This window comes from Segatella baroniae B14 (genome assembly GCF_022024235.1).
GTDB classification, from domain to species: Bacteria; Bacteroidota; Bacteroidia; order Bacteroidales; family Bacteroidaceae; genus Prevotella; species Prevotella bryantii.
Window position 1 is genome coordinate 876715 of the sequence record NZ_CP091800.1, and the last position, 57671, is coordinate 934385.

50 protein-coding genes and 9 tRNA genes (1 of these 59 running past the window's edge) are annotated in these 57671 nt (G+C 40.4%); 39 read left to right on the top strand and 20 right to left on the bottom strand.

Annotated elements, in window-relative coordinates; genetic code table 11:
• The 15 genes in view from L6469_RS13635 to L6469_RS13705 are tightly spaced (at most 34 nt apart) and all read left to right on the top strand, a layout consistent with a single transcriptional unit that may run on beyond the window.
• Nucleotides 1-416: the end of a protein phosphatase 2C domain-containing protein gene (locus L6469_RS13635; protein WP_006282804.1), read on the top strand. 841 nt of this gene lie to the left of the window's left edge; the window shows 416 of its 1257 coding nt (coding positions 842-1257); its start codon lies beyond the left edge, outside the window; it ends in the stop codon at nucleotides 414-416.
• A 2-nt stretch (nucleotides 417-418) separates the two neighbouring features.
• A complete protein-coding gene (locus L6469_RS13640; RefSeq protein WP_223918715.1) occupies nucleotides 419-1861 on the top strand; it encodes a hypothetical protein in 1443 nt (480 codons plus the stop codon).
• On the top strand, nucleotides 1858-2760 hold the full coding sequence (locus tag L6469_RS13645; RefSeq protein WP_074803250.1) for a peptidoglycan-binding protein: 903 nt from the start codon (nucleotides 1858-1860) through the stop codon (nucleotides 2758-2760). The genes L6469_RS13640 and L6469_RS13645 overlap by 4 nt, the downstream gene beginning before the upstream one ends.
• Nucleotides 2761-2764: 4 nt before the next feature.
• Nucleotides 2765-3277, top strand: coding sequence for a hypothetical protein (locus L6469_RS13650; protein ID WP_074803253.1), 513 nt, complete (start codon nucleotides 2765-2767; stop codon nucleotides 3275-3277).
• Between the two features lie 5 nt (nucleotides 3278-3282).
• Complete coding sequence (hxsD, locus tag L6469_RS13655) at nucleotides 3283-3570, top strand: His-Xaa-Ser system protein HxsD (RefSeq protein WP_074803255.1); 288 nt, start codon at nucleotides 3283-3285, stop codon at nucleotides 3568-3570.
• Complete coding sequence (hxsB, locus tag L6469_RS13660; RefSeq protein WP_074803258.1) at nucleotides 3557-4966, top strand: His-Xaa-Ser system radical SAM maturase HxsB; 1410 nt, start codon at nucleotides 3557-3559, stop codon at nucleotides 4964-4966. The genes hxsD and hxsB overlap by 14 nt, the downstream gene beginning before the upstream one ends.
• Nucleotides 4963-5835 carry a His-Xaa-Ser system radical SAM maturase HxsC gene (gene hxsC / locus L6469_RS13665; RefSeq protein WP_074803262.1) on the top strand — a complete coding sequence of 291 codons (873 nt, stop codon included), beginning with the start codon at nucleotides 4963-4965 and terminating at the stop codon, nucleotides 5833-5835. Before hxsB ends, hxsC begins: the two co-directional genes overlap by 4 nt.
• A complete protein-coding gene (locus L6469_RS13670) occupies nucleotides 5835-6980 on the top strand; it encodes a hypothetical protein (RefSeq protein WP_006281881.1) in 1146 nt (381 codons plus the stop codon). The genes hxsC and L6469_RS13670 overlap by 1 nt, the downstream gene beginning before the upstream one ends.
• A 25-nt stretch (nucleotides 6981-7005) precedes the next feature.
• A complete protein-coding gene (locus L6469_RS13675) occupies nucleotides 7006-8961 on the top strand; it encodes an SGNH/GDSL hydrolase family protein (RefSeq protein ID WP_223918714.1) in 1956 nt (651 codons plus the stop codon).
• Nucleotides 8958-10163: an MBOAT family O-acyltransferase gene (locus L6469_RS13680; protein WP_006281883.1), complete on the top strand. Its 1206-nt coding sequence runs from the start codon at nucleotides 8958-8960 to the stop codon at nucleotides 10161-10163. Before L6469_RS13675 ends, L6469_RS13680 begins: the two co-directional genes overlap by 4 nt.
• Nucleotides 10163-11866 carry a carbamoyltransferase gene (locus tag L6469_RS13685; protein WP_006281884.1) on the top strand — a complete coding sequence of 568 codons (1704 nt, stop codon included), beginning with the start codon at nucleotides 10163-10165 and terminating at the stop codon, nucleotides 11864-11866. Before L6469_RS13680 ends, L6469_RS13685 begins: the two co-directional genes overlap by 1 nt.
• 1 nt (nucleotide 11867) lies before the next feature.
• On the top strand, nucleotides 11868-12014 hold the full coding sequence (locus L6469_RS13690) for a DUF5989 family protein (RefSeq protein WP_223918713.1): 147 nt from the start codon (nucleotides 11868-11870) through the stop codon (nucleotides 12012-12014).
• Nucleotides 12014-12205 carry a hypothetical protein gene (locus L6469_RS13695; RefSeq protein ID WP_039869981.1) on the top strand — a complete coding sequence of 64 codons (192 nt, stop codon included), beginning with the start codon at nucleotides 12014-12016 and terminating at the stop codon, nucleotides 12203-12205. Before L6469_RS13690 ends, L6469_RS13695 begins: the two co-directional genes overlap by 1 nt.
• Nucleotides 12206-12216: 11 nt before the next feature.
• Nucleotides 12217-12951, top strand: a complete 735-nt coding sequence (locus tag L6469_RS13700) for an ion transporter (RefSeq protein WP_006281885.1) — start codon at nucleotides 12217-12219, stop codon at nucleotides 12949-12951.
• A gap of 34 nt (nucleotides 12952-12985) precedes the next feature.
• Nucleotides 12986-13312, top strand: a complete 327-nt coding sequence (locus L6469_RS13705) for a hypothetical protein (protein WP_155815418.1) — start codon at nucleotides 12986-12988, stop codon at nucleotides 13310-13312.
• Nucleotides 13313-13624: 312 nt separating this feature from the next.
• On the opposite strand, the gene L6469_RS13710 is transcribed toward L6469_RS13705, so the two are convergent.
• From L6469_RS13710 to L6469_RS13720, 3 genes are all read right to left on the bottom strand, one after another.
• Nucleotides 13625-13697 (bottom strand) — tRNA-Gly (locus L6469_RS13710).
• Nucleotides 13698-13703: 6 nt separating this feature from the next.
• Nucleotides 13704-13776: transfer RNA gene (locus L6469_RS13715), tRNA-Pro, on the bottom strand.
• 8 nt (nucleotides 13777-13784) lie between these two features.
• A tRNA-Asp gene (locus tag L6469_RS13720) sits at nucleotides 13785-13858 on the bottom strand.
• A gap of 874 nt (nucleotides 13859-14732) precedes the next feature.
• Between L6469_RS13720 and L6469_RS13725 the strand changes: the two genes are divergently transcribed.
• The 7 genes from L6469_RS13725 to L6469_RS13755 all read left to right on the top strand — a co-directional run bounded on the left by L6469_RS13725 (nucleotide 14733) and on the right by L6469_RS13755 (nucleotide 19311).
• Nucleotides 14733-14912: a tetratricopeptide repeat protein gene (locus L6469_RS13725; protein ID WP_006281887.1), complete on the top strand. Its 180-nt coding sequence runs from the start codon at nucleotides 14733-14735 to the stop codon at nucleotides 14910-14912.
• A 52-nt stretch (nucleotides 14913-14964) separates the two neighbouring features.
• The gene (locus L6469_RS13730) at nucleotides 14965-15201 is read left to right on the top strand and encodes an indolepyruvate ferredoxin oxidoreductase subunit alpha (RefSeq protein WP_074549939.1); all 237 of its coding nucleotides are present in this window, start codon (nucleotides 14965-14967) and stop codon (nucleotides 15199-15201) included.
• Between the two features lie 6 nt (nucleotides 15202-15207).
• Complete coding sequence (locus L6469_RS13735; protein ID WP_006281888.1) at nucleotides 15208-16293, top strand: 3-methyl-2-oxobutanoate dehydrogenase subunit VorB; 1086 nt, start codon at nucleotides 15208-15210, stop codon at nucleotides 16291-16293.
• On the top strand, nucleotides 16286-17056 hold the full coding sequence (locus tag L6469_RS13740; RefSeq protein ID WP_027454241.1) for a thiamine pyrophosphate-dependent enzyme: 771 nt from the start codon (nucleotides 16286-16288) through the stop codon (nucleotides 17054-17056). Before L6469_RS13735 ends, L6469_RS13740 begins: the two co-directional genes overlap by 8 nt.
• Nucleotides 17057-17103: 47 nt before the next feature.
• Nucleotides 17104-17640, top strand: coding sequence for a 2-oxoacid:acceptor oxidoreductase family protein (locus L6469_RS13745; RefSeq protein ID WP_006281890.1), 537 nt, complete (start codon nucleotides 17104-17106; stop codon nucleotides 17638-17640).
• Nucleotides 17641-17714: 74 nt separating this feature from the next.
• Nucleotides 17715-18716, top strand: a complete 1002-nt coding sequence (locus tag L6469_RS13750) for an aminodeoxychorismate synthase component I (RefSeq protein ID WP_039869999.1) — start codon at nucleotides 17715-17717, stop codon at nucleotides 18714-18716.
• Nucleotides 18700-19311, top strand: coding sequence for an aminotransferase class IV (locus tag L6469_RS13755; protein WP_006281892.1), 612 nt, complete (start codon nucleotides 18700-18702; stop codon nucleotides 19309-19311). Before L6469_RS13750 ends, L6469_RS13755 begins: the two co-directional genes overlap by 17 nt.
• Before the next feature lie 71 nt (nucleotides 19312-19382).
• Here the strand turns inward: L6469_RS13755 and L6469_RS13760 are convergent.
• The 5 genes from L6469_RS13760 to L6469_RS13780 all read right to left on the bottom strand — a co-directional run bounded on the left by L6469_RS13760 (nucleotide 19383) and on the right by L6469_RS13780 (nucleotide 19845).
• Nucleotides 19383-19455 (bottom strand) — tRNA-Gly (locus L6469_RS13760).
• Between the two features lie 14 nt (nucleotides 19456-19469).
• A tRNA-Leu gene (locus L6469_RS13765) sits at nucleotides 19470-19553 on the bottom strand.
• Nucleotides 19554-19582: 29 nt separating this feature from the next.
• Nucleotides 19583-19655 (bottom strand) — tRNA-Pro (locus L6469_RS13770).
• Nucleotides 19656-19689: 34 nt separating this feature from the next.
• Nucleotides 19690-19762: transfer RNA gene (locus L6469_RS13775), tRNA-Pro, on the bottom strand.
• Nucleotides 19763-19771: 9 nt separating this feature from the next.
• Nucleotides 19772-19845, bottom strand: a tRNA-Asp gene (locus L6469_RS13780).
• Between the two features lie 204 nt (nucleotides 19846-20049).
• Between L6469_RS13780 and carB the strand changes: the two genes are divergently transcribed.
• The gene (gene carB, locus L6469_RS13785) at nucleotides 20050-23280 is read left to right on the top strand and encodes a carbamoyl-phosphate synthase (glutamine-hydrolyzing) large subunit (RefSeq protein WP_006281893.1); all 3231 of its coding nucleotides are present in this window, start codon (nucleotides 20050-20052) and stop codon (nucleotides 23278-23280) included.
• A gap of 79 nt (nucleotides 23281-23359) precedes the next feature.
• Here the strand turns inward: carB and L6469_RS13790 are convergent, their stop codons facing one another.
• Nucleotides 23360-24826, bottom strand: coding sequence for a hypothetical protein (locus L6469_RS13790; protein ID WP_143067194.1), 1467 nt, complete (start codon nucleotides 24824-24826; stop codon nucleotides 23360-23362).
• 361 nt (nucleotides 24827-25187) lie between these two features.
• Here L6469_RS13790 and L6469_RS13795 point away from each other — a divergent pair, with 361 nt between their 5' ends.
• Together L6469_RS13795 and L6469_RS13800 are read left to right on the top strand one after the other, a co-directional pair.
• Nucleotides 25188-25490 (top strand): hypothetical protein, encoded by a 303-nt coding sequence (locus L6469_RS13795; protein ID WP_039869989.1) that lies wholly within the window; start codon nucleotides 25188-25190, stop codon nucleotides 25488-25490.
• Between the two features lie 52 nt (nucleotides 25491-25542).
• On the top strand, nucleotides 25543-26205 hold the full coding sequence (locus L6469_RS13800; RefSeq protein ID WP_006281895.1) for a hypothetical protein: 663 nt from the start codon (nucleotides 25543-25545) through the stop codon (nucleotides 26203-26205).
• A 24-nt stretch (nucleotides 26206-26229) separates the two neighbouring features.
• Here the strand turns inward: L6469_RS13800 and L6469_RS13805 are convergent, their stop codons facing one another.
• Nucleotides 26230-26613, bottom strand: coding sequence for a rhodanese-like domain-containing protein (locus tag L6469_RS13805; protein WP_006281896.1), 384 nt, complete (start codon nucleotides 26611-26613; stop codon nucleotides 26230-26232).
• Nucleotides 26614-26617: 4 nt separating this feature from the next.
• A complete protein-coding gene (locus L6469_RS13810; RefSeq protein WP_039869992.1) occupies nucleotides 26618-26917 on the bottom strand; it encodes a glutaredoxin in 300 nt (99 codons plus the stop codon).
• Nucleotides 26918-27661: 744 nt separating this feature from the next.
• Between L6469_RS13810 and L6469_RS13815 the strand changes: the two genes are divergently transcribed.
• On the top strand, nucleotides 27662-28759 hold the full coding sequence (locus tag L6469_RS13815) for a glycerate kinase (protein ID WP_006281898.1): 1098 nt from the start codon (nucleotides 27662-27664) through the stop codon (nucleotides 28757-28759).
• A 209-nt stretch (nucleotides 28760-28968) separates the two neighbouring features.
• Here L6469_RS13815 and L6469_RS13820 read toward each other — a convergent pair whose 3' ends face one another.
• From L6469_RS13820 to L6469_RS13830, 3 genes are all read right to left on the bottom strand, one after another.
• Nucleotides 28969-31494, bottom strand: a complete 2526-nt coding sequence (locus L6469_RS13820; protein WP_143067195.1) for a beta-L-arabinofuranosidase domain-containing protein — start codon at nucleotides 31492-31494, stop codon at nucleotides 28969-28971.
• A gap of 433 nt (nucleotides 31495-31927) precedes the next feature.
• The gene (locus tag L6469_RS13825) at nucleotides 31928-33070 is read right to left on the bottom strand and encodes a GTP-binding protein (RefSeq protein WP_074803279.1); all 1143 of its coding nucleotides are present in this window, start codon (nucleotides 33068-33070) and stop codon (nucleotides 31928-31930) included.
• A gap of 521 nt (nucleotides 33071-33591) precedes the next feature.
• A complete protein-coding gene (locus tag L6469_RS13830; RefSeq protein WP_006282180.1) occupies nucleotides 33592-36666 on the bottom strand; it encodes a DUF4450 domain-containing protein in 3075 nt (1024 codons plus the stop codon).
• Nucleotides 36667-37026: 360 nt separating this feature from the next.
• Between L6469_RS13830 and L6469_RS13835 the strand changes: the two genes are divergently transcribed.
• Together L6469_RS13835 and L6469_RS13840 are read left to right on the top strand one after the other, a co-directional pair.
• On the top strand, nucleotides 37027-38106 hold the full coding sequence (locus L6469_RS13835; protein ID WP_006282179.1) for a hypothetical protein: 1080 nt from the start codon (nucleotides 37027-37029) through the stop codon (nucleotides 38104-38106).
• Between the two features lie 6 nt (nucleotides 38107-38112).
• On the top strand, nucleotides 38113-38712 hold the full coding sequence (locus tag L6469_RS13840) for a tetratricopeptide repeat protein (RefSeq protein WP_006282178.1): 600 nt from the start codon (nucleotides 38113-38115) through the stop codon (nucleotides 38710-38712).
• A 114-nt stretch (nucleotides 38713-38826) separates the two neighbouring features.
• Here L6469_RS13840 and L6469_RS13845 read toward each other — a convergent pair whose 3' ends face one another.
• Nucleotides 38827-39405, bottom strand: coding sequence for a hypothetical protein (locus L6469_RS13845; RefSeq protein ID WP_050787921.1), 579 nt, complete (start codon nucleotides 39403-39405; stop codon nucleotides 38827-38829).
• A 377-nt stretch (nucleotides 39406-39782) separates the two neighbouring features.
• Between L6469_RS13845 and L6469_RS13850 the strand changes: the two genes are divergently transcribed.
• From L6469_RS13850 to L6469_RS13880, 7 genes are all read left to right on the top strand, one after another.
• Nucleotides 39783-40469: a GIN domain-containing protein gene (locus tag L6469_RS13850; protein ID WP_006282176.1), complete on the top strand. Its 687-nt coding sequence runs from the start codon at nucleotides 39783-39785 to the stop codon at nucleotides 40467-40469.
• Nucleotides 40470-41018: 549 nt separating this feature from the next.
• Nucleotides 41019-41852 (top strand): helix-turn-helix transcriptional regulator, encoded by an 834-nt coding sequence (locus L6469_RS13855; RefSeq protein WP_039870239.1) that lies wholly within the window; start codon nucleotides 41019-41021, stop codon nucleotides 41850-41852.
• A gap of 181 nt (nucleotides 41853-42033) precedes the next feature.
• Nucleotides 42034-42858: a transketolase gene (locus L6469_RS13860; protein WP_006282174.1), complete on the top strand. Its 825-nt coding sequence runs from the start codon at nucleotides 42034-42036 to the stop codon at nucleotides 42856-42858.
• Between the two features lie 15 nt (nucleotides 42859-42873).
• On the top strand, nucleotides 42874-43815 hold the full coding sequence (locus tag L6469_RS13865) for a transketolase family protein (RefSeq protein ID WP_006282173.1): 942 nt from the start codon (nucleotides 42874-42876) through the stop codon (nucleotides 43813-43815).
• 23 nt (nucleotides 43816-43838) lie between these two features.
• Nucleotides 43839-45350: an FGGY-family carbohydrate kinase gene (locus L6469_RS13870; RefSeq protein ID WP_006282172.1), complete on the top strand. Its 1512-nt coding sequence runs from the start codon at nucleotides 43839-43841 to the stop codon at nucleotides 45348-45350.
• A 27-nt stretch (nucleotides 45351-45377) separates the two neighbouring features.
• On the top strand, nucleotides 45378-46802 hold the full coding sequence (locus tag L6469_RS13875; protein WP_006282171.1) for an L-fucose/L-arabinose isomerase family protein: 1425 nt from the start codon (nucleotides 45378-45380) through the stop codon (nucleotides 46800-46802).
• Between the two features lie 9 nt (nucleotides 46803-46811).
• Nucleotides 46812-48920, top strand: coding sequence for an amylo-alpha-1,6-glucosidase (locus L6469_RS13880; RefSeq protein ID WP_006282170.1), 2109 nt, complete (start codon nucleotides 46812-46814; stop codon nucleotides 48918-48920).
• A gap of 166 nt (nucleotides 48921-49086) precedes the next feature.
• On the opposite strand, the gene L6469_RS13885 is transcribed toward L6469_RS13880, so the two are convergent.
• From L6469_RS13885 to L6469_RS13905, 5 genes are all read right to left on the bottom strand, one after another.
• Nucleotides 49087-49533, bottom strand: a complete 447-nt coding sequence (locus L6469_RS13885) for a GNAT family N-acetyltransferase (RefSeq protein ID WP_006282169.1) — start codon at nucleotides 49531-49533, stop codon at nucleotides 49087-49089.
• Nucleotides 49534-49599: 66 nt separating this feature from the next.
• Nucleotides 49600-50328 carry an LrgB family protein gene (locus L6469_RS13890; RefSeq protein ID WP_006282168.1) on the bottom strand — a complete coding sequence of 243 codons (729 nt, stop codon included), beginning with the start codon at nucleotides 50326-50328 and terminating at the stop codon, nucleotides 49600-49602.
• Nucleotides 50325-50726 (bottom strand): CidA/LrgA family protein, encoded by a 402-nt coding sequence (locus L6469_RS13895; protein ID WP_006282167.1) that lies wholly within the window; start codon nucleotides 50724-50726, stop codon nucleotides 50325-50327. The genes L6469_RS13890 and L6469_RS13895 overlap by 4 nt, the downstream gene beginning before the upstream one ends.
• A 1-nt stretch (nucleotide 50727) precedes the next feature.
• Nucleotides 50728-51312 (bottom strand): AAA family ATPase, encoded by a 585-nt coding sequence (locus L6469_RS13900; protein WP_006282166.1) that lies wholly within the window; start codon nucleotides 51310-51312, stop codon nucleotides 50728-50730.
• Nucleotides 51313-51504: 192 nt separating this feature from the next.
• Nucleotides 51505-52605 (bottom strand): AAA family ATPase, encoded by a 1101-nt coding sequence (locus tag L6469_RS13905; RefSeq protein ID WP_006282165.1) that lies wholly within the window; start codon nucleotides 52603-52605, stop codon nucleotides 51505-51507.
• A gap of 142 nt (nucleotides 52606-52747) precedes the next feature.
• Here L6469_RS13905 and L6469_RS13910 point away from each other — a divergent pair, with 142 nt between their 5' ends.
• The 4 genes from L6469_RS13910 to L6469_RS13925 all read left to right on the top strand — a co-directional run bounded on the left by L6469_RS13910 (nucleotide 52748) and on the right by L6469_RS13925 (nucleotide 57649).
• Nucleotides 52748-52993, top strand: coding sequence for a hypothetical protein (locus L6469_RS13910; RefSeq protein ID WP_006282164.1), 246 nt, complete (start codon nucleotides 52748-52750; stop codon nucleotides 52991-52993).
• Nucleotides 52994-53136: 143 nt separating this feature from the next.
• Nucleotides 53137-55848, top strand: a complete 2712-nt coding sequence (locus L6469_RS13915) for a SusC/RagA family TonB-linked outer membrane protein (protein WP_074803264.1) — start codon at nucleotides 53137-53139, stop codon at nucleotides 55846-55848.
• A 13-nt stretch (nucleotides 55849-55861) separates the two neighbouring features.
• Nucleotides 55862-57478 carry a RagB/SusD family nutrient uptake outer membrane protein gene (locus tag L6469_RS13920; RefSeq protein ID WP_039870245.1) on the top strand — a complete coding sequence of 539 codons (1617 nt, stop codon included), beginning with the start codon at nucleotides 55862-55864 and terminating at the stop codon, nucleotides 57476-57478.
• 89 nt (nucleotides 57479-57567) lie between these two features.
• A tRNA-Tyr gene (locus tag L6469_RS13925) sits at nucleotides 57568-57649 on the top strand.
• The last annotated feature ends 22 nt before the right edge of the window (nucleotides 57650-57671 follow it).

A 57671-nucleotide genomic window follows, 5' to 3' on the forward strand; every position in this document is an offset into this window, starting at 1 on the left:
TGTCTGTAGCTTGCCTTTATGACGAGAAGGTATTAGATTCCATCATACCGAAACTCATATTATGGCAAAGGAGTAATGTAGAGAAACAGATTGATGCTCTCAACGAAAAGATTCTTGTGGCCAAAGCCAAGATGTCAAAATACTCACCTCTTAAGTTTTACACTAAAAAGGAATTGATTGAGGCTCAATATGCTCAAACAGACATTGAACGACTGTTTACATCCAAGCGAGAGCTTGCCGCCAAGTACAACAGGTTCACCAGTGAACTCCCTTCCACGGCTTCACATACTAATTACGATGACGAAATAGGATTATATGAGTACAAAGAAGAAGAGAAACGGCTAACTCTAACTGCTGATCAAATCAAGAAGCGATTGAGGGTTTTAAATCATCCGATGTACAAATTTAATATATGAACATGGATAAGAAATGTCAATTACATACAGGAATAAAGGATATTATTCAAACGAATGGAACAGAACCAATTCGAACCGTTCAGTTGGCTAATATCCTTGCTGATTATTCTGCCTACGATGAATATCCTGCAACGAAGGTCGTACTGAAAGACGTTCTGACTAATGGCTTTGGGCAACGCATTTATGATGCCTTCAAAAAGTCGGGAAATAGTTCACTTGCTGAAATAGAAAAGATTAAGCAGGATTATAGCAAGGATACAAAGTTCAAGAAGGATGTTGTCAATTATGTGTTTGACTCTATCTGCTATGGCTTGGGGTTAAAGACATCCGTTAAAGAGCCATCAAGCAACAGCTTTGATCCTTTCACAAACGAGTCGGATAACATTCTGGACAAACTACCTGGAATGTTGGCAGAACTAAAAAAGGAATATGAAGAAGCCTTGAAAACCCTTCTGGTACAGCCAAAGGATATTATCTGGGATGCAGCTGCTTATTATCCAGCATCAGCAGAAAACCAACTGTATTTGATAGAGGGTAAGATTCATGTTATCAGCAATCAGTTAGGCATCAACGATAACAACTGGTGTAAGAATCTGAAAGAAAAGACATTGAACAACCACCGCCAGAGAAAGATTAACTCTGTCAAGGAAGTACTGGATGCTAAGAAGTCTGATTTCACCACATTGTTGAATAATGCACTTGTCAAGCCATCTGCATCCTACATTAGCAAGTCTGGACATTATGCAGCTGATAAAGTCTCTGATATTGAGAAATTGGAGTCAGAGATTAAAGGTTTGTATGGTGAGATGGGTATAAAGTATGACGATTGGTGCGAAAAAGAAAAGAACAGAATTCTCTCACCATACGTTGTATCTGACAGCAACCGCATTCGTCAAATGCTCTTGAAGATAGCAATGCCAGCAGCTATGTTCTGTGGTGTTGGATATTATGGTGGAACTTATGCAACCTCTACTGATGACATCAATGCTTATGAACAAAGGATGGAAACAGCAGAAAGGTATCTCGCCAATGGAGATTACGGAAAAGCTATTGCTGGTTTCATTCAAGCATCCGACCAATACGATGGAAGTTACAGAACATCCTCATATAAGGATAGAGCAATGTCTCAGGCTGATGCGTGCTTTGAGAATATGCAGAACAAAGTGGCTTCATTGATTGAAGAAAAGCAATACGGAGAGGTTCTTTCTCTCATGAAATCTATACCAACTGAATACTTGTATGCAAATCAGGACAAGAGTGACTGGATAGAGAAAACAAAGATAGACCTGCAAAATACAGTAGCAGAAGAGGTTGACCAACTGGCAGATTTGATATCCAACAATGGTGGTCATCTGACGGAGGACGGCAAGAAATATCTTGATCAACTATTGGCTGTATCTCCCAACAATTACTGGTTGAACCTTATTAAGACGAAAGAGAAATGAAGAATTCTGCAAAAAACAAAATAAAGGCATTGTTGCTTTCTGCAACTTCGGCTTTATTGCCAACTCATGCACAAGCAGAAGAAGCCACTACATTCATGCCTGACCTTGGCAATAATGATGATTTCTTCGGTGAGACAAGACGCTCATGGGGAAAAGTATTCAAGAATGTAGCAAAACTTGATAAGAATGGTGATGTGAAGTATATTGCCAGCCACCGTTCACACATGTCACATCGTTCTGGCGGAGGCGGTGGCGGCTATGGTCACAGATCACATTATTCACATTACTCATCTTACGGAGGTGGTTCAAGCCATTACTCATCAAGTTCAAGTTCTCGTAGCAGTTCTTCGTCTTACAGCAAACCAAAACCAAAGTCTGCTGGCGATTACTCAATTGGTGATAGAACTTTGAAGACTGGTATTCACGGAAGTGATGTAACTGCACTTACGGGCTATCTTGCAACAGGTTTGTATATCAATCATTCATGGATAAAAGAGAAGGAAGGTTACTCTCTTTATGATGCTACAATCGCATCTGCTGTCAAGCATTTCCAGAAGGATGCAGGTTTGGCACAGACAGGTATTGCCGACCAAACCACAATAGACAAACTGAAATCGTGGGATAATAGCAAGACAACCGTCATCCTGGGTACTCGTGAATTATCGTATTCAGAGACATCAACCGACAAAGGTACTGACGTTACTGAACTTGTCAAACTTCTGACAAAAGCTGGGTTTCCACCTAATCCAAAGAAGATTGTCATGACAAGTGACGGTAGAACTGAGTTTACAAAAGATATAGCAACTGCAGTTAGGTTCTTCCAGGCATACAACAACCTTAGAGTAACAGGAAGAGCAGATGATGCAACTATTAAAGCGTTAAAAGCAAAGGCACAATAGTATTATGAATAAGATAGCTTCAAATATAATAAAGTCAATATTAGTGGCATCTGTTTTTTCCATATCAGGGAGTGACGTGGAAGACACAAATGATTATATGTATACTTTAGATAGTAATAACGACGAGCAAATGGCTGCTAATAGGAAGAAATCCGTTATAAAGAATGTCATAAAATTAAATGGAAACGGGAAATTTACATTAATTGCTGGTCATCGCTCACATTATTCGCATCGGTCGCATTATTCAGGAAAAAGCAGGTGCACTTCATTTAAATCTCCTCTAGAAATGATTCTTGGAGATAGAACAATTTCAAAAGGAATGTATGGGGCTGACATAGATATGTTGGCAACAATTCTAGATTCTAAGGGGCTATACGACAAACAATACATTTCCAAAATCAAGGGTATGGCATGTTTTGATCTTAGAATGGAACAATGCATAAAAAACATACAGGCAGAACATGGCATGAAAGTAGATGGAGTTTGCACCCGTGACGTTCTTTCTAAAATCTTGTAAAACCTATGGAAATTAAAGTAGATAGAAATATTTATTCAGATTCTTGCATATCTAAGGTCGTATATCTATTATCAGACAAATACAGCATTGAGAGAAACGTCGTAGACAATTACGAAATTCTTACAATTACTCATAAGACAGATGAAAAATTTGATGTCAGTAATTTTTGGGACAAAATGAATGATTTTAAGTTAAGAGAAATCATCAATACCGAGACAAAGGACATTAAGACAATTTTATACGCTAAAGCATTTGGAGAATTTGATAATTTAGACGAAAATGAATTCGACTGAAAAATATCACATACTTCCATTTAATTTTATCAGGATTGCAGGAAAAGAAGTGTTGATAAATGAGTTGGGAGACATGATTGTCGTTCCAAATGGTACTGCATGTCGTTTGGCGAACAAGGAAGATATAGACGAAGAATTATTCAAGGATCTATATGCTAAATTCTTTGTAACGAACAATTATTTCTCTCCATTGATGGATGTGTATGCAGCCAGACTCAGGGAGAAGAAAAGCTTTCTCGACAATTTTACCGCTCTACATATATTTGTACTGACGCTTCGTTGCAATCAGAATTGTGTATATTGTCAAGCGTCAAGTCAAGATGAAGTAAGCAAGCATTGTTCCATGAGTTTTCATACAATGGACAAAGCTGTAGAGTTGATGTTTAAGTCACGCTCTTCATCCCTTACAATGGAATTTCAGGGAGGAGAACCCACTTTGGAACCTAAACTGATTAGGTATGGCATTGAACGTGCAGAAGAAATTAACAAGACTGAGAAAAGGAATTTAGATTTTGTCCTTTGTACAAATAGTATCAATCTCACAGAGGAGATAATGGACATTTGTCAAACCTATCATGTGTTGATTTCAACTTCTCTTGATGGACCAGATTGGTTACATAATAAAAATAGAGGAAAGAAAGACAGCCATGAGAAAGTGGTTGCTGGTATAACAAAGGCAAGAACATTGCTTGGCCACGATCAAGTATCAGCTTTGATGACTGCTTCGGAAGAGGGTGTACTTCATCCAATCGAAATAGTTGATGAATATGAACGATTAGGTTTCAATAGTATCTTCCTTAGAGCGTTGAATCCATACGGACTTGCAAGAGACAATTCCGACTGGGAAGAATATACCGACAAGTTTATTGACTTCTATAAGAAAGCCCTTGACCACATTATAGACATTAATCTCAAAGGTAGGTTCTTCATCGAGGAGTTTGCTGCAATCATTCTCCGAAAGATGTTAACTCCGTTCTGTACGGGATTTGTTGACTTGCAGTCTCCTGCTGGTATAATAAATTCTGTTCTGGTATATAACTATGATGGCTATGTATATGCATCGGATGAATCACGAATGCTTGCAGAATTCAATGACTATACTTTCCGTTTGGGTAGTGTAGATGACAAATACGAAGATATAGTTTATGGTCAGAAGGCAAGAGAACTAGGAAAAATTTGGTGCAATGAGACGATTGCTGGATGTGCAGATTGTCCGATACGAGTGTATTGTGGTGCTGATCCTGTGCGAAACTATTCAACCCAAGGCGATGCATATGGTTTTAGACCCAACTCATGGTTGTGCAGAAAGAATAAAGCCATCATTGAGTACCTTATAGAATTAATTGTAACGCGTCACGATGAGGTGATGCCAATATTTAAAAGCTGGTTGATATGACGCAGAGACCATTAGACATATTATCCAACGACAATACATTGTTCTGCACGGAACAATGTAACAATCATTGCCTTATGTGCTGCCAGCCACCAATGAAGGTAGATGACATAAATCAACTGTTCGAAGAGAACTTATTGCGCATCCAAAACGCTCCCAAGGATTTACCGATTATTGGTATTACAGGTGGCGAACCTACCTTGTTGGGCGATAAACTAATCACTCTCGTAAAGTACATTCGCGAGCAACTTCCTAATACGGACATACACATCCTTAGCAACGGTCGCAATTTCAAGGACTCGGATTTTACTTCAGCATTAGTTAAAGCTGGAGAAGGTCGTATAATATTCGGTATACCACTACATTCTGACTTCTACAGAGATCACGACATAATTGCAGGTGCAAAGGGCGCGTTTGAAGAGACCATAACAGGTCTTTACAATTTGGCATCTGTAGGAGCATGTATCGAACTACGAATAGTGATGAATAAGCTCAACTATAAGCGATTCTTACCATTAGCTGAGTTTATTCATAAGAATCTACCTTTTGTCGCGTGGATTGCATACATGGGTATGGAATACACAGGATATGCAATCAAAAACAACAGAAACATTTGGATAGAGCCGAAGGAATACGTCTCGTATTTATTGGATGCAGTAAAATATCTAGATGAATGGCGCTACAATGTTTGCATATACAACATTCCGTTATGTCTCTTACCAGATAACTTTCACGAATTTGCACAGAAAAGTATCTCAGATTGGAAGAATGACTATCCCGACATCTGCCTGGAATGTAAGAAGAAAATAATGTGTTGTGGATTATTCACAACATCAATAAAACCATACGAAGGATTAAAAGCGATACAATAATGGGAAAAATAAGAATATACTCAAAGCAGCCAAAGCCAATCGTTTCGCTTTCAGAAACGTATACAGTATTCAGTTCGTATAAATCTGGAAAAGCGACATTGCGATTGAATCCTGATGGCGAATACCTTTTTACTGTATATGGTGATATTGGAGAGGCAACAGCCAAAAGAAGCTCTACCCATATAGCCACAGAGCAGAAATTAACAAATAATATGCTCAAAATGTATGAGGAAGCACAGGATGCTTATACAGCAATACATAAGAAGAGTAAATTACGTTTAGCATCTTCGTACTCTGTTCAGCAGAATGTAAAGCCCCAAGGCTCATACCAGTGGAAGACAATGGACCTAAAGAAACCAACGGACAATGAAGCAAAAGAACTTGTGGTGAACGAAGCAAGAAATTTGAATCACAATCCAAAAAGTTCTTCTGTGAGCGAGTCTGATTTTCTAAAGGCAAACATTGAAAAAGTAAAGAGACAACGTATGGATGCATGGGATGAGATTCAGAAGTTGTTTAACCTTATAGAACAAGCTCAAGCTGATAAAGCTAACGCTTCTTTCAAAAAGGTCTATGATGCGAGTGTAAGAGCACAACAGGAGATCATTGATGGCGAAAGTCATATCGTTGATGATGCCTTCTATGCATTTCCTACCACGTTGGTTGTACCATTCATCATTGAACTGGATTACAAATACAATCAGGCTGCCAAAAGCATAGATGTGAGCATTGAACTGACAGAAGATCCTTCGTTGAAGGTACCAATCAAAAAGGCGACCTTGAAGAAAACGGGTAAGATCTCCGTACGTGCTAAGACGCAAGGCGATCTACAACAGGATTATGCCAATACATGTTTGTCACTTATGTACTATGTGGCGTGCAATGTATTCAATATCAGTCCAAACATACAAACCTGCCGTATATCTCTTTATACAGCACAAAAGGCAAATGGTATTTGCTGGATGGAGTTCAATAGGAATAGATTCTCTACATTACACCTCTCGTCATTAGATCTTCTACAGGATATGAAGGGATGGCCTAATGTTGCTAACTTAAGGGTTCTGAAGACGACCTCCAGACTATTTATCATTGAGAAAACGGCATTTGAAAATCAGATTAAATCGCATATTGCTTCTTTGACGTAAAATGACACGAAAGCGATTAAAAGCAATGAACCTATTATTGGTACTACTGCTGTTGTGGAATCCAATAGTTTTATGGCTATACTACCAGAGTATGGTCATTGCCTTTTTGTTACCCATACTCATTGTTGTACTCGGAATTGTCATTTCAATGCTTAGCAGTTTGAGATTGAAAGTATGGGCGTTCAATTTTACTACTATTGCGAGCATTCTTTTTCATACAGAGGTAATTTTTACAATGGTTTATGCTGATAAAGATATACCAAACCTGTATGAACTGCATGGAAAATACTATTTCAACAAGCCTTATCTCGACCAACAATTTAATGATCCTGAATTTGTGACACGCTATAAAACAAATTGCCAAGGATACAGGGTTGATGATTTAACTTCACAAGATCAGAAGATTGAAAAATGTGATTGGCTGTTTATTGGAGATTCTTACACGCAAGGCGCTCAGGTAGAATATAATCAGTTATTCTCATCGTTGATTTATAAAGACTTTCCTGATAAAGTAATAGTCAATGCCGGAATAAGTGGAGCTGGCCTTTATGACGAGTTGAATTATTTCAAGGACAAGGGTAAAGAGTTGTCGCCAAAGGTTGTATTCCTACAGATAGGTGCATTCAATGACTTCATGAATATCAAAGAGCATGTACCATCACTACAGGATTATATCATGGAGTGGTCGGCACTATACCGTTACTTTGAATATAATATTGCAAATAGAGATGAGCTTCCATTAGGCAGATGGACGGAACCGTTCTTCCCAAACAAGGAAGACAACATCGACAATAATATCTTCTTCAAGCAAACATCCGATTATAAAGAATCCGACAAAAGGGCTTTCAAAAATTGCATCACAGAGTTCAAGAAAGAGGTTGAGGCTGTTGGTGGACAGTTAGTACTAATCTTTATCCCTTCAAAAGAACAAGTTTCGCAAGAACTGTTAAAGGAGGTTTTGGATGCGTACAATATCAGTAAAAATGAAATAGACCTGACTATTCCAAACAAATTATGCCAATCAGTCGCAAATGATTTGGGAATGCAGCTTTATGACTTGACTGCTGAGTTCTGTCATTCAAAAACATTTCCATTCTTTGCACATGACGAACACATGAATGTAGTTGGACACCAACTAATAGCAGAAAGATTAGTCAAGGAAATGAGTTCGATAAGTGGTAAATATGAATACCAGAGCGAGGGTAATTTCCATGAGCGTTACCCAACGCTTCATGCAGATGGTACCATGGTGTATCAGTCTCAAACAGAGCACTATTACACTATAAACAGATTGAATATCAATAATGGCAATCGAGAAGAGTTGTGGAGAGGTGTTAGTGAACTTGTGCATCCTATGATTTCAAGCGATGGCAGATACCTTGTATTTACCGAGGGTGAACAAGAATCCCTTAATACAGATGTCGTTCTTTATGACTTCCTAAAAAACAATCAGATTGCTATAAACAAAAAACCAACAAAAGGTTCTATTCCTTGTATCAGCAAATCGGCAACAAAGATTGCGTATCCGTGCTGGACATTGGATGAAACAATACCACAGATTGCCATTTATGATATTGCCACAGGAAAACAAACGCAATTTAAGGATGGAGTAGAATGTTGGCGACCATTATTCTCAAATGATGAATGCTACATCTACTACATTCAAAAAGAAACGCATGATAGTCACTTCATTATTAAACAATATGATGTGACAACGGGTGAAAAGTCTATTGTATTAAAGCAACCATTCGATATTTGGGATATTGCGGTATCACCATCTGGAAAGTATATCGCATATGCAGGTAACAAGGACGCAAATTGGGATCTTTTTATATACGATACGGAACATAAACATAGCCGACAAATAACCCATACGATTGGAGATGAGTGGGATCCTGCTTTTGGTGTTTCAGATGATGAGCTTTGGTTTGCTGGTGTTTTCGGTTTCAATGACGGTATCTATCATGTTCGATTAAAATGACAAAATTATATCAGACAGTAATATGGTTGGCAAGTGTAGCTGTTTTGACTTGCTTCATCAAGATGTACGTCTTGATGTTCCTTGTTATGTCTGTTATAATCGCAATGTCCTCAAAACTCTTAGGGAAAAACAAAAGCAAGAACATAATTGTTACTGATATTCTCATTCTTGTTTCTGCTTTCTTTGCATTGAAAAGTTCGCATAGTTTGATTCTGCCCTTAGGGTATTCCGTATTTGCATTTTCTGCAATATCTTTGGTCGCAAACCAATATAGAGATTACAAGGACTATACGATATTGGAGATTCTCTGTTACCTATTCTTCTTTCCTAAAATCTTTGCAGGACCTATTGATAGAGTGGAAGATTTTGTCGGACAGCTGCGAGAGAAAAAGAAACCTGCATTGAACAAGCTATACCATCCGATTAAGATGTGTATCTTTGCGTGTTTCTATAAATACGTGATTGCGGATAGGATCTATTACCTGTGCAACGAAGAATACTATGGGTTGAATGAGATATGCAGCATCTTGTGTTATGGTGTGGCATTTTTCTTTGATTTCTATGCATATTCAATTTTTGCCATTGCCTTTGGTAAATTGTTGGGCATAGATCTTCCAGAGAACTTTGATTCGCCATATCAAAGCAAGACGTTTCGTGACTTCTGGAAAAGATGGAACATCACATTAGGAACTTGGCAGAGGGATTACATTTACATACCGTTAGGTGGTAATAGAGTTTCGAAGAATCAATGGGGCGTAAACATCTTGTTGGTCTTTATCGTTAGTGCAATTTGGCACGATTCTACAGCACCTTTCATTTTTTGGGGTGTAATTCATGCAATACTCCTAATAGCGGAACGACACTTCAGTATCAAGGGAAATAGATATTATGGAGTCGTTGTCTTTATGATTAGCATTCTGCTGTGGCAACTATTTGATGTTAATAGCATTGAGGATTTCTCATTACGTTTATTAAGGTGTATAGAATATCAACCATTTGACACAACTATCGTTATCGGTAGCATTGTATCATTAGGGGTACTATGGTTTGCTGATAGAGAGTCCATAAAGGCGGCCATATTCCAACACAGGAATACAGGTCGGTATATCTTGAAGGAAGTTCCGATAACGAGTATTATTCTTGTACTGGACATATTGTTTGTAAACAATCCAAGTATTAATTTCTTTTATATGAAGTTCTGATGGTTATATTGGGTATTACCGCATATTATCATGATTCGTCTGCTGCACTGATTGTGAATGGACGAATAATTGCTGGAGCGTTGGAAGAACGTTTCAGCAGGAGGAAGCATGATAACAGATTCCCTACCTTGGCTATTCAGTTCTGTCTGGAATACGCAGGAATATCATTGGATGATGTAGATGTTATTGCTTTCTACGAAAAACCTTTCAGAAAGTTTGAACGAATCTTGAAGGAAAGTATTATTTATGCGCCAAGAAGCTATGGACGTTTCTTGAAATCTGTACCGATATGGCTCAAGGAGCGTTTGAATATGCGTAAGACTATCAAGCAGGAATTGAAAAATATTTATGGCAAAGTCCAAGCAGACATCCGTTTCGTAGATCATCACCTGGCACATGCTGCTAATGCGTATTTCTTATCACCATACCAGGATGCTGCAATACTTGTATTGGATGCAGTTGGAGAGGAATCAACGACCTCTATCTATAGTGCATCTGATGGGGAGGTCACGTTAATCCAAAAGCAAGTATATCCAAACTCCATAGGACTATTGTATTCTTCATTTACATATTTCTTGGGTTTCAAAGTAAACTCAGATGAATACAAAGTAATGGGATTAGCGCCATACGGCAAAAAGGATTCGGAAGAGACAAAACGTTTCATTAGAATCATCAAGGATAATCTGGTTGATGTTCATGAGGATGGAAGTATTGTACTCAATACAAAGTACTTCTCATTTATGTATTCCGATAAGATGGTGGATGATCATAAATGGGAAAGGTTATTTGGAATCCGTAAACGAAAAGAAGGAGAGGAAATTACCGCATCGCACCAAAATCTCGCTTTGGCAATACAGTTGATTACCGAAGATATTTTTTGCAAGTTGGCATCAACAGTAAAGCTTATAACGGGCAGGTCGAATCTTTGTATCTCTGGTGGTTGTGCTTTGAATTGTGCAGCAAATGGTGAGATACTAAAGAGCCATTTGTTTGCAAATGTGTATGCGCCTTATGCGCCAGATGACTCTGGATGTGCGATTGGTGCTGCTCTGGCTTGTTCGACAATGATTGACAAAGATATTAATGACTCGTCTTTTATTGGTCCCGATTATGATAATGACCGCATGATTTCTGCAATTGAGCAAAACGGATTACAATACCTTCATCTTGATAAAGATAGGTTATGTGAAAAGGTATCAGAACTGTTGTTTGAAAGTAAGGTTGTTGGTTGGTTCCAAGGAAGAATGGAATTTGGGCCAAGGGCTTTGGGTAACAGAAGCATTCTTGCAGATCCGAGGTATGTTGATATGAAGGATAAGGTCAATTCAAAGATTAAATTCCGTGAAGAGTTTAGACCATTTGCTCCTGTAGCTTTGGATAAGTATGCAGGTGAAATAATGGAGCTACATGGAATGGAAAGCGAGCACATGATGTTCACCTACACGATGAAACAAAGAGGGTTTGATGCTATTACTCATGAAGATATGAGTGCAAGGGCTCAGATACTGCATAGAAATTATAATGAAGAATTATACTCATTGCTCGAAGCATTCTACGAAAAGACAGGATGCCCAATGTTGCTAAACACCAGTTTTAATGTAATGGGCGAACCGATTGTTTGTTCTCCGGAAGATGCAATCAGGACTTTCATAAACTCAGGATTAGATGCCTTGGTAATTGGTAACAACTTAATAATGAAATAATATGGATTTTATAAAGGAACTTTTTATATACATATACTCACAACGAAAGTGGTGGCTTGCGCCTATCATTATTTTATTGTTAATTGTAGGACTATTCGTGTTATTTGCTGATTCTGCAATAGCACCATTTATTTATACGTTGTTCTAATGAAGAAGATTTTATCATATCTCAAATCTATCGGACAGTTCATGAATAAGATTGTCGTTAAGATGTTACTGACGCTTGTTTATGTACTTGTGATACTGCCATATCATATTTTTATGAGAAGTGGCAAGAATAGCAGATGGGGCACTTATTATAAAACTTATAGTCAACAGGATTTTATACACATGGGTTAAAAGACAGAATTATGACAAGAGAACAAATAGAAGATATTATCGAAAGAACTGAACACTCAACAAAGGCAAGTGTTTATTACGATTGGTTCATGGTTGGTGTGATCATAGTGAGCATCCTGCCACTGATGTTCATGCAAACCTATACCGTATTTAAGGTAACGGAAATGATAACGACAGCTATCTTCGTTGTTGATTACATCTTACGATGGCTAACTGCAGACATCAGATTGAAGAAGGGAAAGAAATCCTTCTGGCTTTACCCATTTACCTTTATGGCAGTTATTGATTTGCTATCCATTCTTCCTGCCATTTCCATCTTTAATCCAGCATTCAGATTATTGCGTTTCGTCAGGTTGCTCAGAATCATTCGCGTAATGAAACTGGCATGGTACTCGAAACCAATAGCAACGTTTGCGAAGATTCTGTACAAGGAGCGCCACATCCTCATGTCCGTTCTGATTATATCCATTGCGTACATCTTTGTTACAGCCTTGGTGTTGTTCAATGTCGAGCCGCACGTCAATCCTCATACAGGCGAACAAACCTTCAACTCATTCTTTGACGCACTCTATTGGGCAACCGTTACGCTCACTACCGTAGGATATGGTGATATGTGTCCTGTTACGGACATCGGTCGTTTCGTCAGTATGCTTTCCTCCCTCTTCGGAGTAGCAATCATTGCCCTCCCTTCGGGTGTCATTACCGCCAGCTATTTGGAAGAGTTGAGGAATGAGAGAAAACCGTAATTATAGAAAACTCATTTTCAAGACTAAAATAAATATGAAGTGGTTATATTTTCTTGTTATAGTTGGATGTCTATACTCATGTAATAAGAAGGGGCGAACTACGTCTAATAATATTACTGCCCAAATTGACTCAACAAAAAATCATCTGAATGTGTCAATGGAGGAATCAGTTTGCACGGTCATAAAGTTTTTAGGACATGAAATATACATCAAGTATGACAATTTTCTACAAGAATTCTCTCGTATATGTGTCGAGGATGACAATCTTTCTTTAGACAGTGTAAACCGAAATGTAACGATTTATGGTACAACCTTTCATATCAATGTCAATCATCATAGTCAAGGGTGTTTATGCTTATAACTTCTGTTCAGCCAGACACAAAACAAATGCGAATTGTCAGAGATGCTATCAGCAAGTTCCATGGCGAAGAAAACTTTGAAGAAGACTACCATTACTCATGGCTTCCATATACGGACTCAACGAACATTGGACAAAATTAACCTTTTGTCATTGTAGGCATTAAGAGTTGTTTTTGCATCAGCAAAGAAAATAAAAATCTGCTAATCTCAACAATTTGTAAGCTTACAAAAAAATTATAATCATGCTATAAAACAAAAAGTGATTATGAATAAAATCCATAACCACCTCTTTTTTATTATTAAGAAATATATGAGCGGAAAACGAGACTCGAACTCGCGACCCCAACCTTGGCAAGGTTGTGCTCTACCAACTGAGCTATTTCCGCAATTTGTAGGGAAGACCGGACTCGAACCGACGACCTCCTGGTCCCAAACCAGGAACACTACCAACTGTGCTACTTCCCTATTTCAAGCGGTGCGTACGAGACTCGAACTCGTGACCTCCTGCGTGACAGGCAGGCATTCTAACCAACTGAACTAACGCACCATTTTTTAGACCTATTTAAGCCCTGAATCATTTCTTGATTGCGGGTGCAAAGGTAAGACATAAAATCGAAACTACCAAACTTTTTCCAAGAAAATTTCAAAAAAAATATATTTTTCTTTCAAAAAGCTCGGTAACAAAGTATTCAGGCCATGTATCTTGTTCAATTCCTTGCCATTATACTTATATCCATGAGATAGATTGGTAGCCCAATAGTCTCTTCCATCAATATGGCTCTGGAATATCATGATTTAAAAACATTACTGTCTACTGAACTTCATATAAAGCTTGTGCGAAAAATAAGCCGTCAAAGCGAGGCCTGCCAATGATAAGCAGATACTAATTAATACATGTCCGGTGAAGACAGAGTAGCCTAGCTCAATAGCTAATAGTGTAGTGATACTATTGCTGATGACATGCAAAATGATGGACGTGAAAAATAGACATAAAATGGTCTTAAAAGTGTAGAAAAACAAGAAAATAGCACTTTTTTGCGATTTTTTTTGAGAAAAACTTGCAGGAATAAAAATAAAACACTACCTTTGCACCCGCAAATGAGACAAGGTCCCTTCGTCTATCGGCTAGGACGAGAGATTTTCATTCTCTAAAGAGGAGTTCGACTCTCCTAGGGACTACTTGTTAATCGCTTCAATGAAATTTTCGTTGAAGCGATTTTTTATTTCTCCCCTTTCGAATCCTTTACTATCCTGTTTTAACTCTACCAAGAACATAACTATTTTATTACATATTTTTGCACATAACAAAAAGGATGTGTGCAAATTGAGAAAGAAATACACTTCATATTGCAAAAAAATTAAAGAATCTTTCTTTTTTCACCTTATATATATATAACTTTGTAATTATGAATAAATCGTCAATGACAAGTGAAGAATGGTATCAGCAGGGAAATGTATATCGCAAAGAACAAGATTTCCAGAAAGCGATGCATTGCTACATGGAGGCTATTGCACTAGATCCGAATAGTAAAGCTGTTGAAGCCAAGAAGATGCTGGAAGATATTTACAGCTTCTATTGTAAGGATATGTATAATCCATAAACTTGTACTCAGACATAACGGGAAAAAAGAATTAGATTAAAACAATATAAAAATGGGAATAATCAAAGGCGCTATCGTCGTTAATACAGACAGATGCAAAGGCTGTAGCCTTTGCGTTGTAGCCTGTCCGAAAAATTGTATTTCGATAGCGGAGAAAAAGGTAAACGTTCACGGTTATCCTTATGTTGAACCTAATGCACAGAGTGACTCGTGTGTAGGGTGTGCTTCGTGTGCTATCGTATGTCCAGATGGATGCATAACTGTGTATCGTAAAAAAACAGAAGATTAACCTGATATGAATCAAGAAGTAAAATTAATGAAGGGCAACGAGGCTATCGCCCACGCTGCTATCCGTTGTGGAGCTGACGGTTTCTTTGGCTATCCGATAACTCCCCAAACTGAAATTATAGAAACTTTGGCTGCTTTGAAACCTTGGGAAACCACTGGTATGGTGGTATTACAAGCTGAAAGCGAAGTGGCTGCTATTAATATGATTTATGGTGGTGCTGGTGCCGGTAAACGTGTACTCACCACTTCTTCTAGCCCTGGCATCGCCTTAATGCAAGAGGGTATCGCTTATATAGCTGGTGCCGAGGTGCCTGGCGTCATCGTCAATGTACAGCGTGGTGGTCCTGGTCTGGGCACTATCCAACCATCTCAGGCTGACTATTTCCAGGCTACTCGTGGTGGTGGTAACGGTGATTATCAGGTTATCGTACTGGCTCCAAACAGTGTACAGGAAATGGCTGATTTCGTTGACTTGGCCTTTGAACTGGCTTTCAGATATCGTAACCCTGCTATGATTCTAAGTGATGGTATCATCGGACAAATGATGGAAAAAGTGGTTTTGCCTCCGATGAAGCCTCGTCGCACTGAAGAGCAAATTAAGAAAGAATGTCCTTGGGCTACTATCGGTAGAACTAAGGACCGTCAACCTAATATCATCACTTCTCTGGAACTGAAGCCTGAAGAAATGGAAAAACGAAACCTTGCCCTTCAGCAAAAATATGCACGCTGTAAAGAACGTGAAGTACGATTCGAAACACAGCAATGCGATGACGCCGATTATATCATCGTAGCTTTCGGTAGTGCTGCCCGTATCGCTGAAAAAGCGGTTGAAATCGCTCGTGGTGAAGGTATCAAAGTGGGACTGTTCAGACCTATTACACTCTGGCCTTTCCCTGAAAAACAGATAGCAGAACTGGCACAGAAAGTTAAAGGTATATTGGTAACCGAAATCAATGCCGGACAGATGATTCAGGATGTAAAACTGGCAGCTAATGGGGCTACGCAAGTACAACATTTTGGTCGCTTAGGGGGTATCGTTCCTGAACCACAGGAAATTGTTGACAATCTCAAAAAAATGATGAATCATGAATAGCGATATAATAGCACCAGAAAATTTGGTGTACGAGAAACCTAAATTGATGAACGATGTGAATATGCATTATTGCCCAGGCTGTTCACACGGTGTGGTACATAAGCTCGTGGCTGAAGTCATAGCTGAGATGGGCATGGAAGATAAAACGGTGGGCGTCAGTCCGGTTGGTTGTGCTGTTTTCGCTTATCGCTATATTGATATCGACTGGCAGGAAGCTGCTCATGGTCGTGCTCCTGCTTTGGCTACTGCTATCAAGAGACTTTGGCCAGACCGCTTGGTGTTTACTTACCAGGGCGATGGCGATATGGCTTGTATCGGTACCGCAGAAACCATCCATGCTTTAAATCGTGGCGAAAATATTACCATTATTTTTATCAATAATGCGATTTATGGTATGACAGGTGGACAGATGGCCCCTACTACACTGGTTGGACAGAAAACTTCTACTTGTCCGTATGGTCGCGACCCTGAACTTCATGGTTACCCGCTCAAGATGCCTGAAATAGCTGCTCAGCTTGAAGGTACTTGCTATGTAACCCGACAGAGTGTGGAAACGGTTGGCGCTATCAATAAGGCGAAGAAGGCTATCCGTAAAGCTTTCGAAGCTAACATGGCGGGTAAAGGCAGTTGTCTGGTTGAGATTACTTCTACCTGTAGCAGTGGTTGGAAAATGTCTCCGATAAAAGCGAATAAGTGGCTCGAAGACCATATGATGCAGGTTTATACAAAGGGTGATCTAAAAGATACGACAAAACAAGAATAAGTCAGCATGATTGGTGATACTGACTTCATGTGGAAAATTATACGTCAATGAAAAAAGAAATCATTATATCTGGATTTGGTGGACAGGGAGTTCTCTCTATGGGTAAGATCTTAGCCTACTCTGGGCTTATGGAGGATAAAGAGGTGACTTGGATGCCAGCATACGGTCCTGAACAGCGAGGTGGCACGGCAAATGTAACGGTCATTATCAGCGATGAACGTATTTCGTCGCCGATTTTAAGTAATTACGATGTTGCTATCGTGCTCAATCAACCATCACTCGATAAGTTTGAATCTAAGGTAAAACCGGGTGGTATTCTGATTTACGATGATTATGGTATACTTAACCCTCCTACTCGTACTGATATTGAGATTCACACGATCTCGGCTATGGAAAAAGCTGCCGAGATGAAAAATGCGAAAGTGTTTAACATGATCGTATTGGGTGGTTTGCTCAAGGTATGTCCTATCGTACCCGACTCTGCACTCGAAAAGGCTCTTTATAAGACGCTGCCTGAACGTCATCATGATCTTATTCCGCTGAATATGAAAGCGGTAGAAGAAGGTAGACATATTATTGCATAATAAAATAAGCTATAACCATCTCTTGAGGACTCTAATCCCCTTAGGAGATGGTTTTTCTAATGATAAATGGTATCATGAAGTTCTTGAAAAAAGAAGAATTACTGAAAAAAGATGATATAGCTGCCAGGATGAATGAACTGGCAAGACTTAACATCCCTTTCCTTTTCGTCATTAACTATGACAGAACACAAGCATATATTGAGCCATTAGATAGCATCGACCCCAATACAATCATGTATCAGTTTGGTCAGGAGGGGAATATTCCTGACCATAGCTATCTTCAAGAACACAAGTTAGAATGGGATTTCTTACGCCCTGACCGCAAACAATATCACGATAGTTTCAATACGGTTGTTTCAAATGAGAAGGCGGGTAATAGTTATTTGGCCAACTTGACATGCAAGATTCCTATACATACCAACTTCACTCTGAAAGAGATATTTTTACGCTCATCAGCACGGTATCGACTCTGGATTAAAGATACCCTTGTTTGCTTTTCTCCGGAGATATTTATTCAAGTAAAAGGAAATGAAATCAGTTCTTTTCCGATGAAAGGTACAATCGATGCCGCACTACCTGATGCACAGAACCTACTGATAAACAATGCAAAGGAAGCTGCTGAACATGCTACGATAGTAGACTTGATACGTAATGATCTCAGTATGGTGGCCAATCATGTGCATGTACCGCGTTATCGCTATGTAGAACGACTCGAAACGAATCATGGTGCCATTCTTCAAACGAGTTCTGAAATTAGAGGAAATATCTTACCTTATTATCACCAACACCCAGGCGATATGCTGATGAAACAACTTCCTGCAGGAAGTATAACGGGTGCGCCGAAACCGAAAACGATGGAGATTATCCATGAGGCTGAAAACTATGACCGCGGCTTTTACACAGGGGTTATGGGGATATGGAAGAATGGCGATATCGATAGCGCTGTCATGATACGATTTATCGACCAAGAAAATAATAAGCTGTATTATAAAGCGGGCGGCGGCATAACAGCACAAAGTGATGAGGAAAGTGAATATAACGAAATCATAGAAAAGATATATGTGCCAATTTGTTGAAACCATAAGAATTAAAGATGGCGTTGCCATGAACACTCGCTATCATATCGAAAGACTGAACAAGACCAGAAATCATTTCTGGCCTTCAAGTAAACCTATCTCTGAATCGGAACTTCTTACCGATATACCGCAAGTCATGGGTCTGCAGAAGGCTCGTGTGGTATATGACGCATCTGGCATTACGCTTCGTGAATATCATGCGTACACCATTCGCGACGTAAAATCTATCTGTGTGGTAGAAGATAACAGGATAGACTATACTTGGAAAAGTACGGATAGAAAGGTACTTACTGCACAACGCGATAAAGCTCCCAAGTATGATGAAGTGATTATCATTAAAAATGGTAAAGTTACCGATACTTCCTATACAAATCTCTGTTTTTATGATGGCCAACATTGGCTCACTCCTGATACTCCCCTACTCAAGGGTACTATGCGTCAGCATTTGCTCGACGAGGGAAAGATCATAGCATCGCCTATAACGAAAAAAGATATAGCCTCATTTGAAAAAGTGGCTCTTATCAATGCCATGATGGATTTGGGCGACTTGATTCTCCCTATCAGTAGCATCGACTTTACACCTTTGCGCATTTAGCGAGAAACTGTTAATATGCGCAAAAACAAAAAAGGTAACTATGAACTAAATTCATAATTACCTCTATGATGAGCGGAAAACGAGACTCGAACTCGCGACCCCAACCTTGGCAAGGTTGTGCTCTACCAACTGAGCTATTTCCGCATTTAAATATCAAGTGAAGAGGAGGAGACTCGAACTCCCACGTCACAATTAACACTACCCCCTCAAAGTAGCGCGTCTACCAATTCCGCCACCTCTCCGACTGGTATTTAAAGCCTTATGATAATAGTAGGGAAGACCGGACTCGAACCGACGACCTCCTGGTCCCAAACCAGGAACACTACCAACTGTGCTACTTCCCTATTATACAATACTGAACTTACCTTTCAAAATTAGTAGGGAAGACCGGACTCGAACCGACGACCTCCTGGTCCCAAACCAGGAACACTACCAACTGTGCTACTTCCCTATTCTGATGCGGTGCGTACGAGACTCGAACTCGTGACCTCCTGCGTGACAGGCAGGCATTCTAACCAACTGAACTAACGCACCATGAAAAGTAATTTCTCAATTGCGGGTGCAAAGGTAACACTTTTTTTTAAACCCACAAACTTTTTCCATGTTTTTTTCTAAAAAAATATTCATTAAGTTATTTTTTACGACTTTCCTACCTTATTTTTCCCTTTTTATTCGTGATTATTTATATATTTGTTGCGCAAACTAATATTTCTAATATCCAAGATTATAAACTAGAAGATGAAGACACAAGTAAAGAAAGTAATTGTACTGGGGTCTGGCGCCCTCAAAATCGGACAAGCTGGTGAATTTGACTATTCAGGAAGTCAAGCTCTGAAAGCCTTACGTGAAGAAGGTATAAAATCGGTGCTGGTTAATCCTAACGTTGCAACCATTCAGACGAGTGAAGGGGTTGCAGACCAAGTGTATTTCTTACCTGTAAATACGCACTTCGTTACCGAGATTATTAAGAAAGAACGCCCCGATGGTATCCTGTTAGCTTTTGGTGGACAAACGGCACTTAACTGCGGTACAGAACTTTATAAAACGGGGGTACTGAAAGAATATGGTGTGCAGGTGCTGGGTACAAGTGTAGAAGCCATCATGAACACAGAAGACCGTGACTTATTCGTCAAAGCGCTGAATAAGATCGATATGAAGGTTCCTGTATCTCAAGCTTGCGAAACTCTCGATGAAGCCATTGCTTCAGCCCGCAAGATAGGCTACCCGATCATGATTCGCTCTGCTTATGCACTGGGTGGCCTCGGTTCTGGTGTATGTCCCGACGAGGCAACATTTAAAGAGATTGCTGAGAGTGCTTTCACCTTCGCCCCTCAAGTTTTAGTGGAGGAAAGTCTGAAGGGATGGAAAGAAATCGAATTTGAATGTATTCGAGACGCTAACGATCACTGTTTTACCGTAGCATCAATGGAGAATTTCGATCCATTAGGTATCCATACGGGTGAGAGTATTGTAGTGGCCCCTACTTGTTCGCTAACTGATGAGCAGGTGAAATATCTGCAGGATATTACCATCAAATGTGTTCGACACCTTAATATAATTGGCGAATGTAATATTCAGTTTGCTTTTAATGCGGATACGAATGATTATCGTATCATTGAAATCAACGCTCGATTAAGTCGTTCTTCTGCCTTAGCATCTAAGGCCACCGGTTATCCTTTAGCTTTCGTTGCCGCTAAAATTGCCCTTGGATACACACTTGATCAGATTGGTGAAATGGGTACTACCAATTCTGCTTATGTAGCTCCTTCTCTTGACTATTTAATCTGCAAGATTCCTCGCTGGGACTTAACCAAGTTCTCGGGTGTAAGTCGCAAAATTGGTAGTTCGATGAAGTCTGTCGGCGAAATCATGTCTATCGGCCGCAGTTTTGAGGAACTCATTCAGAAAGGTCTTCGTATGATAGGACAAGGCATGCATGGTTTTGTAGGTAATGAACACATCCGATTTGATGATCTCGATGAAGAACTGGCCAATCCTACCGACCTTCGTATATTCGCCATTGCTCAGGCACTCGAAGAAGGATATACTATTGATCGTCTATACGAACTCACCAAAATAGATGCTTGGTTCTTGGAAAGACTCAAGAATATCGTAGACTATAAACGGGTATTAGAGGGGTTCAATCGTCTGGAAGATCTCTCTACTGATGTACTTCGCCAGGCTAAAGTATTAGGTTTCTCTGACTTTCAGATAGCCCGTTTTGTCTTGGGCAAGGTTGAGGGGAATATGGAGAAAGAGAATCTGGCGGTTCGTGCTTATCGCAAAAAACTGGGTATCTTACCGGCCGTAAAACGTATTCCTACGGTAGCCAGCGAACATCCTGACCTGACCAATTATCTCTACATGACTTATGCCGTCGAAGGATACGACATCAATTACTATACCAATGAGAAATCGGTTATCGTACTTGGTTCTGGTGCTTACCGCATCGGTAGCTCTGTAGAGTTCGACTGGTGCTCGGTCAATGCTGTTAACACCGCACGCAAGTTGGGCTATAAGAGTATTATGATCAACTATAATCCAGAGACCGTAAGTACCGACTATGATATGTGCGACCATCTCTACTTTGACGAGCTCTCTTTTGAGCGAGTGCTCGATGTCATTGATTTAGAAAATCCGAATGGCGTCATCGTAAGTGTAGGAGGACAGATACCAAACAATCTGGCTATGAAACTCTATCGTCAGGGGGTACCTATTCTCGGAACTTCTCCGGTATCTATCGACCGCGCCGAAAACCGAAGCAAATTCTCTGCCATGCTCGATAAACTGGGGGTAGACCAACCAGAATGGAGTGCACTGACCTCTCTAGAAGATGTGAAAGAATTTGTAAATCGTGTAGGCTTCCCAGTATTGGTTCGCCCATCGTATGTACTCTCTGGTGCAGCCATGAACGTATGCTATGACAACGAAGAACTAGAACGCTTCTTGGCACTGGCCAGCGAAGTAAGTAAGGAATATCCGGTGGTCATCTCTCAATTCATGCAAGACACCAACGAGGTTGAATTTGATGCGGTAGCACAGAATGGTGAAATCGTAGAATATGCGATTTCTGAACATGTGGAATATGCCGGAGTTCATTCTGGCGATGCTACGATGGTATTCCCGGCTCAGAATATCTCATTCGCTCAAGTACGCAATATTAAGAAGGTATCACGGGCGATAGCTAAGGAACTGAATATATCGGGACCATTTAACATTCAGTATCTCGCCAAAGGGCGTATTCTCAAGGTTATCGAATGTAACCTTCGCAGCTCTCGTTCATTCCCATTCGTATCTAAAGTGCTCAAGCGCAACTTTATAGAGACAGCTACCAAGATTATGCTGAATGCACCTTATAGCAAACCAGACAAGAGTGAGTTTGATATCGACAGAATAGGTGTAAAGGCTTCACAATTCTCATTTGCTCGCTTACAGAATGCCGACCCTATACTGGGTGTAGACATGAGCAGTACGGGTGAAGTGGGATGTATAGGCGATACGCTCGAAGAGGCTTTGCTCGATGCACTCATCGCCACAGGTTACAAGATTCCATCAAAAGAAAAAGGTATCATGATTTCCAGTGGTAGCGCCAAAGAAAAGGCTGCTCTACTCGACTCTGCCATCATGCTTGTGAAAGCGGGCTATACGATCTATGCATCAGAGGGAACAGCTCGTTATCTGAACGAAAATGGTGCAAAGGCTACCGCTGTGGCATGGCCAGACGAACATGTGAAGGGTGAAGAAAACATTATGGATATGATACACGACCATAGATTTGACTTGATTATCAATATTCCGAAAAATCACTCCAAACGTGAATTGACCAATGGCTATCGTATCCGTCGTGGTGCTATCGACCACAATATTCCGTTGATTACAAATGCACGTCTTGCCTGTGCTTTTATTGAGTCGTTCTGTACATTAGGTCTAAATGACTTACAGATCAAGAGTTGGAAAGAATTTGAGTAAAATATAAATCATAGACAAATCGCAGTGAGAATTATTTAATTCTCACTGCGATTTTTTTTAAGGACGCTAAAATTCAATATTATTTCAACTCGAAAGATCCTACCTGGATGATGTCTTCTTTATTCTGTTTTCCAATATTTAGAATAGCAAATTTATCGCCTCCCTTACTGAAGAAATGACTATTTATCTTAATATTCTGAAAACCTTCTGGTGTAGTTTGCGTCATTTTACCATCACGCGTACAACTACGTAATGTGCCTGTTCCTACTTCTGTATCTGGTACATCTATCAGCCAGTATCGGCCTGCGAATGGGAAACGAACACTTAAGCCACCATCCGTAGTGACGCCTCCTAATATAAAGAATTGTTTTTTAACGGCCATACTGCCCCAACTACCAAAGGTAAGGTTGCTACCATCTGCATCGGCCCAAATAAACTCCCGATTGAAATTTACTTCAAAACGGTTATATGGATCGCGCGGATTCTTGTCGGTAGGTACGATATAAGAGCCATCTGCCATGGCGATAACATTATTCATTTTTACAGGTCGATTGTTATACATTAACAAGCACGACCAAGGAGCTCCAGGCAATGATAGGCGACCTTTCTCGATAGCCTTTTTGGATGTAAGATCACAATCTAAGGTAATATAATCATTGGTCAGAGCAAATGCTCCTGCATACATACCGTGAATATTTCCAACAAAAAGGCCCAATAAAATATGATTATCATCATAACTCATCACATTAGGACGTAAAGCCAAACCGTTCACAGGTGTTTCGATATCCAAATGTTGTTGCCCATCCTTGGATATGATATCTACAAACATTTGCACAGAGTAATCTGCTGTAGCTAAACCAGCTTTGCCAAAATTAAGTTTAGACTTTCCATCATAACGACGAGCATTATTAAACAGGGTTCTAAAAGCCGTTATAATTACTTTTCCATCATCAGTAACTTCCATGTCGGCCTCTAAAGATGTAGCCAAATTCTTAATATCTGGATGAGGCAGCGCTTCACAGGTGGTCAATATGTTAAAATCACGGTCGAATATATAGAGTTTATGATTAGTTATAAACTTCTTAACATAATTCGTCAACAATGCAATATATTGCCCATTCTTCGAGACGCTCAAATAATAACTATCAAAAACATCCTTACGCTTTTCGGTCAAAGCCTTTTGCCCCTTTGCTGCGAACGTGTTCGCATCATAAGTATTATACTGAAGTCCGCCGATATTTGAATCATATGTTAATACAGCTATCTCTTGCTCATTAGAAAAGATATTCATCAGGGTAAACTGTGTATTCTTATGTTGCACATACTGCTTTACATTGCCATTAACATCAAGTCTTACCAAATGTAGTTTGCCCTCTTTAAAGGAGTAGATGATAAACTCATCTTGATAATTACTCAGTACATTCCAATCTTTACCCTTCATCTCTTTAGGCATAGGAACAGCACTCTTAAAACTCACTACAGCCTCTTGAGCTGACATAGTCATGGTCATCAAGGCCATTGTCAAAATAAATAATAATCTCATCATGGTCTTTGAACTTGTTTTGATGCCTACAGCCTCCATATTCGGCATTTGTAAATACTATATCATAAAGCCTAGTTCACAATATCAACACGCTGATATCTAGGGCATTGGAGAATGGTTAAAGATAGGTTATTTTTAAATATATTCCAAACTTTTCAATAGGAAAATATACACCTGTTTTCTAGTGTGCGAGCACAAGCGTTTTTATCGTGAACCATCAAGAAATAAGTACGCTAAAAATATGGATATTTAGAATAACAAACTTATACAAAATAACATGTAACACCATAACACGATCAAGATGGATCAAAAAAGAATCATCAGAAAAAAAAGATTTTCAGATAACTATTTGTATCTTTGCAATATGAACAAATCGAAAGCTTTTATAAAAATCATAGTTCGATTCTTCGCAGCATGTCTATTACTGATAGGGCTGATGGCTAATTATATCCCTTTTGATAATGAAGACGAGATGGAACTTCTTGACTCGAGCTATCATTACGAGCTTAAGACAATGGATGCTAACTTAAAAACCGTGGTACAAGAAAGTGGTCTGGAACATACTCCGTACTGCCCTACGCTGTATCCTTATACCTGGAGACTCAGATACCGCATCCTTCTATTGAAAGAAAGCATCGAGAATGCATTTTTTACTTTTTACTTGTAAATGTCGTTTATTTTAAGTACTTTTGCTTAAGATTTGACATTCTATATCAACTATGAAATACAACAAATGGTTCTCTGGATTAATGATGCTGCTAATAGTCTGTTTAGCCGATGCCTGTAGCGACAAAAAGATAACAAATCATGAAACTATCAAAAAGTTTTATGATATCAAAAACATAGAATATTATTATCTGGATCATGACAGTATCAAAAACGATTTGTGCTTTCAGTTTGTACCTAGTAAAAAAGGAATCATTATCAATACCAGATTATTGTCGGAAGAAACTGATGACGTTAAGTGTATTGGTAAAAAACCTAACTCACATCAGTTCCTACATATTTTACGTTTAAGTCTGAAGTCGGCTTCACAAAAATATAACTTCCGCCGACTGGAGAGTATAACCATGTCATCACTCGCCTATCCCAAACTGGCTGCAGAGTACGCGAAAAACTACCAGAGAATCGCTAAGAATCCTCTTCATCCTACTCAAGAAGAGATAGAAAAAGCAGTAGCGGAAACTTCACTTCGACAAGATTTGAATGAAATTTTCAGTAGCTATAAAATAAAGGTGACGAATATCGAGCGACTACCAGATTACAAAAGTATTATCGTAAATAAGTCGAAATACATCAATAGCTGCGATAAGGATGCGACTGTAACCTATCCGTCTGAGCTATTCGACGATGCTTTTATCATACACCTTAAAAGGTGGTAAAATATTTCAATCGCCGTATACGCTTTACTCTTTCGTAATAGGCATATTGGCAGCTCGCCAGGCCATAATGCCCCCCTTCAGATTAACACATTTATACCCGACTTCGGCCAACCTGCTGGCAGCATTGGCTGAACGACGACCACTACGACAATAGACGGCAATCTTTCGGTGAAGTGATAAGGTGGCTTTAGCCTTCTCCACAAAATCACTTTGTCCCTGATCTATCAAAATAGAATTCTGGATATGTCCCTCTGCATATTCACTGCTCGTCCTTACGTCGAGTACTACGACACTGGTATCAGTGAGCAACTTAGCAAACCCTTGAACATCGACATTTTCAAAATTCTGTTGGGCACAAGCTGTGGTCAGACCAAGTGTGGCCAACATACACATGAAAAACTTCTTCATATACTTAACATCCTCTTCCGTCTATACTACAAGTTGCACCCTCCTCTTGTGGTCTGGGTTCAAGACCCACATCCTTTGAATAGAGTGTTACCGTTCCATCTTCGAGCACATAGCATGGAATACCTAAATCGTCCGCAGCTTTAGCTTCATCAAATGCAGGATTCGTATCACGCAATTTGATAAACTCTTTTAGATTCCTCACGTGCTTACCAATGTCTATCACTTTGAAATTAGGATTATTCACCACCTGTTTTTCTACATATTCGCAGTCGGGGCAAGTTTCCATCACATACATTTTAATCATAATTCTTACTCTTTATATTACAAATAATGCTATTTATTGCAACAACTAACCGATACGCGGTCCATTCATTATTGCAATAAAGCGCTAAGATACCTACTATCTTTTGTGAAATTACAAAAAAAATCTCATTCACACTCTATTTTTTCTATTTTTGAGAATTTATTTGCTTTTTTTAAAAGGTAAGATAATTGAATTTATTTGACATTAGGCGCCTTGAGGTTTGCGTATTTGGATTCGGTATGCTAGATGGTCTCAAATATGAAAATTATGCAGTATTTTTGTATCTGTCTGAATATCAACACGTTACAAATTTAACGTTTCTTCGGTTAAAAAAAAGGCGCCAAAACCCAAGCTCCTAGGGGTCAAAAGCTTAGGGTTGACGCGATAAGGTCATAGAGTTTAGCGAACAAAGTCTTAGGTTTCGACCCCCAGGAGCTTGGGTTTTGGCGGGAGAGAAAATCGAGGGGTGGAAAAAAGTCCAAAGAGGCTAACCAAAAGTTGAATATTTTGAGCTAGATGACGATTTTTAGTGACTATGTTTTTTTGATATTTTATTTGACATTCCTTCCTGTACGGACAACGTTCCGTAGCCGTAATTGTTGATATCTAAGCAGCCACTATATCTCTTTCCTAAAAAAAATATGTAAATTTGCTAAATAATCGACCATGATGAATACCGATGCGTATTTATTATTGCAGGTCGAGAAACATAACGTGGTAAGATAGTAATAGAAATAGAGAAACATGAAAATTATCATAGCCATAGATTCGTTTAAGGGATGTCTCCGCTCTACCGAAGCAGGTATGGCTGCAGCAAAAGGTATAAAAGATGCCATAAAAGATGCTGATATACAAATACTTACAGTAAGCGATGGAGGCGAAGGGTATCGAGAAGCCTTCTGTGATGCTGTAGATGGAAATAGCATTGAAGTGCCTACACGAGATCCGTTGATGCGACCTATTACGGCTCAATATATGTTAAAAGACAAACTGGCGGTTATTGAGATGGCTGAAGCAAGCGGACTTACTCTGCTTTCGGAGAAAGAACGCAATCCGATGCGGACTACGTCTTACGGTACAGGTCTGCTTATTGCTGATGCTGTAAAACGGGGAGCCAAACATATTATTATCGGTTTGGGGGGTAGTGCTACCAGTGATGCCGGAATGGGGATGCTTAAAGCGCTCATAGATACCTTTGCACCTCATGGCAACTGGAATAGTATCGAGGAGCTTGATGATGTAAAGTTTACAATTGCTTCTGATGTAAAGAATCCACTTTGTGGTAAGTACGGGGCTGCGGCTGTATTCGGACCACAGAAGGGCGCTACGCCGGAAATGGTAAAGCTGTTGGACGAACGGGCACGAAAGTTTGCTGAAATTTCAGCTTCCCACTTTGGTTATGATAAGCAGAATGAGGAAGGTGCAGGCGCGGCAGGTGGTTTGGGCTATGCACTGATGCAATATTTGCATGCTGACTGTAAACCTGGTATCGAATTATTGCTAGAAACGCTTCGGTTTGACGAACTGACCCAAGATGCAGACTTGGTTATTACTGGGGAAGGAGCTGCTGATCGACAAACGCTAATGGGTAAACTGCCAATAGGTATATTACATCATGCGGGCCAGGCTAAGGTGTGGCTGATAGCCGGTAAGATAAGTGACCATCAGGAACTTCTGCAGGCTGGTTTCAACCAAGTTGCCTGTATTAATCCACCAGGAATCATTCTGGAAGAAGCGATGAAACCGGAAATAGCAACAAAGAATATCCGAAATATGGTCAGGGAAATGATTAAAACCAAGTTTCTAACCGATGAAGATATAGCATCTAAACCAAGAGAATAAAATGTTTCTGACCGATTAAAATCATGGATTCTGACGAAAATAAGTGGGGAGTGAAAATGTATAAAAAATAATTAACAGAAAAGCATAAAAAACGCTGGAATGCCATTCGATTTGAAAACAATAATATTAATATTATATGGCTTCCAGCGATAGTATGTCTCTTGACAATGCAAAAGTAATACAATTTTTGGTTTGCACCAAATAATTATTTAATTACTTTTCAATAATCTCAAATAATAAAATCCAGGACAAGGTGTAGACGATGAAGCCGTCAGTTTAACTGCAACTTTCTCTTTTACCTTACCTTTAGCATCTACCAACAAGTTAGCAGGTATCGGATACTCTACATTAAAGAATATTCCTTCAGCTCCTTCCACATGAGAAGGTATCTTGATATCAGCTATTTTTACTCCATCTACCGTAAGCGTAGCCATACGTCCACGGTCGCTTGTGGCAAAACGACAAAGTAGCGACAAGCCATCCTTCTGTTTATCCTTATTATATAAGGCATATTGGATATAGCCATTAGGTTGTGCATCACGATAGGTTTCGCCATGCCAGTTACCACGATTACTGTCATCACTATACTTATACTCATGTCCGGCTTCACTCTGCTGCTCACCTGTTGCCACAAAGTCGATCGTACGTGCGTCGAGTGCCTGACGGGCAGCTTCATGCATGGCAATATCACTCTTGGCATAGTTACCTAAGGTCTGCTGATACCAGTAACACATATAGCGTGAATGGTGGATGCTATAGAATGGTTTCAAAGTAAGCGATTTCCACGCATAGTTACCAATCAGAGAGTCTGTGCGAGAAACATCAACGGTGAAAGTAAGTTTACTAAGGTCAAGCGTTTTCACACGACGGAGAACCTCACTACGTTCACCAATGAGCATCGGTGCACTGATCAGACTTTTACTGCTACCGACAGCACCAGGTGAGTGATCCATTCGGCCATCACCAGCATACTCATTCTGCAATTTTTCTACCTGTAAACCTGTAGCACGTGCTTCGGCCTCATTCTGTGATGTGGTCTGAGCGCCCAACAGTATCGGTCCATACTCGAAAGCGATATAATCCTCATAATTCGGACACGCTTCCTGGCGCAAGGTCATCGGAATATCGACAGTGATAACATCCCCTTTTTTCCATTTACGCTCGAGTGTCGCATAAGCAGAAGTTCCTGCTGATGGAATATTCAACTGCTGCGTCTGGCCATTTACCTGGATACGATAATCTGATGTCGTCCACCATGGTCGACGAATGGCGATGGCATAACGTCCAGACTTTTCTATCGTAATCGTGGTCTTAGGCTCGTAAGGATAATTCGTTTGCTGAGTCAGTTTAAACTTCTTACCATCAAGTTTGCTTGCCGTAAAAAGATTTACATACAAAGTACGGTCACCATCATGAGTATATACGAAATGGCCATATTTACTATGGTTCTCCATACCAGTACCCACACAGCACCACATACCCTGGTTAGGCACACTATAGATACGATACCCCTGTGGGCGTAGTGTGGTAAAATACACATAGCCACCCGTCTGAGGATCCTGAGTAGACAAGATATGATTCCACATGGCATACTCATAAAAATCAGCATAACCAGCATCATGAGTACGGTCGCTTAACATCTCAGAGAGTTTAAGCATATTATTGGTGTTACAACTCTCTGGACCTTCGAGGTTATCGATATAGCGATTACTGTTAGTCTTAGATAGGAAATGCTCAGATATACTATTACCACCGATACATACCGTACGATGATGAGCTACATCTTGCCAGAAGTTTGAAGCAGCAGTAGCATACTGTAATGCTGCAGGATCTTCCTCTACGATACGTTCGAACCCGATATACTTAGGAACCTGTGTGTTAGCATGACGATTATCGAGGAAAGTAGCATTGAGCGACTGCAAACCCTCTAACATTTCGCGCTGGCTATACTTCTTAGCCGCTTCGAGATAACGAGTATCCTTAAATATAGCATAGCAATCGGCCATACTCTCATTGATACCACCATGCTCGATGGTTAACATCTTCTGCATATCAGCATCGCTTACCTTAGCGATAAGTTGAGTACACCAGTCTGCCATCTTCTTCAGCATCAACTTAGCATCTTGATTATGCGCATAAAGATACGCATCACGCAGACCAGCCATCACCTTATGTTCACAATAAAAAGGCACCCATCCACGATGTTGCCAGATACCAGAGATATCGCCTTGATAGAGTTTCTCCCAATCTTCATTGATAGGCTGTCCACCGATAAAGCCATAAAGCCCGGTGGTATTCTGATCGAAAGAGTTCTGGCAATCTTTCAAAACATCAATCATGTAAAGAAGACGAGACTGTAGGCGCTCCTTGGTGGCAGCATCTTGACAAGCTGCATAAGCCATAGCCAGCGCTGAAAGATAATGCCCGCCAATATGACCAGAAAGGTCAAAGCCGTCACCACCCCAGTTTTTAAAGTTAGGATGCTTCTTCTGCCAATCAGCATAACGACCTTCGTGCAAACCCGCCTGACGAATAAATGGGGTAAGCAGTCGATCCACATCGTAAGCTAGTAACGTGTTAAAATTGATTTCCATGGCCGATTTCATCGGACCATCAAGAAGTTGAACATCCTGAAGATCAAAGTGATTCGGATAAATTTGACTCTGAGCCTGCACTGACAGCGACGCTGACATCCATAAAGCAGACATGAATACGATTGGTTTTAAAGGTTTCATTTTTTAGGTTAAATGAGTATCAAAAATATGGTTTATTGCTATATGAGTGCAAATATAACACTTATTTGTTAATTAGGCAATAATGTAATCATAAAAAACACAAAAAAAAGCGGTGGACTTCACAGCCTCCCGCTCCAAATCTTCAATAGGTATTAGCTTTTATTTAAGGTAAAAAGATTGTATTTAGGATAACACTGCAAAGATAGCAACTTTTATTAAACAACCAAAATTTTAAACCTGTTTTTTTAAAGAAAACATAAATTTTCTGCATTTTTCGACAAATAAATTAAAAAATTGTCATATTATTCTCATCAAGAACAGTTTATTATGCAAATAAGCATAAAAAAAGGCTTGACCTAAAATAAGAAATTTCAGATCAAGCCTATTTATTGATATAACTCAAGCTATTGTGAATCAATAGCGAGCATTTTTTTTAGTCTTCAAGACAAGAATCGAGTCCCTTAGTAATAGCCTCACGATCCAAATGTTGGCCTATGAAAACCAACTTCTGCATACGGTCGCCATACTTGTCATCCCACTGTGCCTTCACCTTAGGATTATTTTCGAGCAGTTGTTTCAGTTCATCAGCTGGCATAGTAGCATACCACTGACCTGCATTGGTAAGATTCATCTGCTTACCAGCCTGTTCGAATACATAACAAGTTTCCTGTTCATCACGGAAGTAAACCAAACCCTTGCAACGAATAATATTCTTTGTCCACTTAGTAGAAACAAACTCATCGAAAGAACCCAAGTCGAAAGGACGACGGTTTTCATAAACAAAAGTTTCGATACCATACTCCAAAGCCTCACCACTTTCCTCGTTCTCAAGGTCGACATCCTCCTCTACAGCTTCAAGCCATGCAGCAGAAGTGGCAACTTTATTGAAATCGAAATTATGCGTATTAATCAGTTTGTCGAAAGGAACATCGCAGTAATTACACTCAATAATTTCGGCTTTAGGCTGGATGGCACGAATAATACCCTTCAGTTTACCCTTCTGCTCATCGGTCATATTTTCTGCTTTATTGAGAAGTATCGTGTTACAGAATTCTATCTGCTGGATAACGAGACTTTCCAAATCATCTTCGCCGATATCCGCTTTCTGGAGTGCACTACCATTATCAAACTCCTCTATCATGCGAAGACCATCGACTACAGTTACGATACTGTCAAGACGAGGTACACCCTTCTTAATCATCTGTGGAGCTAAAGTAGGAATAGAACAGATGGTCTGAGCAATAGGAGCAGGTTCGCAGATACCGCTGGCTTCGATCACGATGTAATCAAACTTATCCTCATTGACAAGGTCTGTAATCTGCTGTACAAGATCCATCTTCAGTGTACAACAAATACAACCATTAGAAAGGGCTACCAAATTGTCGTCGCTCTCACTCTGACCGACAACACCACCTTGCTGAATAAGTGTTTCATCTATATTTACCTCACCGATATCATTTACGATAACTGCAAACTTAATACCTTGCTGATTAGCCAAGATGCGATTTACCAATGTCGTTTTACCGCTACCTAGATAACCTGTAAGTAACAATACAGGTACTTCTTTTGTATTCATCATTCTCAATTCTAGTTATAATTTTTGCGAAGATACAACTTTTTATCGTAATTCGAAATGATTTCGTACAACTGCAAATTTAAAATATGCTAAAAAACAGCATCAACAACAAGCTGATAATACACAAAATCTCAACAATAACTCTTCTAATCCCGAAATGGGGCTCTTCAGAATGAGGTGAAAAATTCTTTTTTAAACTCATTAAATCTCTTCTTATTAGTAAAAAATAAAAAATCAATCTCATCTAGTACGATTCCAGAACAGGCTATACAAACGAAAGTGATATATAAATACTATACTGCATTCTATGCCATGCTAACACCTTATACTATTTCATGTAAATCTGATTCTCGCACTCAGAAGAAAGATTATTAATTAAACGCATTAGAGCCACTTCTATGGAGGCTTTCTTTATTCGTGTGCAAAAGTACTATTTTTTTATGAAACAACAAGAATATTTATATTTATTTTGAAAGAAAAAATAACAAGAGATATAGGTAGTTTCACTTACTCTTTTTTCTCTATTGAAGAGTAAGTGATATGAGTCCGATAACTACATCATTACTAAGTGTTTTTATCGTAATACTTTTCAGTTTTTTGTCGCTCTTGAGCGGCATGGACAAAATCTCTGCAGCACCATCCGGAATATAGGGATTAGCCCCATTAAACTGAGGAGATTGATGCAGTTGCAAGGCATCAGTAAGATGACGAGATACTCTACCACTGCCCAAATGAACACGATAAGGTCTTGGGGTTTCTACTTTGAAAGCATAATCATCGATGAAGTAGTCTTGCTCTATCGGGCACCAATTATCTGGATTACGCAAAGGTAATATATCCGTTGTACCATCTTTATAGGTTACCACGATTTCGCCATTGTCGATACGACTCTGCATATTATTGGTGCTTCCGGCCAAGAGCAGCCATGCACAACTGGCTTTGCCTGTTAATGGTATCTCTACACTATCCGGATAATTATCCCAAAGTGATGTGTAAATGATATTCTTACCTTCTTTCGCACTCATGAAATCGACGGTCTGATCATCGAGTTTCGCCTGAAAGACCCCCAAACCGATGGTCTTGCTGTCCTTCAATGCTGCTGCATCAGATACAAGACTAGACCGGAAGCCTTCGTCTTCGATCGCTGCCGTTCGATGAGGAATACACCACTGTCCGATACCCTGTACTGGTATTTCAAGGGTAGTATAAGGCGAACGAGGACTGAGATACTTGTTCTTGAAGATATCGTCTATATTACTATTATATAAGGTGGAAAGATCAATCATGCGAAAAGGACGATGCGATACTGCCGGAGGAACGGTACCATAATTGATACTTGATGCAATTACGGCAGACGTAGCTGGCGACTGTATATGGGCAAAACGATGTTTTTCTTCATCGGAAATTTCGATGATCTGAACCGAATCTCTATTTCCTTCGACACAATACCTTACTCCATGAACTTTACCCTGAATTTGCATTTTCAGAGGTTGCTTAAAATGCTGATGAATCTCAAAGACCTCCTTATCACCCTCACGACGAAACTTATACGACAGATAAGGAGACTTAAACGAGAGACTATCCCACTCTTCAGGCCACCCCGGTTGAATCGTGCATGTACCCTCTAAGGCATTCGGTTGAACGCCAAACAGTCCATTAACAACAGCACGCGCCGTAATACCTATATTATCGCCGAAATCACGATAAGCCTCACTGACAGCCTCATCATAATAACTAATCTGACCGAAATTGCCCGGACTCTGTCCGAGATACATTTCATCGAGCAAATCACTCTTTAGCAGTTCGAAGCCCTCTTGACGTCGACCAGCCTGAAAATAAGCTAAAGCCATATTAGCCACCTCTTCATGAGCTACATTATTCGTACTCCAGTCATAAGGCATCCAGTTGGTAGTACTCAATGTATGAGGGGTCCAATCGATAAAGATCTTACCACGATATTTTTCCGGAATGATATACGCTATAGGAATATGAGGAATCTGTGTATCGACATATTTCGTATTTTCATAATCTTTATAATCGACACCACAGTCTATCGGAGTATAGATACTCCACAAGGCTGCACTTTTATGCAATCGCTTTTTACCCATGAAATCTTGAAATTCCACCCAGTGGTTTTCCGCCGCATCATAGAGTCGCTCACACATCGCACGATGAATAGCTTCGGCCTCACGCTGATACGGCACTGCATCCTCGCCAAGTATCTGTGCTATACGGGCAGCCAAAGCATTACCTCGATAATTATAAGCTGAGCTATGGGTAACAGCTCCACTATTATAATATAGGGCATCGCTAGCCCATATACAACAATAGGCATCGTACAGATGATCGCCATCTGGGTCAAAGTTCAGTTTCTCCCACGCCAAATGGCGCTGCAACACAGGCCACATCTTGCGCATATAAACCGTATCTGCATCATATTCGAAATGGGTCAAGAGTTCATCGATATAATTCAGGTTCATATCGTAGTGATGCATCTTATGATTATTGTTGGGCACCCGACAAATATAACCATTGCTATACATCGGTGTTCCCCATCGCTCTACGGCACGAGCCAGATGACTCGCTGTATCCTGAGTAGGATGCTTCTCGACAGCAGGAACATCGGTAACCTGACTATTGGCATAGGCATCGAAATGACTGACAGCCCGATCATTCCATCCCAGTACATCAGCGACATATCCTCCTCGCCAACCGGCAAGTGGTGTACGCCAACCAATACAACCATGTTGCCAGGTCTCGCCATCCCATAATCCATCGGCTGCCGCAACCAGGTTAGGGGCTAAGGTATTGATAAAAGCATCTGGCGTCTGAAAAGAGATGATAGAGGTAAGTTGATCTAAAGCCTTTTCCTCACGAGCCATCTGCGCCTTGGCCTTGTCTGTAAGCGCGACTTCAATTTTGCATCCTTCATGATGATAAAAGAAATAAGCCGTCTGCTCGGAATTACGCTGAGTACGATAAAGTAAACGCCTATTTCTACGACGTGATGTAGAAGATTTAGAAAAAACGGTGCAACTTACTGAATCTAATGCCACATCGGAAGCTTCAAAACTAGCTCGTGGTTCTTTACCCAAATCACCATTTCGCTCCATCTTCGTCTTGCGTACAGGAGAAGTAATGAGGGTTATCTGCAAGGGCTCCTCAAAATTTTTAGCCGTAAATTGCCACACTGCACCGTCCTCAAACTGTGACGCTAAAGCGACAATCTGTAGGGTAGCCTGACTACCCCAACTTGCATCTTGAAGCAAATAGGTACGGCGACCACCACGATAACGAGCCTCACAATAATCAGTAACATCTAGTTTTTTGGTGGTATTCCCTACTCTGACGATAAACTGAAAATGATAATTTTTCTGCTTATCCCAACAAGCAAACACAGGACGGTCGGAAGTTTCGAGTCTGAAAGGAGTATGAGTACCATAAAGCGCTCTTGTATAGCGATTTTCACCATTAACACAAACGATATCTTCACCTTCAGGATAATAGTGTAATTCACGTGAAGGTTTTTGTGCAACACCTGGTAAGATGCACCCCATCAAGAAAAGAATAGTCAAAATTATTTTAAAGCCTTTCATAGTTTGCAGATCAGTTCATCAAAATTGAGGAATTCTTCTTATTCTAGCTTTCGCTATCAACATTCTATCTATATCTGTCATTGAAGTCACAAGCCAACCTTCTATAAATGACGTCCCAAATATAAATCTTTTTTCATAAAGTAACAAACATTTTAAAAAATATTAAACTAAATCCATGCGAGAGGCATAAACCATAAAACGATAGCCTTTTCCTACGCTCAACAGTACTGTAAATTTTCTAAAAAATTTTGTATATTTGCAGCTACAATTTGATAATAACACATATAACTGTTTCATTATCAGACTTAAAATTTATATACAACATAAATATTAACAAAAAAACAAATACGCTTCTGACTGATGACAGACGATTACAAATTCCAAATAACAGATGACGATCCAATATCACTGTATAATTACGCCAAACAGTGTCAGGATGCTGGTGATACTGATGACGCCCTTATCTTCTATAACAAAAGCATCACTGCAGATTCCACATGCCCTCATGGTTGGTATGGCATGTCCTATATATACTTTCAACAAGGCGCATATGACATCGCCTTCAAAAAGAGTTGTCAAGGAGTAAAAGAAGCAGACTATAGTAAATATCATGATCCAATACATTTCGAATTAGGTCAAATCATGTTGGATTCTGCAAGTAAACTTGCCGAAAAAATCAATATTGTAAGTTATAACAATTCGGTATTTAAAGAACTGGAGCAAAAAGGAAATTGCAAAATATATTGTAAAGATTTTAAACAAGATGAAATATCCTCCTTTCTGGGATTTGGTCCAGATTATAATCAAGACTTCCACAACATTGTTTATAATTCAGCATTGCCTGATTCAGAATATCGTATACTCCACGAACTTATTCACTTGAAGTTCAAGATAGAGAATCATAAAAAAGGCATCAAGCTGCCATACACCTTTAGCAATAAAGCCTACCAACTTTTCTATTACAAAAACATTGTCACATATCAAAATAAGTATAAAAAGTTTAGTCCAACAGATCTTAACAAGAGAATGTCAAATGACTTCACTCAACTTTATGCACTCCTTATAACGAACATTATAGATCTTTTTATTGAAAAAGAAATATACTATAAGATTCCAGAATTAAGACCTTTACAGGTACTATCTACCATTGCAGAAAATAAACGAATAGAAAAGAGAACGCTTGGATTCGAAAACCATATGCCTACAGAGATTTTCCATAAAATTATGATAATAAATCATTTAGAATTCTTAAATTTAAAAGAACTATATGGTATGAATCAGATAACAGACATTCCGATAACGTCGGAGCTGATTAAGAAAGCAGAAGAGCTTTATCAAATTTGCAAAGAAGCAATGTATAGTTCCAACTTCTGTACACAAATCGCCACAACGATGAATATCGTTGCCGATAAATTAGAATTAAAATATTTATTAGAATAATCGAATATGGACTCAACATTAAGTAGCTTACTGAAAAAAGGGTTTGTTTATATCAGCGATGATCAAATAGAATCAGCTATACAGACTTTTAAAGAAGCTTTGGTTATTGATCCTGGCAATGATCTAGCATGGGGAGCCTTATATGAAAGTTATAAGAGTATGAATAATATCCCAGAAGCTTTCCATGTATTAGAGCAGATATACGCTTTAAAGCCAACTAATTTTCAGGTACTGCTCAATTTAGCATTATTCTACAAAACAGTTCAAAAAGATCAGAAAAAGGAAGACTATTATTTGGGATTATTAGAAAAGAACCATCCCAATGATGCAAGAACTTACATGTACATTGGCCAGTGCAACATTACTAGAGACCATGACAAAGCCATGACATATCTACAACGTGCCATTGAAGTGGACGAAACTTTTATTCCAGCATATATTTCTCTAGCCGGACAATATGAAGAAGCAGGCGATTATCAGAAAGCATATGCGATTCTGGAACAAGGATATGAGAAAGGTGTGCCAGGCGTTGGTCGTAGCAGCAAATACGCCCTAAAAGACTTCATGGACGAACTCAAGAAGGAGATGAAAGAAGCTCTTCTGTGAACGGATAACGTGAAATGATGTGCATAGTACTACCTGATGGCGTTGGCACAAAAAAATCGGGGACGAAGCATACGAAAGTACTCCGTCCCCGAATGATATTGGGTATAAGAATGTTTACTTAATCACAACCTTTTTGCCGTTCTTTACATAGGCACCAGTCTTGGTTGGCTTGCCATTCAATGGGCGGCCGCTGAGGTCATACCAGTTGGCTTTCTCTGCGTCGTTTACCTTCACATCGTTGATGCCTGTAGCGGCTTCTCCGATGGTAACTACTATCTGCGTCACACGTATTTGATTTTTGGATGCAGTCAGTGTAAATGTTGCTGCATCGCCAGTCCACGTTCCTTTATTTCCCTCACTTTCGAAGGTGTATTGGCCTGTGGTGGGAGTAGTGAGGCAGCCGGGACCATACTTGTTCTCACCCGTAGCATAAGCTGTTAACTCAACACTCTTGATATTGCCAACGGTGGAGGTAACCGTGAAAGTTTCATTCTTAAATACACGAAATTGATCTTGGGTTACTGTACCACTACTGACTGCAATGGTAATACCTTGCTTTACCAACTGGTATTCAACACTTGTCTTTGCATCAAATTCACTAGGCACAAAAGTTACCTGCGTTTCTTGTGCCCATGCGCCCATCACTACTGCTGCAAGCAGCACGAACATTGAAAGAAATCTTTTCTTAATCATAATTGAAAGAATTTAATATGTTAGTAAATGAAATAATGCTTATAAACTGTCGATAAGAATGAGCTGGCACTCCCTCTCCACGTCCACGTCGTCGGTGGGTCTCACCGGATATATAATTTGGTGAAAAGTACAAAAAAAAAAATTAAAAAAGCTGCAATTTTAAGGAATTTAACACGATTTCGTACACAAATATTGTTCAATTTGTATAGAAAGCATTATAATGGGGATGGAATCACCCTTGAAAGACCATAAAAAAAACAACAAGACTAAGATAACATCAAAAAGCATAAGAAAAATAAAAAAAGTGCAAAGATTAATTACAGTTTATCACAAAAATATATAACTTTGCAAACAATTATAAACCAAATATTACCGAAATGAAAAAACTGATACTATCATTACTATGCATTTCGCTATTAAGTAGCTGCTCTATTAATTTTGGAAGAAGTGTAAATATCCTTTCGTTTTCTTCAAAAGCTTACGACAATGCTCCTAAGAAGGAGATAAAGGTTAAGAATTTTAATAGCATAACCAACGAAGGACCGTTGCAGATATACTATGCCTATGCAGACAAACCAGCCGTTGTCTTAGAAGGAGACACTGCCCTATTTAATAAAGTACAAACCAAGCAAGAGGGTTCTAACCTTACCATTAGCATGCAACCAGGTACTTATCACAATTTGTGGCTGAGAATAACCATTTATTCAAATGACATCAAAGAAATCAATCAGACCGGTAGTGGTGACATTATCTGCAAGACACTGAAGCTAAGGCATGATTTAGACCTCAATGAAGTTGGTAGCGGGGATATTCGCATTAACCAGTTAATATGTGACGAACTTGACGCCGAGGTATGTGGTAGCGGAAGTATCTATATCAACAATATAAAAGCTAACGAAGCTGATCTCAACATCATCGGAAGCGGATCTACTGAAATAAACGGTAGCATTACAAAAGTTGATGCAGATGTCACTGGATCGGGAAGCATATACGGAAACTTGAGCTATCAAAAAATAAAAGAAAATAAAACAGGTAGCGGAAACATCAATCTTTCTAAAAAATAAAATAGAAAACTCATTATAGTATCTTCCCACGATCAAGACTCGTTCGGGACTTTCACCCTATAACGTACGCATATTGGGCGAACCAAAAAAGGACTTCCTTCACAGGAAATCCTTTTTTATTCACTTTCGTTTTTTCCGTAAAATACATTCAATTAAGATCTAAAAAGTTGTGCGTAATAATATATATATCGTTAACTGTTATTTTTTAGAACACATGTTGATACAGATAACTTTAACTTTACGATGCAAATATATAAAAGAAAACAATAAATACCAAGAAGACTAAGACGCAAAAAGACCCACAATCTAAAAAAAGTGACGCAAATTAACGCACAATTTTTAAAATTGTCTTATCTTTGTGCAAAATTTTAATATATATATATACTTCAATTAAGCGATATGACCCAACAGGCATTAAAAAAAAGGATCACGTCATTTATAACATCTCGCACACAAAATGCATTGGAGCGAGTAAGACTAGTAGTGTATATCTGTGGTTGTATTACACAGGTCGTTTTCTGGATACTACATCTGACAGGCTTAACAGGCATGAAAGATTCCGTACTCTATACTTTCTCTGTTATTCTACTGATAGCAAACTTTACAAGTTTGTGGTTATATCTCAGTAAGAAAGTTGACTTGGTGATGAATATAGTCTGCTTAGCATATCTCACACAGTTAATACAGTCACTTCGTATGGTATATCTCAGCATTATCAATCCGCCTAATGTGCTTCCTCTACTGATTATAAATCAAATTGGTTCGTACACCATACTGCTCTATATATCCATCTGTTTTGTACCACGAGCACCTCTTTATATTACTGCTATGAGTTTGATAAGTTTAGCGTTTGCCGGTTTTTACGACGGCGGCCGACTTGGTCTGGACCTAGTCTTCTTTATGACCATCATGACGATATTAACATATATCATGTCAGGATTCAGTCAAAAAGCCGTGAACAGCCTGCAGCAAGAGAACACCGTATATCAAGACACCCTTAACGGTTTGCTCCATTCTTTCCATATGACCCGCCAGGAACTCATCGCCTATGCACGACTCAGTCGTAACAAAAAAGAAGATAAACATATTATCAATGCTTTTTTTAGCGAAATGGATAAAAGGGCCGAACACAACATTATTAAAGCCGTAAAGATAAGAATGGCAGAAATAGATTCCGAAAAAATTGATCTGGCGAAGCGCTATCCCGACTTCACTCCGACTGAAATAGAAGTTTGTAAATATATTATCGAGGGCAATACTCAGAAAGATATAGCCCGAATTACAGGTAAATCCGAATCAAACGTAAGTACCGTAAGAGGACGTATTCGCAAAAAACTCGGTTTGAAGCCTGATGATGACTTGCGAACCAAACTTATGGAATAAGAGATATCGCAGTGACTCTCCCCTTTTCACAAAGGGGGAGATCGCTGATGTAAGCCAACCTTCACATCTATGAATTTAGTTAAAACTATGTTAAACACGTTTCGTTTTCTTTCGAATTTCCTTTCGTTTTTCTATTTTTGCCGGAAAAATAAGAAATATAACACGTCAAAAACCTATAAAAATGGAAGCTCTTGAGCTAAAAAAGAAAGCTGCAGTTCTCAGAAAGAATCTGATAGAACTGATTTATAAGGGTGGTACAGGTCACACCGGTGGCGACCTATCAGTACTCAACGTACTTACCACATTGTATTATCACACGATGAATGTAGACGCCAAGAATCCGAAGATGGAAAATCGCGATCGTTTCATTCTGAGCAAGGGTCACTGTGCAGAAGCCCTCTATACCATACTTTGCGATAAAGGCTTCATCGAGCAGAGCGAACTCGATGCATATGGTACATTCCACGCACATCTTGGTGGTCACCCAGACAATTCCATTCCTGGTGTTGAAATCAATACCGGAGCATTAGGTCACGGTCTCTCTGTAGGTGTAGGTATGTCATTAGCAGGCAAACTAGACAAGAAAGACTACCACGTGTATGTCGTTATGGGTGATGGTGAACAGGCAGAAGGCAGTATCTACGAAGCTGCTATGGCTGCCAACAAGTATAAACTAGATAATCTTGTAGCTTTCATCGACCGTAATGGTTTGCAGATTTCCGGTTCTACAGAGGATGTTATGCCACTCGAATCTATCGAAGAACGCTGGACAGCCTTTGGTTGGGATGTTAAGACTATTCATGGAGATAACATCGAAGAAGTAAAGGCAGCTCTTGATGCCGTAGATTACAGCAATGGCAAGCCACATCTCTTTATTTCTCGCTCTACCAAAGGATTAGGCGTAAGTTTCATGGAGAATGTTGCCAAGTGGCATCATGGTGTTCCTACTAAGGAGCAGTATGAAGAAGCCATGAAAGAACTGGACGAACAAATCAATGCACTTTAAAACTCATCTACGAAAATGAAAGAAATCAATAAGTTATCATGTCGCCATAGTTTCACAGGTACTCTGTTGGAATTGGCTCGTGAAGATAAAGATATCGTTGCTGTTACTTCTGATGCTACTGGTAGTGCTACACTGGGTGATTTCGTTAAGGCTCTTCCAGAACAGTTTGTAGAAGTAGGTATTGCAGAACAAAACTCAGTAGGCGTCGCTGCCGGTCTCGCTTCTTGCGGCAAAAAGCCATTCATCTTTGGTCCAGCTTGCTTCTATGTAGCACGTTCTTTGGAACAGGTTAAGGTAGATATGGCATACTCACAGATGCCTGTTAAGATTTTCGGTGTGAGTGGCGGTGTAGCTTACAGTCAGTTGGGTGCTACCCATCATAGTTTGCACGATATTGCAGTATTGCGCACATTCCCTGGTATGGAAGTATATCTGCCATGCGATTACTGGGAGACTCGCCAGCTCTGCAAAGCTTTGGTTAACCGCAACAAGCCTGCTTATATCCGTGTAGGTCGTAACGCTGTACCTGATGTTTACGATGACGAGAACTTCGGATTTGAACTCGGCAAAGCCAAGACCCTTCGCGAAGGTAACGATATTACCCTCGTAGGTTGTGGCGAAACCGTAGCTCACTGTGTAGAAGCTGCAGATCAGTTGGCTAAGAAAGGTATCAAGGCTCGTGTATTGGCATACCATTCACTGAAGCCATTCGACAAAGAAGCCTTGATTAAGGCTGCACAAGAAACAGGTGCTGTAGTAACGGCAGAGGAGCACAGTGTATACGGCGGTTTAGGCGGTATCTGTGCAGAGATTCTCGCTCAAGAATGTCCTACCAAGATGCGTATCCTCGGTGTGCCTAATGAGAACGTAATCCACGCTAAACCACAGGAAGTATTCCACTATTACGGTTTCGATTACGAAGGCATCATGAAAGCTGCTGAAGATTTGTTGAAGTAATTCTATCCTAAACGACTACTTCTATGAATTATATCATCTCTATAGACCAAAGTACATCGGCTACTAAGGCACTGCTTTTCGACGAACAATGTAAGTTGAAGAACAGAGCCTCTGTGGCTCATCAGCAACATTATCCTCAAGCTGGATGGGTGGAGCATGACGCTGAGGAAATATTCCATAACATGGTGCAGGCCATTCGCGAACTGTTAGAGAGCGAAGCTGCCAACAGTCAAGTTTCATTGGATACATTCCTGACTGACAACCATTTCTCTTTAGCTATCACCAATCAGCGCGAAACAGTCGTTGCTTGGGATAAAGCAACAGGTGAACCGATATACCATGCACTCGTATGGCAGGACACTCGCGGCACACACTATTGTCAGGAATGGCGTAAAGATGCCCACTTACAACAGTTGGTAACAGAACATGCCGGACTGAAGATAGACCCGTCTTTCTGTGGAAGTAAAATACGTTGGATACTTGACAACGTAAAAGGGGCTCGCCAAAAAGCAGAGCAAGGCAAACTGCTCGTGGGTACCATCGACTGCTGGTTAGTATGGAAACTCACCGAAGGTCGAGTATTTGCCACCGACTATACCAATGCATCGCGTACCATGTTTTTCAATATCCACACCCTGACCTGGGATGCCGATATTCTGAAAGCAATGGATATCCCTGCCGCTATTCTGCCTGAAACACGCGCCTGCGACGCCCTCTATGGCGAGACTACAGTAGCAGGACTATTTGAGCAACCTATACAGATAGCTGGTGTATTAGGAGATAGTCACGGAGCCCTCATCGGACAAATGTGTTTCGGAGCAGGTACTGGTAAAGTAACTTACGGAACAGGTTCCTCTGTCATGATTAATATCGGAGAAAAAGCCCAGAAGGCTCCAGAAGGTCTCGTTACCAGTATTGGTTTTACCCTGCAAGGCAAAACCTACTATGCTTATGAAGGTAATATATACAGCACAGGTGCTACTCTGAAATGGCTCACTGATCAGGTAAAACTCATCAACAGTCCGGTAGAAACCGAAGCATTGGCCAATAGTGTAGACAGCAATGGTGGTGTATACTGCATACCAGCCTTTGCCGGTTTAGGCGCACCATGGTGGCAAGATCAGGTAAAGGCAGCTATCGTGGGAATGACCTTTAATACAACCAAAGCACATATCGTACGTGCAGCTGTAGAAAGCATCGCTTATCAAGTAACCGATCTTGTGAAAGCCATGACATCAACCACCGGCATCAGTATCAGCGAACTCTCTGCCGATGGCGGTCCGACCAACAATCAGTTCTTGATGCAGATGCAAGCCGATCTGCTTGGTGCCGACATCGTATGCACCGATGTAGAAGATGCTTCAGCCCTTGGAGCAGTCGTCGTTAACGGATTTGCGCGTAAAGTGTGGTTACAAACAGACGAGGTTATCCGTCTAAAGAATATCACGAAGCGCATCAGCCCCGATGCAACTCATGATACAACCCAGGCTTATGCAGGCTGGAGACAGGCTGTAGAACATCTTATAAAGCAATAAAAACTATATACTATATACGAACAAGATATGAAAAATGGTAAAGTGTGTTTTGGCGTGATCATTGGTACTCGCGCCTACTTCAACTCAGAGTTGGCTAAAGACGTGAAGAAGCAGTTGCTCAAAGTGCTCGACGAACAGGGCTATGAGTATATTATCCTTCCTGAGGATGCTACTCCAACAGGAGCCAGCTCTATTGAGACCATCGAAGACGGTATCAAGAATGCAGAACTCTTCCGCGCTCATCGCGATGAGATCGATGGTATTATCGTATCTTTGCCAAACTTCGGTTACGAAATCGGTATTATCAATACGATTGCCCGTGCAGAATTGAATGTACCTGTATTGGTTCAGGCTTGTGACGATGAGAACGACAAGGTAGATCTCGACAGCCGTCGTGATGCTTTCTGTGGTAAGATTTCTGTTTGCAACAACCTTTATCAGTATGGCATTCCTTTCTCTCTGACATCTCTACATACATACAGTATCTATAGCGACTTGTTGGTTAAGGATATTAACAAGTTTGCTGGTATTTGCCGCGTAGTTAATACCTTACGCCACTGTCGTATCGGACAGATTGGTACACGCCCACTCGGTTTCAACACTTGTCGCGCTAGCGAGAAATTATTACAGCGCAGCGGCATTACTGTAGTTCCTGCAGACCTCTCTGAGCTTATTTTCGCTGCTCAGAAGATTGAGGACAATGATCCTGCTCTCATCCAGAAGCTTAAAGACATTCACGATTATGCTAAGGTGCCAGAGGCTTACGAAGACAAGCTCCGCACTCAGGCTAAATTTGGTGTAGCTGTAGAGCAATGGGTAAAAGATAATAAGGTAGACGCTCTAGCTTTACAGTGCTGGGACTCTTTGGAGCAGAACTATGGTTGCGCTCCATGTATCACCATGGCTATGCTCGGTGATATGGGTGTACCATGCGCATGCGAAACAGATATCGCCGGTGCTGTATCTATGTTGGCACTCCACTTGGCTTCAGGCGAGGCTGCTGCTTTGGCAGACTGGAACAACAACTTCGCTGAAGACCGCAACAAGTGCGTATGTACCCACTGTGGTAACTTCCCACGCGGCTTTATCGGCAACAGCGATCTGAAACTTACTCCATTAGGTGTACTCGGTCGTACTTTAGGTAAGGTACGCACTTTCGGTGCTATCGATGCCAAAGTAAGCGAAGGCGACTTCACCTTCTTCCGTATATCTACTGACGATGCTGCTGGTAAGATTAGAGCTTACGTAGGCGAAGGCGAAATTACCAACGAACCTTATGGTATGGATGGTTGTATCGCTGTAACGAAGGTAGACAATCTGCAGAAGTTGATGAAACATATCTGTCGCAATGGTTTCGAGCACCACGTAGCGCTCGTTCGCACCGATGTAGCCGACATTCTGCAGGATGCCATCGAGAACTATCTCGGATGGGATCTCTATGTACACGAATAATAAGCAAATATGACAAATCAACAAAACAGTGCCAACTCTACAGCGACATGGATATGGTATCCTGGCGATTACGAGATTTGGTTAGGTAACAAAGTCAATAATCGCCGTACAGACCGTGGTGCATTCTTTCCACCTTTTTGGAAACAGGATAGTCACTATGTCACGGTAGAGTTTAGCACGACCCTTTCTCTTGCAAAAGAAGAAACTGTAACTCTTGCAGCTGAAGGTAAATATAATATTAAAATCGACGGGAAGATGCTTTTTGGCATGCCTTCCCGTTTGGTGCTTCCTGCTGGTGAGCACAAACTCAATATTAAAGTGTGGAATCAACTCACTCCGCCTGCCCTCTTTGTCGAGGGAGAGACTGTCCATACCGATGGCACCTGGAAGGTGACCAATGAGGATAAAGAATGGATAGACGATTCGGGCAAGGCAAGTGATACCAGTGCCAGTGTCTATATGGACGCTGGTTACTGGAATTTCAACACGATAGACGAGTTGCCTTCGCAGTTTAAACTTACACGCCAACACCAAGAGCCGGTAGCCATGGAGCCTAAGTCTAACGGTAGACTCTATGACTTCGGCAAAGAGACCTTTGGTTATCTGCATTTTGATGGTGTCAAGGGCACAGGTATTATTTATGTATACTACGGAGAGAGTGCTGAAGAGGCTCAAGATAAGGATTTCTGCGAAACCCTCGACCAGTTTGAGGTAAAGCAAGACGGTACGATGGTCGATCTCCAATCGAATACACCTTTTACCGATGGTATCACACCGAATAACAAAGCCTTCCGCTATGTCTATATCGAATGTGATGATACCGTAACGGTAGACCGTGTAAGTATGGAATACGAATACCTACCGGTTGATATCCGTGGATCGTTTAAGTGCAATGATGAGGAAGTAAACCAGATGTGGAACATCGGTATCTATACCCTACATCTCACCACACGCGAATTCTTTATCGATGGTATCAAGCGTGATCGCTGGACATGGAGCGGTGATGCTTATCAGAGTTATCTGATGAACTATTACCTCTTCTTCAACAGTGAATGCGTAAAGCGTACCACCTGGCAATTACGTGGCAAAGACCCTGTAACCGCTCATATCAACACCATTATGGACTATACGTTCTATTGGTTTATGGGTATTTACGATTACTATCTCTATACAGGCGATGCTCACTTTGTAACCCAGATATACCCACGTATGCAGACGCTGATGGAGTATGTTCTCGGCCGAACCAACAGTAATGGTATGGTTGAAGGTCAAAGTGGTGACTGGGTATTCGTAGACTGGAGTCCAAAACCGATGTCTAAGCAGGGCGAACTCTCTTTTGAGCAGATATTGCTCTGTAAGAGTCTGGAGACCATGGCCCTTTGTGCTGAAATAGCAGGCGAAGGCGATGATCATCTTCGATTTGAACGTTTGGCTAATCATCTGCGCAAACAGTTATTGCCTACTTTCTGGGATGCAACACGTCATGCTCTGGTACACAGTGTACCATCAGACTGTCGCATGCCATCGACCGATGCTGCTATCACTCGCTATGCCAATATGTTTGCTATTTTCTTCGACTATCTCGATGAACAGCAGAAGAAAGAAGTAATGGAGCATGTTCTTCATAATGATGCAATCATGCCGATTACCACGCCTTACATGCGTTTCTACGAAATGGAAGCCATGTGTAAGATGGGCGAACAGGCTGACGTGCTCCGCCAGATGAAAGACTATTGGGGTGGTATGATTCGTAATGGTGCTACTACATTCTGGGAGGCTTATGACCCGAACGCTGAAAATCATCTCTCTATGTATGGTCGTCCATACGGCAAGAGTCTTTGTCATGCTTGGGGTGCCAGTCCTATCTATCTCTTAGGTCGTTACTTCATGGGTGTAGAACCTACCAAACCGGGATATGAGGAGTATGATGTTCGTCCTTCATTAGGTGGATTGAAGTGGATAGAAGGAAGCGTACCTACGCCTAACGGTGCTATCGTGCTTCGCATGGATGAGAATCGTATTATCATCAAATCGACAGAAGGTTTAGGACATCTGCATCTGCCAGGTCGCGATGTTATCGATATTCCTGCCGGTGAGATGGTATCTATAGAGTACTAAAAGTCATGAAGATATGAGTGTATTGAAGAGACCAATATTTTGAGATATGCAAGTATATTAGAAAGATAGAAAATCTCTGAAGCATACACAAGAAAAAAGTCCTGTTAGTTTTTCCCTAAGAAATACTAACAGGACTTTTTCTATATCATCGTTGTTTCCTATCACATTATAGTTCGTACATCAGATAGTGACTGTCGTGCATACCCAGACTCTGATAAACCTTCTGTGCCACGATGTTTTCCTTATCTACATAAAGTCTAAGGGCACCAGCATTATCATTCTCAGCTATAACGCGCGCAAACTCAAAAAGTTCACGAAACACACCTTGACGTCTGAATTCAGGATGCACGTATACCGACTGTATCCAGTAATATCGAGTATTATTCCAATCGCTCCACTCGGTAGTAAGCATTAACGAACCTATCGCCTCGTTATCTTCATTACGAGCAATAAGATAGATCGCCTTACTTTCATCCTCAATGGCATTTTTCACTCCCTCGCGTACGGTAACATAATCTAACTGGGTACCCTCACTCTCTTGCGCCATAGCCAACTGAAACTGTACCAATGTTTCCGTATCTTGTATTTCTGCAACACTTATCTGATACTTCATATTGCTGTTATATCAACTTTCTTTTTTAAAATTGCATGTTATCGGACGCAAAGATAACGATTTTATTTAAATAAACCAAGCAAAAACACTGGCACCGATCACCGTGAGAATACCCGAAACGACGATAGACAGACCGCTCATAGCACCTTCTATCTGTCCCATTTCCATCGCACGGGCAGTACCCATAGCGTGAGCAGCTGAACCTATGGCAATACCCTTGGCAATAGGTTCTTCTACATGAAAGAGTTTCAATATTTTATCGGCAAAAATGTTGCCAAACACACCTGTAAGCAGGATTACCACTACGGTAATAGATACGTAACCACCAAGCTCGTCACTGATACCCATACCTATCGCAGTAGTAATAGACTTCGGTAGGAATGTAACATAAGAAGCATGGTCGAACTGGAAGAGTAAAGCAAGAAGGAATACTGATATCAGGGAAGTAAGCACACCCGAAACAAGTCCTGCCACCACAGCTTTATAATTCTTCTTTAACAGTTCTATCTGCTGATACAAAGGTACAGCCAGGCAGATTGTTGCCGGCGTAAGCAGATAATCCAGAATACGAGCTCCATTACTATAGGAAGTATAACTCACACCACTGATGGCCAAAAAAGCTACGACCAGTACTACAGCAATCAGTAGCGGATTCATCAAAGCCCAACCGGTTTTGCGCTTGAGCCACATACCTAACCCGTATGAACCTAAACTTAAAAATACACCTAAAAAAACAGACTGTTCTAACATTGCCTTTAAAGCTGACACTGAAGCCAGCGCTACTATCGTATTCATTCAGCACTCTCCTTTCCCTTAGTTACCACCTGCTTGACTTGATTATTTTTCGCCTTACCTCTTCTTATGACATACTGGGTGGAAATACCTGCAGCCCCCATAACCAAGAAAGTGGTAAAGAAAGTAATAAAGATATACTGTACTAGAGAAGGACGGATAACCGCCCACGAATTAATTAATCCGGCAGCAGCAGGAATAAACATAACCGGCATTATCGCAATAAGAAATATGCTTGTTTCCCGAATATCTTTCACCTTAATCCACTTCTTCTGAAGGAAGACAAAAAGCAAGATTATACCATAAATACTGGCAGGAATAGGTAATGGGATAATATCATGGAGTACTTCACCGACAAAGGCAAAGGTAACGATAATCAAAAACTGAATTAAAAATTTCATATTACTTCAACTGTAAATGCACACTTGCAATATAACTCTCGATAATCTGGGCTGCATCTTCCGCCGAAAGACGACAACTGTCTATACACAAATCATAGTCCTTGGCATCGCCCCAAATCAAACCGGTATAATAACGATGATAAAATACTCGACGCTCGTCCATGAGATGATTAAACTCCATAGCTTCTTCAGCACTCATGTTTTCTTCTATCATCGTATTTTTGATACGTGTAGTCTCATCACCTTTCAAGAAGACTGACACTAAATCCTCACGATCACGGAAAATATAGTTACCGCATCGGCCGATAATAATACAGTCTTGCTGTCCTATAAGATCAGCCAACATATGAATGGCTTTCTGATGAACTTTACCTGCAGCATCAGCATAATCATAAGAAATGGCAAACATCAAATCGTCTACCGGGCGCTCATCAAAGAAGTCGTCCATCTCTGAAAGGACCCCCTTCTGCCTTGCCATTTCCTTGAGCGATTCACGCGTATATAAAGGAATATTGTAATGTTGAGCTAATATTTCCCCCACATGGAGAGCTCCACATCCACACTGTCGTGCTATTGTAATAATCATTATACCTTAATTTATGTTATTCTAAAATCAATCATGGTCTACAGTAATGCTTTAGAATGCTAAAGCAAAACTGTAAACACAAAACAAAGGTACATATTTTATACGATGCAGCCGAAGGCTTACATCATAATATAGTTTTTCTACCGGTATACATGATATGTATCAATAACACACATCAATTCTTCTGGTATATTACTTCAAAGCGATATTATAATTATAATACTGCGTATCGCCTGTAATATCCTTCACTACTTTGATAAATGGAGGGAAATTAACGCACTCCTGTGCAGCGACACCCTTGGTTTCGAGTATCATCAGATTATTTACAGGAGCAACGAATCGGTCGAGTTCAAAGTATTGTCCTTTCCATACAAAGCTACTACGCATCTTATGAATCGTCTGACGATAAGGATCAGCCTGTTGCAACAAACTCTCATAAAGATTATTACCAATTTGTCGCTCCGTTTCGATCTGCGAAGTAGCTGATATTTTTTTCTTCGTGGTAAGTACATTCACGACTTTGCCACCCTGCCAGCTACGTTTACGCATACGTACCTCACTGCCTGGCTCAGTTACAAGATAGGTTTGTACGATTTCGCTATCGATACTCTCTGGCATTTCACCTGTAAGTTCCACGATATATTTACGCTCTTCCTCGATAGGTTGTGGCAAACCGAGCACTCCTGAAATCTCCTTGATAACACGACGTAACTTAGTATCGAAATCATCGTGATTATTAATCACGCGATGATGTGGATGTGAACTCCACGCAGTAATCACTTTTTTGTCAAGCATACGAGCGATAGCCAAACCAGCTTCATCATTTTTCTCTACACGAGAAGAGTTGTTGGCTGTCGTATAATACTGTTCTGCACCATCAGCAGCACTAACCAAGTGGAGTACCGCATCATAGCGCTCATCACGAAGTTGAGCTGTTGTCGTACCTAAATCGTCCATAAGTTGTGCCCAAAGGCTTGGATCCATATAAGCCGAAATATCGAGTGCACCACGGTCGCAGATAATAATACTCTTATCACCATAAGCCTCAGCCATTTTCATAAACTTATCTTCAAGAGACAACTGCATCTCCATAGTAGCCTTCTCACCCTCATAGAAGAACTCCTTGTTGGTAGTAAGGTAATCCATACCACTCTGGGTAAAAATAGTAGGCACTTCGGGTATAGTAAACACCTTCCAGCCTAAATTAGAAAAGTGCTCAATAACTTTAACCAATGCTGTAGTCTTACCAGCACATGGACCTCCAGTAAGAACGATTTTCTTTATCTTCTCCATAACATGAAAAAAAATTGCTCGGCAAAGTTAGTAAAAAAGGTTGTAACTAAAGACAGATTTGAGAGAATTCAAGCAATTCTGTATATAATTGTACTGCTTTTCTGGCAACTTTTAGTAACTTTGCTTTCTAAATTGAAAAAATATGATAAGTAAAGACGGAATAGAAGCTGCATACTGCTTCATTCACCAGAAATATAGAGTGTATGCTCACTCTAACAGTGAAACTCAAAAGGATGAAATCGAATACGCTATCAGCAGTTTTGTTGAACAGATGAATCCTGAACTTTATGCAAAACTGAGTCAAGGTAATCGCGACTTCCTGCTCTCACATGCCACTTTCGCTGCAGATATGGAGCGAGCTGAAGCGATGCTCGAAACATTATTATAGCACCCAACTGGATAATATATAGTTCTCACAGAGAACGCTATGATGCAATAGTTCGTTTTTTTAGAAGACATGATATAAAAATAATACGATATTTTTATTATATTTGTAGCATGTAACCAAAACATTCAACCAAAAATAAAGATATGAAGCACATTCGCTATACTCAAACATCGCTTCTCGTCTTGGCGCTTACAGCTTTAGCTACACCTGCAAAAGCTCAATATAAAAAGATTATGCCCATAGACAGTGTCGCTCCAAAACATCAGATTGGTTCGGTAGATGTTATTGACGAAAAACGCATGAATAAAGGTTTGGTAACCAATACCTTACAAGCCATCAGCGGTCAGGCTGCCGGACTTAATGTGCAGACGGGTGCCGACCGTATGGCCATTCTAAACAGTGTGCGAGTACGTGGTACCACATCCCTGACTGGCGGCAATGCCCCACTGATCATCATCGATGGCGTATATAGCGATATCTCAGCACTCAATATACTCTATCCTGCAGATATAGAGAGCTTCAGTATTCTCAAGAATGCGGCAGAGACAGCTCCATATGGAGCACGTGGTGCTTCTGGTGTCATCGTGGTGACTACCAAAAAGGGACAGAGTAAGCAGTTTCATATCTCATATGATGGTAATATCGGTATTGAATCGGTCAGCGATAATATCAACATGCTCGATGCCTCGTCGTATGTGGCCACAGCACAAGCACTTGGTAAGGATTATGTAGACGGAGGATATAATACCAACTTCAGCGATGTTCTGACACGTACCGGTTTCGTACAAAACCATCATATCGCCTTCAGTGGAGGTAGCGATACTCAAAATTATCGTGCCTCACTGGCCTTAATGCAGGAAAATACCGTCATTAAGAATAATGGTTACAAGAACTTTGTAGCTAAAATAGATGTAAAACAGAAAGCGTTCGACGATTTGCTTACTATCGATTTGGGGGTAACAGGCAGTACACAAAAGAATAATGAGATAGACGATATACAGAAACTCTTTTACTCTGCTGCCGCACAAAATCCTACCTATCCTGCTGCCATGAACGCATCAGGTGGATGGGATCGCAATACCAATGCTTCACAGATCAATAATCCACTGGCAACCCTCTATCGAGAAAACAAAGACAAGATCATGAACTTCAATACCCATATGAAGTTCACTTTCCAACTTACACCGAGCCTCACCGCTACCCTTTTCGGTTCTTATTCGTATACCTCTGACGAGAACGATAACTTTAAGCCGACATGGGTATGGGCTCAGGGACAAGCTTCACGCTACGAAAGCAAACGGGAAGACTGGTTGGGTCATGTCATGCTCGACTATCAACATACCTGGGGCAAGCATCATCTCGAAGCCAAAGCCATGGCTGAATATCAAAGCAGCAATACCAATGGATTTGGTACACTGGTCAAAGGATTCGCCAATAACGTAGTTAGCTTTTACGATCTGCAAGCAGGTTATCTTATGCCGTTCGGAGGAACCACTGCCGACTATATAAACACGAGTCTGATGTCATTTCTGGGACAGGTAGACTATCGCCTAATGGATCGCTATACCCTATCGGTCAATGCGCGTGCCGATGGTTCAAGTCTCTTTGCCGACGGAAATAAGTGGGCCGTATTCCCTTCTGTATCGATAGTCTGGAATATGAAGCAGGAAAACTTCATGAAGCATATCGACTGGCTATCCCAACTCGATGTAAGGGCCGGTTATGGTATATCGGGTAATCTCGGTGGTGTTGAGGCTTATAATTCTCTCTCACTGCTTAATCCGTCTGGCCTGATTCCGTGGAAAGGAAGTATGGTTACCACCTATAATATTACTAATAATGCCAACCCTAACCTGAAATGGGAAAGTCGTGGTACTTTTAATATAGGTGCAGACATGGCACTGTGGAATAATAAGCTGGTACTCAAAGCTGAATATTACTACAGTAAGACTTGGGATATGCTTTATCTTTACGATGTGCCAGTACCACCATATCCTTTTAATAAGATGCTCGCCAATCTGGGTACCATGAGTAACCAAGGTTTGGAATTTGGTATCGGTTATACTCCGATACACAAGAAGGATATGGAACTCAATATCAACGTAAATATGGCATGGCAGAAGAATAAACTGTTATCGCTCAGTGGCGATTACGATGGTAACCACTTCACGGCGCCCGATCGTACGAGTATCGGTCAACTGAATGGTGCAGGATTCCATGGAGGCAATAACAATATCGTATACCAGATAGTTGGTCAACCACTAGGAGTATTCTATCTGCCCCACTGTGAAGGTTTACAAACCAATGCCGATGGTACCACCAGCTATAAGATAGCTGATTTGAACCATGATGACAAAGTAGACATCAGTGATGGCGAAGACCGATACATTGCCGGACAGGCTACACCGAAATGGACGCTGGGTAGCAATATTAGCTTCAGATATAAGCAGTGGGATATCGCTTTACAAATGAATGGAGCCTTCGGACATAAAATCTATAATGGTACGAGTTTAACTTATATGAATATGTCTTCATTCCCAGACTATAATGTGATGCACGATGCTCCGCTTTATCGTATACAAGACCAGACAGCTACTGACTATTGGCTCGAAAGTGGCGACTATCTTAACTTTGAACATCTCACTATCGGCTGGAATGTACCTGTTAACCAAAACCGCTTTATCAGCAGCATTCGTGTTGCCCTTAGCATTAATAACTTGGGTACAATAAGCAGCTATAGCGGGCTTACTCCAATGATTAACTCATTTGCCGTAAACAATACACTTGGTATCGATGACAAACGCTCATATCCACCTTACCGCTCATATAGTGTATCATTCGCCATACAATTCTAATATTCAGATGATTATGAAAAAATATATCGCATTTATAGCCATTGCTCTTCTTACAACCTCTTGCCTGAAAGAGTATCCTAAAGGACAACTCACGGAAGACGAGGCCTACCAGTCTGCTGCCGATATTGAACGCAACTGTGTAGGCGATCTGTATAACTATATCGGATCAGGAAATGTCAGTGAAGGACTAATGGGAACCGAACGAGGAGTATACGACTTTAATTCGCTTACCACAGACGAACAGATGATACCCGTAAGAGGCGGTGACTGGGAAGACGGCGGATTCTGGAACCGTCTCTATAACCATACCTGGAAACCGACTGAGACTGAACTCAACGATACTTGGAATTATCTATATAAGGTAATCGGACTGGCTAACCGTTCGCTCAATATCATCGAGAAACATCGTAGCACACTCACCGATGCACAGTATCAGGCTTACACCGCCGAGGTGAAAAGTATAAGGGCCATGTTTTATTTCTACACGATGGATCTCTTTGGACGCATCACGATGGATGACGACCTTATACTTCTCGACCGTAGTAAAGCCTACCAACGTATCATCGCCGATTTACAGGCATCACTGCCTTATTTATCAGCAGAAGCCAGTAACCATGAAGGCGAAATGTATGGCCGGGTAACCAAGGGAGTAGTATATTTCCTGTTGGCTAAATTGGCACTCAATGCAGAAATATATATGGACGATAACTGGACCGACGGTAACCACCTTGACGGCAAAGAAATAACGATACAGGTAGGCGAAAAGAAGTTAAATGCCTGGGAAGCCACAATAGCTTATTGCGACTCACTCGAAACAAGACAACCTTATTATCAGCTAGAATCAGATTATCAAACAAATTTTAGCGTATACAATGAGAATTCTAAGGAGAACATATTCACCATCCCGATGAATAACTATCAGAACACCAACCGATTCAAGTATATCTTCCGCTCTATACATTATGCCCACGCATCTGCTATTGGTATGGATGCAGAAAACGGCACATGTGCAACGATCAGTACAATGAAGGCTTATGGCATAACCGAGGACGACCCTAACCATCGCACGACAACACCTGATAACCGGCTTGCCATCAATTTCTTTATCGATACCGTTTATGATCGTGGCAATCTGGTAAACGATGGCTACGGACATGCCTTGGTATACCATCCGATGGAAGTAACAGAAGACCTTACCGGAAGTGTATACGAAAAGATCGCTGGTGCTCGTATGCGTAAATATGAAATAGATTATACTGCACTCGATGACCATAAAGTACAAAACAATGATATCGTTTTATATCGCCTGGCTGATGCCATACTGATGAAAGCGGAAGCATTAGTACGAAACGGACAAAACGGTGACAACGAACTGAACAGAATACGCGATCGCGTAGGTATGCCTCATATCGCTGCTACACTTGACAATATACTTAACGAACGACTGCTTGAGCTGATGTGGGAAGGTTGGCGCCGTAATGATTTGATACGATTTGGCAAATATACCAGCCACTATAATGACCGAATCAATGCTATTGACGATACAACAGGCTTTACCACAGTGTTCCCTATTCCGTATGATGTATTGCAATTGCATAAAGGATGGACACAAAACTATGGTTATAAGTAGTTTTTTTATAGGTTTTAATAAAAAAAGTATAATAAAAATTTGGCATTTCGCAATTTTTTATTACCTTTGCACTCGCTTTTAAGGCACGGGGGTAGTTTCCAGAGTGGCCAAATGGGGCAGACTGTAAATCTGCTGCTTCTAGCTTCGGTGGTTCGAATCCATCACTACCCACGTTTTACGTGGTGATTGTCAT

What these genes read in the sequence shown, in the direction of transcription:
- L6469_RS13740 (WP_027454241.1), top strand. Translation starts at nt 16,286, where the DNA reads ATGAATAGCGATATAATAGCACCAGAAAATTTGGTGTACGAGAAACCT.
- L6469_RS13645 (WP_074803250.1), top strand. Translation starts at nt 1,858, where the DNA reads ATGAAGAATTCTGCAAAAAACAAAATAAAGGCATTGTTGCTTTCTGCA.
- L6469_RS13830 (WP_006282180.1), bottom strand. Translation starts at nt 36,666, where the DNA reads ATGAAAGGCTTTAAAATAATTTTGACTATTCTTTTCTTGATGGGGTGC.
- L6469_RS13650 (WP_074803253.1), top strand. Translation starts at nt 2,765, where the DNA reads ATGAATAAGATAGCTTCAAATATAATAAAGTCAATATTAGTGGCATCT.
- L6469_RS13725 (WP_006281887.1), top strand. Translation starts at nt 14,733, where the DNA reads ATGACAAGTGAAGAATGGTATCAGCAGGGAAATGTATATCGCAAAGAA.
- L6469_RS13890 (WP_006282168.1), bottom strand. Translation starts at nt 50,328, where the DNA reads ATGAATACGATAGTAGCGCTGGCTTCAGTGTCAGCTTTAAAGGCAATG.
- L6469_RS13640 (WP_223918715.1), top strand. Translation starts at nt 419, where the DNA reads ATGGATAAGAAATGTCAATTACATACAGGAATAAAGGATATTATTCAA.
- L6469_RS13805 (WP_006281896.1), bottom strand. Translation starts at nt 26,613, where the DNA reads ATGAAGAAGTTTTTCATGTGTATGTTGGCCACACTTGGTCTGACCACA.
- L6469_RS13670 (WP_006281881.1), top strand. Translation starts at nt 5,835, where the DNA reads ATGGGAAAAATAAGAATATACTCAAAGCAGCCAAAGCCAATCGTTTCG.
- L6469_RS13825 (WP_074803279.1), bottom strand. Translation starts at nt 33,070, where the DNA reads ATGAATACAAAAGAAGTACCTGTATTGTTACTTACAGGTTATCTAGGT.
- hxsC (WP_074803262.1), top strand. Translation starts at nt 4,963, where the DNA reads ATGACGCAGAGACCATTAGACATATTATCCAACGACAATACATTGTTC.
- L6469_RS13860 (WP_006282174.1), top strand. Translation starts at nt 42,034, where the DNA reads ATGGAAGCTCTTGAGCTAAAAAAGAAAGCTGCAGTTCTCAGAAAGAAT.
- hxsD (WP_074803255.1), top strand. Translation starts at nt 3,283, where the DNA reads ATGGAAATTAAAGTAGATAGAAATATTTATTCAGATTCTTGCATATCT.
- carB (WP_006281893.1), top strand. Translation starts at nt 20,050, where the DNA reads ATGAAGACACAAGTAAAGAAAGTAATTGTACTGGGGTCTGGCGCCCTC.
- L6469_RS13700 (WP_006281885.1), top strand. Translation starts at nt 12,217, where the DNA reads ATGACAAGAGAACAAATAGAAGATATTATCGAAAGAACTGAACACTCA.
- L6469_RS13920 (WP_039870245.1), top strand. Translation starts at nt 55,862, where the DNA reads ATGAAAAAATATATCGCATTTATAGCCATTGCTCTTCTTACAACCTCT.
- L6469_RS13735 (WP_006281888.1), top strand. Translation starts at nt 15,208, where the DNA reads ATGAATCAAGAAGTAAAATTAATGAAGGGCAACGAGGCTATCGCCCAC.
- L6469_RS13690 (WP_223918713.1), top strand. Translation starts at nt 11,868, where the DNA reads ATGGATTTTATAAAGGAACTTTTTATATACATATACTCACAACGAAAG.
- L6469_RS13845 (WP_050787921.1), bottom strand. Translation starts at nt 39,405, where the DNA reads ATGATTAAGAAAAGATTTCTTTCAATGTTCGTGCTGCTTGCAGCAGTA.
- L6469_RS13680 (WP_006281883.1), top strand. Translation starts at nt 8,958, where the DNA reads ATGACAAAATTATATCAGACAGTAATATGGTTGGCAAGTGTAGCTGTT.
- L6469_RS13795 (WP_039869989.1), top strand. Translation starts at nt 25,188, where the DNA reads ATGAACAAATCGAAAGCTTTTATAAAAATCATAGTTCGATTCTTCGCA.
- L6469_RS13820 (WP_143067195.1), bottom strand. Translation starts at nt 31,494, where the DNA reads ATGAAACCTTTAAAACCAATCGTATTCATGTCTGCTTTATGGATGTCA.
- L6469_RS13675 (WP_223918714.1), top strand. Translation starts at nt 7,006, where the DNA reads ATGAACCTATTATTGGTACTACTGCTGTTGTGGAATCCAATAGTTTTA.
- L6469_RS13685 (WP_006281884.1), top strand. Translation starts at nt 10,163, where the DNA reads ATGGTTATATTGGGTATTACCGCATATTATCATGATTCGTCTGCTGCA.
- L6469_RS13705 (WP_155815418.1), top strand. Translation starts at nt 12,986, where the DNA reads ATGAAGTGGTTATATTTTCTTGTTATAGTTGGATGTCTATACTCATGT.
- L6469_RS13910 (WP_006282164.1), top strand. Translation starts at nt 52,748, where the DNA reads ATGATAAGTAAAGACGGAATAGAAGCTGCATACTGCTTCATTCACCAG.
- L6469_RS13800 (WP_006281895.1), top strand. Translation starts at nt 25,543, where the DNA reads ATGAAATACAACAAATGGTTCTCTGGATTAATGATGCTGCTAATAGTC.
- L6469_RS13835 (WP_006282179.1), top strand. Translation starts at nt 37,027, where the DNA reads ATGACAGACGATTACAAATTCCAAATAACAGATGACGATCCAATATCA.
- L6469_RS13875 (WP_006282171.1), top strand. Translation starts at nt 45,378, where the DNA reads ATGAAAAATGGTAAAGTGTGTTTTGGCGTGATCATTGGTACTCGCGCC.
- L6469_RS13855 (WP_039870239.1), top strand. Translation starts at nt 41,019, where the DNA reads ATGAAAGATTCCGTACTCTATACTTTCTCTGTTATTCTACTGATAGCA.
- L6469_RS13915 (WP_074803264.1), top strand. Translation starts at nt 53,137, where the DNA reads ATGAAGCACATTCGCTATACTCAAACATCGCTTCTCGTCTTGGCGCTT.
- L6469_RS13815 (WP_006281898.1), top strand. Translation starts at nt 27,662, where the DNA reads ATGAAAATTATCATAGCCATAGATTCGTTTAAGGGATGTCTCCGCTCT.
- L6469_RS13880 (WP_006282170.1), top strand. Translation starts at nt 46,812, where the DNA reads ATGACAAATCAACAAAACAGTGCCAACTCTACAGCGACATGGATATGG.
- L6469_RS13695 (WP_039869981.1), top strand. Translation starts at nt 12,014, where the DNA reads ATGAAGAAGATTTTATCATATCTCAAATCTATCGGACAGTTCATGAAT.
- L6469_RS13850 (WP_006282176.1), top strand. Translation starts at nt 39,783, where the DNA reads ATGAAAAAACTGATACTATCATTACTATGCATTTCGCTATTAAGTAGC.
- L6469_RS13870 (WP_006282172.1), top strand. Translation starts at nt 43,839, where the DNA reads ATGAATTATATCATCTCTATAGACCAAAGTACATCGGCTACTAAGGCA.
- L6469_RS13900 (WP_006282166.1), bottom strand. Translation starts at nt 51,312, where the DNA reads ATGATTATTACAATAGCACGACAGTGTGGATGTGGAGCTCTCCATGTG.
- L6469_RS13885 (WP_006282169.1), bottom strand. Translation starts at nt 49,533, where the DNA reads ATGAAGTATCAGATAAGTGTTGCAGAAATACAAGATACGGAAACATTG.
- L6469_RS13790 (WP_143067194.1), bottom strand. Translation starts at nt 24,826, where the DNA reads ATGATGAGATTATTATTTATTTTGACAATGGCCTTGATGACCATGACT.
- L6469_RS13840 (WP_006282178.1), top strand. Translation starts at nt 38,113, where the DNA reads ATGGACTCAACATTAAGTAGCTTACTGAAAAAAGGGTTTGTTTATATC.
- hxsB (WP_074803258.1), top strand. Translation starts at nt 3,557, where the DNA reads ATGAATTCGACTGAAAAATATCACATACTTCCATTTAATTTTATCAGG.
- L6469_RS13745 (WP_006281890.1), top strand. Translation starts at nt 17,104, where the DNA reads ATGAAAAAAGAAATCATTATATCTGGATTTGGTGGACAGGGAGTTCTC.
- L6469_RS13810 (WP_039869992.1), bottom strand. Translation starts at nt 26,917, where the DNA reads ATGATTAAAATGTATGTGATGGAAACTTGCCCCGACTGCGAATATGTA.
- L6469_RS13750 (WP_039869999.1), top strand. Translation starts at nt 17,715, where the DNA reads ATGAAGTTCTTGAAAAAAGAAGAATTACTGAAAAAAGATGATATAGCT.
- L6469_RS13895 (WP_006282167.1), bottom strand. Translation starts at nt 50,726, where the DNA reads ATGAAATTTTTAATTCAGTTTTTGATTATCGTTACCTTTGCCTTTGTC.
- L6469_RS13905 (WP_006282165.1), bottom strand. Translation starts at nt 52,605, where the DNA reads ATGGAGAAGATAAAGAAAATCGTTCTTACTGGAGGTCCATGTGCTGGT.
- L6469_RS13730 (WP_074549939.1), top strand. Translation starts at nt 14,965, where the DNA reads ATGGGAATAATCAAAGGCGCTATCGTCGTTAATACAGACAGATGCAAA.
- L6469_RS13755 (WP_006281892.1), top strand. Translation starts at nt 18,700, where the DNA reads ATGTGCCAATTTGTTGAAACCATAAGAATTAAAGATGGCGTTGCCATG.
- L6469_RS13865 (WP_006282173.1), top strand. Translation starts at nt 42,874, where the DNA reads ATGAAAGAAATCAATAAGTTATCATGTCGCCATAGTTTCACAGGTACT.